Source organism: Streptomyces sp. NPDC043867, assembly GCF_056435845.1.
Genome location: NZ_JBWKDS010000049.1, coordinates 1 through 56,775, shown reverse-complemented (window position 1 = coordinate 56,775; position 56,775 = coordinate 1). Strand labels below are relative to the sequence as shown.

Below are 56,775 nucleotides of genomic sequence, written 5' to 3'. Positions count from 1 at the left end.
CACCAGCCAGTCGGCCTCGAACCCCGAATCCCCTACCTCGACGCCGAGATGGGAGCGTACGGAGCTGTTGGCGCCGTCCGCGCCGACGAGCCACCGGGACCGGACCTGAACAACCTCCTTCGGCCGGTCGGCGGCAGCCAGCTGTGCAAATACTCCCGCCTCGTCCTGGGTCAGGGACCGGAAGGTCCATCCGCGGTGCACGCTCACGCCGGGTGTGGCGACCGCCATGTCCTCCAGGACCGACTCCAGGTCGGGCTGGTAGAAGCCATTGGTGTTGGCCCACCCCGATTCGGCGGTCCTGTTCCAGTCGATGGCTTGGAGGAGTTCACCCTCGCCGTTGCGGAACTCGTACCCGCCCCGTTCGCCCTGGGAGGGCTCGAAGAGGTCTGCGTGGTCGGCCATGAGTCCCGCCGCCTGGAGGATACGCAGGGCTTCGTGGTCGATGGTGCATGCCCGCGGCAGGGGATACCGCTTCGGCCAGCGCTCCACGACGGCCACCCGCAGGCCGGCCCGTCCGAGGAAGACAGCAGTCAGCAGGCCGACAGGCCCGCCGCCGATGACAGTGCAGTCGACTACCGGCGCGGGAGGCTCGGTGAGGTCCGCCTGTGGTGGAGTGGTCATGCGTCCGGCTCCTGCGCGCCATGGGTGTGTGTCACGGACGTGTGCTCCGGTCGTGCCGGGGTGCGATGCGAGCGGTGCCCGTCGGCGGGCAGGACGACGCATTTGCCATGCGGCGAGGCGGCCTGCGCCCGCCAGGCGGACGGGAGGTCCTCGAACGGGAAGGTCCGCACGTCCACTCGCAGTTCGTCGCGGGTGAGGGCGCTCCACAGCCAGGTCAGGGCCGCCCGCTTTTTCTGCAGCGGGGTGTGCAGACCGGCGAACCCGGAGAGAGTGAGCTGCTTGCCGCGCAGAAGGCGGGCCGGGATGTGCGCGGTCGGGCCCGCGGGGTTGCCCACGTTGACGATCCGTGCCCGGGGTGCGCACACGCGCAGGGCCGCCTCGAGCGGTGCGCCGTACACGCCGTCGAGGACGACGTCCACGAGGCCCGCGGCCGCATGCAGCCTAGCCGCCAGTGATTCGACGTCCTCGTCGGTGCGCAGCTCGACGACGGCGTCCGCGCCGAGGCCGAGCAGCCGCTGAAGTGCCGCACGATCGCGGGCGACTCCGACCACCCGGCCCGCTCCCCTGCGGTGCGCGATCTGAACGGCGAGCTGTCCGACGGCTCCGGTCGCCCCGAGCACCAGCACCGTCTCTCCGGGACGCAGGCCGGCGTCCTCGATAAGAGGCATGAACGCCGCCGTGCCGGAGTTGCCGACGGCGGCGGCCGAAACCGGGTCGACTCCCTCGGGCAGCGGCAGCAGGTCGTCGTCGGCGACCAGGACGTGCGTGGCGAGGCTGCCCGGGGTGGCGGGCGAGGCGTGGCATTCGGCGTAGACCCAGGTGCCGGGCGTGTGGGAGTCGGAGTCGAGTACCAGGCCCACGCACTCGCTGCCTGGGACGTAGGAGGCGTCGTGGCGAGCCGAGTGGAAGGTCCCGGACGCGATGACCAGGTCGAGCGGGTTCAGCGGCGCCGCGACCACGGCAACCAGGGTGGTACCGGGTGTCCGCGGCGGCAGCACGACCGGTCCGAGCCGCGGTGCGGCGCCGGGAGCGTCGACGATCGCCGCCATGACTTCCCAGCCCACGCCGGTCGACGCTTCATTTTCCGGGCTGGACCCGGTCGTGCCGTACTCGGACACGTCATCTTGCGGTTGCATGGTCACCTCCACTCAGCCTCGCTTGTCTACGACCGTCGTTCGAGCACGCTGGTCGATGCCGGTCCGCTCTTGACTCCGCAGAGTGCTCGGCCGATGTTCTCCATCCAGGTGTCGAGGTTGTTGGCGGCGTGCAGGCTGCCGGCCCGGGTATTGCGGGCGATCAGTTGCAGCGGCTGCCGCTTGGCGATCGCCGACGCCCCGGAGGCGCGGAACAGCGTCTCGACCGCGTCGGCGCACGCGTCCCACACGTACGCGACGTCGGTGTGGAACTGCAGGGCCTGGTCTTCGGTGGGTTCCACTCCCTCGGCGTCGCAGCGGTCGAGTTCGGCCACGGCCGCGTCGGCGACCCGGCTTGCCGCCCGGATCCGGGTGTGGGCGCGTCCGACAGTGAGGTGGGTGATCGGAGCGTCGATCTGATTCGCGTACGGCGAGTACGAGATGCTGCGCTTGCTGATCCCGCCGAGGAAGACTTCCAGGGCGTGGTCGGCCATGCCCAGCGCGACACCGGTGCCTGTAACCAGGGAGCGGGGCAGGCCACCACGGCGGGGTCCGGTGCCCTGCTCAGTGAGTTCGCCGATCCGCTCCCTGAGCCGCTGGGGCGTGCTGAAGCGCTCTTCGGGCACGAAAAGCTCGCCGTCCGTTGCGACGGTCTGGCTGCCTGTGGCGGCCATCCCCATCGCGTCCCAGTCGTCCCGGCAGACGAGCTGGTCCTTGGGGACCAGGACCATACCGACCTTCGAGTCGTCGGTGTCGTCGTAGAAGACGGCGAGGAAACCGTGGGACGCGTGGACGCTGCCGGTGGCAAAGGGCCACGCGCCCTTGATCATCCATCCGCCGTCGGTCCGGCGCGCCGTCCCGGTCATGCGCCGGCTCGTTCCTCCGACGGCGAAGGTGCGGTTGCCCGTCCAGGGGGACTCGTACACCGGCCCGATGACGTCGTCGTCGAAGGACACGCCCCACAGGTTGCCGCCCGCGGCCGCCCACACCATCCAGGCCGTCGCCCCGCATCCCGCAGCCAGCGCGCGGTAGATGTCGTGGAGCTCTCTTGTGCTGAAGTCCGCGCCTCCGAACCGCTTCGGCGTGGTCAGACTGAAGACGCCGGCCTCGTCGAGCCGCTCAATGGTTTCCTGGGGGATGCGGCGCTGCTGTTCCGCCAGGGCCTGGTGCTCGCGCAGCCAGGGGCGCAGCTTCTCCACGTCGGCGACGACGTCCTGAGCCTGTGGCGCTTTTGTGTTGCTCATCGTCATGTTCCTCATGACTTTCTGCTAGTTCGCACACTCGGTGTCGCTGGTCCGCCTCACGGCGGTCACACGGGCCAGGTGTCGTCGGGCGAGGTCAGCGGCGTGCCGTGGAAGCCGGCGACCGGGCGCAGGCTGGGGTCGCTGCCGTCGCGCAGGCCTACGGAGGCGTCGGGGTGGTCGTCGAACCAGCCGGTCGCCGGGTACTTGTACATCCAGTCGACGAGCAGTCGGCGGCGGGCGATCAGCCAGACGCCGTCGCGCTTCTCGAAGCGGTCGAGGTAGCGGGCCCACAGCTTGACGTAGTCGCCCTTCCAGTGGTGCTTGTCCGACCCCTGGTGGTCGGCCTGGAGGTAGGTCTCGACGTGGGCGACGTCGGGGCCGTCGAACTCGATCAGGCTGTTGCCGAGGAAATGCATGGTCCGCACGAAGCGCGGCATCTCGTTGGTGAGGAACTCAAGGAAGCCTTCGACCGGGCCCTCGTGCAGGCTCTTCGGGAACTGGACGTGTGCGTCCGTGTGGAAAGCGCCGCGCACCAGGTCCATGTCGACGCGGTCCAGACCGCGGCAGTAGCGGAGCAGTACGTCGTGGATCTGCGCTCGAGCGGTCAGTTCCTCAAGGTTCATCGGGTCTCTCCCTCAGGGTTGCTTCGGACCGGCTGCACACCCGTGGGCGGCAGAACGGGCAGCTGTACGTAGCTGGGGTGTTCCGGGCCGGTGTAGACCGAGTTCAGGGCCCCGTCGTGATAGGCGGGGTCGTAGGCGTGTCGCATGCCGTGACCGACGCCGGTGTACGGCTCGATGTCGACGCGGATGCGGTGGCCTTTTCGCACCAGGCCCGTGTTCGGAATGATCTCGATCTCCACCGGCACGATCTCGCCGTCCCGCAGCGGGGCGTGGTCGGCGCGCAGATGGGTGTGCTTGGGCCGGTACTCGGTCGAGCGCTGCGTGTCCCAGCTTGCGGTGGGAGGCCTTGAGCCATCCCTTGGCCAGCGGGTAGAACCGCGTGGAGATGCCGGGGATCAGCGCCGGACCGCAGTAGTCGATCTCGCGGTTCTCCTCGTCCAGCACGCGGAAGGACACGTAGATGTCCATGTCCTCGCTGGTGCTGGCCACCCACAGGACCGCCTTGCTGTACCCGGCGAGAACCGTGTCCTCGGTCATTGGCTCACTGATGAACGTGGCACCGGGAGCACAGGGCGCGGTGGCCGGCACTCCCTCGCCTGGAGCGCACGCCCGGCGGGGCACGGTCGGGTCCACCTCGGCCGAGTAGGTCACGGACCGCTCAGCCTCGGGGACGGCGCGTGCCAGGCGCCCGACGTTGCTGCAGGGCAGGTGTCCATCCTGGGGGGACGGCGAGGCGTCGAGGTACCACCGGACATACTCGGTACGCGCGACGGGCCATTCGTTCTCTTCCTGGAGGTACGAGCCGCCGCGTCCGGTGCGGATCTCCAGGCGTACCGCAGGCCTGTCCATGATCCCGTTGTCGATCCCCTTGAGCCAGTGATCGAAGAACGCCATGTGATCGTCGACTGCCGCCGAGGAGTACGACTTCAGGAACCAGTCCTCCCAGAAGTCGATCTTCTTGTTCGGCGTGGGGGTGTTCAGGTACGTCTCGCTGCTGCCGAGTTGATGGAAGTTGCCCGGGTGCGAGGTCGCAGCGACCGTCCACAGCGGCACCGTCACCCCGCTGAGGTCCGGGCTCATCAACACCTCAGACCGTGGCCCGAAGATCGCCTCTGGGTCGGAGTCCTTGAAGGGGCTCGCCTTCGCCGTCGCAAGGAAGTCCTTCGCCTTGATCTTGCCGCAGGCCGCGGGCTCGATCGCATTGGCGAACCAGCCGGGGAAGAACTCCTCATTGAGGATGCCCCCGGTGTACATGAGTTCCTCGTACAGATCGGCGTCCGTGCCGATGGCGATCATCGCCTTGAGGTGCGGGGGATTCAGGCTCGCCACCGCGTGCTGGCTCACCGCGTAGTACGACATGCCCCACAAGCCGACGTTGCCGTTGGACCACGGCTGTACGCCGGCCCACTCGATGGCGTCGTAGAAGGCCTCCGCCTCGTCGATCCCCCAGATCCCGAGGGTGCCGGGGCTCTTGCCTGCGCCGGGGCTGTCCACACGGACGACCGCGTAGCCGCGCGGGACCCACGTCCGCGTGTTGACACTCTCGTGGTTTTCGTATTCGTAGCCGTCCGGGTTGCCGAGGAAGTAGCGCTCCTCCATCGCCTCGTGATGCTCGGCGTCCTCGTCAATGCAGATGGAGTGGTGGACGAACGCCCGGCCGTAGACACCGCAGTTCATGACCACCGGGACCGGTTCGTCGTTGTCCGGGCGATACACGTCTGCGTAGACGAAGCCGCCGTTGCGCAGCGGGATCCTGACGTCGCGGTAGCGGCGGATGCCCAGGACGTTACGGCGCACCTCGTTGCGTGCCGCAGCCGGCGACCGCAGCGTGCGCGGCTTGCCGTCGGCAAAGACTTTCGCCCGGTTCAGGTCATCGAGCAGTTCCGCGACGACCGGGTCGTGCGTGAATGCCTGGACGGGATCGGCCGGGGCGCCCGGGAGCGATGCGAGCCCGTAGCGGAAGTCGATGGGCCGCTCCCCCACCAGTTCATGGATCTCGGAGGTAAGGGTGATCCCGTTGTCGGGGTTCCCGTCCAGATCGAGGGTCTGAAGGAAGCGGGCGATGTTCGTCAGCCCCGGATCGGCAACCTTGTCGATGTTGCCGTCGACCCTTGCGACGATGTCCGCGAGGGTGAGCCGCTCGGCGCCGCGCGCCGCGCCGAGCACGACGCTGCCGACCGAGAACACGACCACTTCGCCGTCCCGGTACTCGAAGTGGCCGTCCTGGTCGGTGACGCCCGAACAGGTCGGGGTTTCGAACCGCAGGCCGACGACGGGGCCTGCGAACTTCCCTTGGCGTGGCATGGAACTCTTCTTTCTCAGTCGGAAAACCATGGCCGTCTAACCGGCGTTTCGCGGCGCTGTCGGCACAAAGCGGTCCAGGGTGGTGATCCCGTCGAACTTGTGCGGCTGGGCCCCGGCCATCAGCCGTCCGTAGTTCTCGGAGAGCGCCTCAAGGTTGAGAGCACCGTGCAGGGTGATAACGCGCGCGTCACGCCATGCCCGCTGAATAGGCTCGCTCTCCATGATCGCGGTCGAGCCGGAATTCCTTTGGAGCAGCTCAATCGCCTCCGCGCACCATTTGGCGGCGTAGGCGGTCTCGACGAGTACCCGGGAGCTGAACATCTGCATGTACTCCGGATCGGCTGGCGTGCCGACGGCGGCGAGTTCACCAAGGCGGTCGGTCTCTTCGGCGTTGGCGCGGGTCATCAGCTTGGCCGACTGGATCTTGGAGTGGACCTCGGCAAGCATCAGGTGCGTGAGAGGCGCTTCCAGCTGGTTCCTGTAGGTGGTGCCGCGGATGGGCCGACCCGAGGAGCGCTCCAGGAAACGGCCCAGCGCGCCCTCGGCGATGCCGATGGACATCCCGGCCATGAGGCTGAACGCCCAGCCCAGCGAAGGGGCCTTCCAGAGGGATCCCTTGAGACCGTCGTCGATGGTCCCGCCGATGATGTGCCGGAAGTCGACGCCGCGGTGGTCCGGCACGAAGAGTTCGTCGGTTGCGAGCTTGATGGAGACGCTGCCGGTGGCGCGCATCCCGGCGACCTTCCAGTCGTCGAGGAACCGCAGTTCCTCGCGCGGCACCTGGAGGCCCACCAGGTAGGGGCCCTCACCGTCGTCGGCGATGCATCCGAGATTGGTGTAGGGCGCCCAGAGCGAGTCGCTGCCGAAGGTCCAGGGGCCGCCAGAGACGATCCAGCCGCCCTTGCAGCGCTTCACGCGCCCCCGCGAGGCCGGGAAGTGGCTGGAGCCGGCGACTCGCGGCCCGACCCACGGGGAGCCGTACACCTCTTCGATGACGCGGGGCCCCGACCCGGCGGGAATCCAGTTTGTCGAGGCTCCGACCCACACGGTCCAGCCGCAGGAGCCGTCCCATCGGGAGACCTCGGAGACGACGTCCAACTGCTGCCGCACGGTCAGTTCGTAGCCGCCGAACTCGCGGGGATTGGCGATGTTGAAAGCACCGGTGGCATCCAGGTCTGCGATGGTCTCGTCCGAATGACGGCCCGCACGTTCCGCCTCGAGGGCGCGCTCCCTCAAGGTGGGGCCGAGCGCGCGGACATTCTCGAGGATTTTCGCGAGCATCTCGGAGGTGTCCTGGGTCTCAGCCATCGTCGTCATCTCCTGGTGTCGTTCCTGTGTGTCGAGACCCCTTGGGGGCTTGCTGCTGGTCATTACTGCGGCACAAAACGCGAGGGACGAGCTGTCCGGCATCGACTCGCGGCGCTTCCTCAACCGGCTTGCGGACGAGTCCCTCGGCCAGGAAGGTGACCGCCTCCCCTCGCCGGGACCTGGACTCACCGCGTTCGTTCGTGACACCGTTCGTCCTCGGTGTCCGGTATCTGAGGCCGGCGATCGGGCCGGTGAAGACTGCGGCGGCTACTACGGCGGTCGCCTTTCCGGCTGTACTGGTGGTGCCCGTCACGTTCCGCTCCCGTACGTCGTCTCCGAGTCTTCATTGCCGGCTGACAGTTCCAGCGGTCCACACGGAAACGACTTCTTGCATGTCAGACACCGGCCAGACGTCTGAACCGGCTGCCATGGAAGACGAGCGGGGAGGCCTCCGGAGCAGCGCTGAGACCGAGGACGTTCAGAAGCACGATGTCGTGGTCGCCGAACGTGACCTCCTCGCGGACCGTGCAGTCGAGCCATAGCGTGGCGCCGTGCACGAAGACACCACCGTCGTCGGAGGCGAACCAGTCCACCCCGGCGAAACGGTCCCCTTCTTTACTCGCCAGCCGTGCGCAGACCTCGTCCTGCTCCTCGGCCAGGACGCTCAGCCCAAGGCGGGACTGCTCCCGCAGTTTCGGCCACGTCCTGGAGGTGTGTTGTATGCACACCGACACCAGGGGCGGCTCCATCGATACGGACGTGAACGAGCTCGCTGCCAGCCCTACGGGCTCGCCCTCGCTGATCGCGCACAGCGCCGTGACTCCGGACGGAAAGCATCCGAAGGCCCGCCGAAGCTGGTCCGCTGCCGTCACTGGCTCGATATCTCTCACCGCAACCTCCATTTCGGTCTGCGCTGGCTCATCCGGCCGGCGTAGACGTATGCGTCCGGTGATCACCGGACGTCGTGACGCGTGGCCTTGAGCCACCGAATCAATGGCTCGTTGGCGTTCTCGATTTCAGGGATGCTTCGGTCCGGCTTGCGGCGGCGTAGTCGCCAGCCACGCCCGAACGGTGTCGGCGGCGGAGTCGAGAACTGGGGGCGGCTGATGGTCGACTCGGGTCGTCTCCGTCTCGCTGCCTGCGGCATCAACGGAGAAGGTCCGCAGGGCCGATCCCGGCAGGCTGATCGGCCCCAGACTCGGGTGCTCGACGTCGATCAAGAGGCGCTGCGAGCGGGTCTGCTCCCACTCGTAGACCTCGTTAAGGGCACGGACCCGGCCGGCAGGAATACCGGCTCCGGTGAGCCGCTGAAGCAGCTCGTCCGGCTCGTGTTGGGCGAATACGGACTCGAGCAGTTTGGTGAGGCTGTCGCGGTGAGCCAGTCGGTCTGAGTTCGTCGCAAAGCGCGGGTCGTCTGCAACCAGGCGGAACTCTGCGCAAAGGCGCTGCCACATGGCGTCGTTTCCACAGGCGATCTGCACGCCTCCACCCGCACACCGGAACAGCCCGTAGGGGGCGATCGTCGGGTGCTGGTTGCCCTGCGCGACACCGACTTCACCGGCGACGGTCCAGCGGGTTCCCTGGAAGGCGTGCGCAGCGACGACCGAGGCGAGCAGCGACGTGCGCACGATCTGGCCCTGGCCGGTGCGGTCGCGTTCCCGCAATGCGGCAAGGACGCCGAACGCACCGTTCATGCCGGCGAGCAGGTCGGCGATGGGCACCCCGACACGCTGGGGGTGAGCTGGGTCCGGTCCCGTCAGGGACATCAGCCCGGCCTCGCCCTGCGCGATCTGGTCGTAGCCCGCGCGGTGGGCCTCGGGTCCGTCGTGCCCGAATCCGCTGATGGACAGCACCACCAGGCGTGGGTTGAGCCGCATCAGTTCCTCGGTACCGAATCCGAGTCGCTTCAGCCCTCCGGGCTTGTAGTTCTCCATCAGGACGTCCGCGCGCTGAATGAGCCCGGCCAGCACCTGGGCGTCGTCGTCTCGCTTCAGATCGAGCGTGATCGACTCTTTGTTCCGGTTGCAGGACAGGAAGTACGTCGACTCGGGGGTGCCGTTGTTGGTGTGGACGAACGGCGGTCCCCACGATCGGGTGTCATCTCCGGCGGGACTCTCGACCTTGATGACGCGGGCGCCGAGGTCGCCCAGCATCATCGCCGCCTGCGGTCCCGCGAGCGCGCGGGTGAGATCAACGACGAGCAGGCCCGCGAGCGAGCCGGTCATGAGCGGTCCTCCGGCACGCTCGCGGGCGAGGCTGCCGAATTCGGTCGGATCACCAGCATGGTGGCGGGCAGGTTCGTGCGGTTCTCGACGCCGCGGACCGTGCCGGCCGTCAGCCGCGCCGAGTCGAGGGGGCCCAGGTCATGGGAGGCATTGTCGGCGTCGATGAGGGTGAGAGAGCCGGTCAGCACCACATAGACGGTCTCTGCCGGAACGGGTGACAGGTCCGCGCGGCCGCCGGGCAGATAGTGCGACAGGGCTACGGTCACGGCACCGTTGTAGTGCTCGCCCCCGAAGAGATGGACAGGTCCGACGCCGTGATGGCCAACGGGCAAGAAGGGCTGAGCCTGTGTGAGCTGGGCTATTTCTATCGCCACGGTCGTGGTACTCGATTCTGGCTGGGCTGCGGGTCTGACGGGTCTGAGCCTTCGACGGCAGATGTCAGCGGTGCAGCACGGACGCTGGACGGAGGTAGGCGCCGGCAGCACCGGTGATGACGGGACAAGGACGGTCTCGGCAGACGCTGACGAGGTCAGCCGGAAGCGCAGCGCCCCGTGCGGCTTTCGGGTGCGGTTGTGGCATGGGCCTGTCCCCGGCCGCCGTCGATGAGCCGTCCCGGGCCCGGCGGAGAGGGGAGGTTCGCGAATCTCACGATACGAGCCACAGCCTAGATGTCAACATTTTGCGATGCCTGGATGTTCTGGCTTCGACCCCGCCCCGACACCTGAGAGTCGCCGCACATCTGGCGATATCCATCTTTACTAGCATACGAATCGGGCGTTAGGCGTGGCGACAGTCAGATCGAGTGAGGGATGTACAGGTCACCCCGGGTCGTCGAAGACAAAGTGTTGACATATTGGCGGTGAATCGTAGGGTGAGCGTCACGACCGTGCCGTCATTGCGAGGCCCGTCGGCTGAGTCGCCGAGCCGCCCGAGCACTCCCTTTTTTGGCCCGCATCATCCCTACGGCGATCGCTGCCGTGGCCCAGAGGCGACCAGCGCCGCTTCATCCCTACCTTGGACGAGGAGCACACACATGGCTGTCGCAGACGACAAGGCGGAGATCCTCGAGATCTTGAATCTCTATGGTCTCGCCCTCGACGCTCGTCAGTGGGACCTGTTCGATCGCGTCTTCTCTGAAGATGTGATCGCGGAGTTCGGCCCGGCGGGGGCCGCCTGGACGGGGCTGGAGACCTTCAAGCGTTCCTTCGCCGACTTCCACGACCGCCTGGACGGCCATCAGCACACGATGATGGGCCAGTTGGTGCATGTGGAGGGCGACAGGGCACATGCATTCAGCTACGGGAACTGGCTTTTGATCCGCGAGGCCGCCGAGGGCGGGCCCACGTGGCTGGGAACAGGCTGGTATGACGATGAGCTCGTACGCGGTGCTCACGGATGGCGCATCCAGCGTCGCGTGTGCCGGCTTATGTCCTGGTCCGGCAACCCATCGGTTCCGGAGCCGCACCGCGAGCACAACCCGGACATGGCACTCAACGTGCTGCACCAGCACGCCGAGGCCGGGAAGATCGCGTTCCTGAAGGCCATCCAGGCGAAGTAGGGCTACTGCGCTTCAGCCGTCCGATGCTCCCCCGCCACCCCGTTCAGCGCATCTGTTAGGACCTTCATGCCAGTCCTGCCCAACGACGGGCTCTCCCTTGCCGTCGAATTCCCCGACGCCACATATGAGCACTGGCAGCACCTAGTCGCCGGTGTCCTGCGAAGGTCGGGCAAGGAGGTCCAGGCCGCCGCCACAGAGGATGCATTGTCCACCTCGCTGGACGACGGGCTCCGCACCAGACCCCTGTACACGGCGAGCGACCCCGCGGCCGAGTCCGGACTCCCTGGTTTCTCCCCGTTCGTGCGCGGGGCCCGAGCGCAGGGGAACACCATCGGCGGCTGGGACGTACGCCAGCGGCACACCGCCCTTGACCCCGGGGCCGCCCTGACCGACCTGGAGAACGGCGTCACCTCCCTGTGGCTCGTCGTGGGTGACGCCGGTGTTCCGGTGTCCTCCCTCGCCCAGGTCCTGGACAATGTCTACCTCGACTTGGCGCCCATAGTTCTGGACGCCGGCGGCGAGGTCGAAGAGGCGGCGGGCGAGTTGCTGCGCCTCTACGAAGAGCGGGGCGTCTCCCGAACGGCGGCACGCGGGAATCTTGGCGCTGATCCGCTCGGCCACGAGGCCCGTACGGGGCGGGAGGCGCAGTTCGCACCGGTGACAGGCCTCGCGCGGCAGTGCGCCGAGCATTACCCGGGACTGCGGGCGTTGACCGTGGACGCGCTGCCGTACCACGAGGCCGGTGGTTCGGCCGCCCAGGAGCTGGGTGCCTCGCTGGCCACGGCGGTGGCCTATCTGCGGGAGCTGACCGGGGCGGGGCTGAGCGTCGCCCAGGCCTGTGGGCAGCTGGAGTTCCGCTATGCAGCTACCGCCGATCAGTTCCTCACCGTGGCCAAGCTGCGCGCTGCGCGCCGACTGTGGTCGCGAGTGGCCGAGGTGTCCGGGGCTCCGAGCACGGGTGGGCAGCGCCAGCATGCGGTGACCTCGCCGGTGATGATGACGCGGCGCGATCCGTGGGTGAACATGCTGCGCACCACCATCGCCACGCTGGCTGCGGGCGTGGGCGGTGCGGACGCGGTGACTGTGCTGCCCTTCGACCACGCGCTCGGCATGCCGGACGCCTTCGCCCGCCGCATCGCCCGCAACACCTCCGCCATCCTCATCGAGGAGTCGCATCTAGCCCGGGTGATCGACCCCGCGGGCGGCTCCTGGTACGTGGAGCAACTGACGGACCAACTTGCCCATGAGGCATGGCGGTTCTTCCAGGAAATCGAGCGCGCGGGCGGGCAGCAGGCGGCCCTGCGCTCTGGCTTGATTCCCGACCGGATGGCCGAGACCTGGTCCGCTCGAAGCGCCCGGCTCGCTGACCGCCGTGAACCAATCACCGGGGTCAGCGAGTTCCCGAACCTGGCGGAAAAGCCGGTGGTGCGCGAGAGCGCCCCCGAGCGGCCGCCCGGCGGACTGCCGCGGGTGCGCCGCGACGAGGCCTTTGAGGAGCTGCGGTCCCGCTCGGACGCTTACCTTGCCGCGGCTGGCTCCCGGCCCCGGATCTACCTCGCCGCGCTTGGTCCGGCCGCCGCCCACACCGCGCGCCTCACCTTCGCCTCGAACCTCTTCCAGGCGGGCGGCATCGAACCGGTCACCGAGGGCACGTTCGCGGACAGCGGCGCCACGCAGGCGGTGCTGTGCTCCAACGACGCCCTGTACGAGGAGCAGGCGGCGGCCCGTGCCGCAGAGCTTAAAGAAGCGGGCGCCTCTCACGTGTTCCTTGCCGGGCGGCCCGGAAAGTACCCCGGTGTCGACACGTACCTCTTCGCGGGCTGCGACACCGTGTCCGTACTGTCCGCCACCCTCGACCGCATGGGAGTGTCCCGATGACCACCCCCTCCAGCCCTTCTGTCCCCGACTTCTCCGGGATCGAGCTGGGCACCCCGGCCGTCGACGGCACGCCCGAAGAGTGGCGCGCGGCGCTCAAGAACGCCTGCGGTGGGAACGACCTGCTCTGGGAGACCCCTGAGGGCATCGCCGTCAAACCGCTGTACACCAGCCGTGACCTGGCGGGCCTGGACTTCCTGGACACGTACCCCGGCATAGCGCCGTACCTGCGCGGTCCCTACCCCACGATGTACGTCAACCAGCCCTGGACCATCCGCCAGTACGCCGGCTTCTCCACCGCCGAGGAGTCCAACGCCTTCTACCGGCGCAACCTCGCGGCCGGGCAGAAGGGCCTCTCGGTCGCCTTCGACCTGCCCACGCATCGAGGTTACGACAGCGACCACCCGCGCGTGACCGGTGACGTCGGCATGGCGGGCGTGGCTATCGACTCGATCTACGACATGCGGCAGCTGTTCGACGGCATCCCGCTGGACGAGATGACGGTGTCAATGACGATGAACGGCGCCGTGCTGCCGGTGCTTGCGCTGTACATCGTGGCGGCCGAGGAGCAGGGTGTGCCGCCGGAGAAGTTGGCGGGGACCATCCAGAACGACATCCTCAAGGAGTTCATGGTCCGCAACACCTACATCTACCCGCCGAAACCGTCAATGCGGATCATCTCCGACATCTTCGCCTTCACCTCGCAGCGGATGCCGCGCTACAACTCCATCTCCATCTCCGGCTACCACATCCAGGAGGCCGGTGCGACGGCCGACCTGGAGCTGGCGTACACCCTCGCGGACGGCGTGGAGTACATCCGGGCAGGCCGTGAAGCGGGCCTGGACGTCGACGCGTTCGCGCCCCGGCTGTCGTTCTTCTGGGCGATCGGCATGAACTTCTTCATGGAGATCGCCAAACTGCGCGCGGCGCGCCTGCTGTGGGCGAAGCTGGTGAAGCAATTCGATCCGCAGAACACCAAGTCGCTGTCCCTGCGCACCCATTCGCAGACCTCCGGCTGGTCGCTCACCGCACAAGACGTGTTCAACAACGTCACGCGCACCTGCGTCGAGGCGATGGCGGCCACCCAAGGCCATACACAGTCGCTGCACACCAACGCCCTGGACGAAGCGCTCGCCCTGCCGACCGACTTCTCGGCGCGCATCGCCCGCAACACTCAACTGCTCCTGCAGCAGGAATCCGGCACCACCCGGGTCATCGACCCGTGGGGCGGCAGCGCCTACGTGGAGAAGCTGACCTACGACCTGGCCCGGCGTGCCTGGCAGCACATCCAGGAAGTCGAGGCCGCAGGCGGCATGGCCAAGGCCATCGACGCGGGCATCCCCAAGCTGCGCATCGAGGAGGCCGCGGCCCGCACCCAGGCCCGCATCGACTCCGGCCGCCAACCGGTCATCGGCGTCAACAAGTACCGCGTGGAGACCGACGAACAGATCGACGTGCTCAAGGTCGACAACTCCTCCGTACGCGCCCAGCAGATCACCAAACTGCGGCGGCTACGCGCGGAGCGAGACGAGCGGGCATGCCGGGACACCCTGGACGCGCTGACCCGAGCCGCCGCCGGCGAGGGCAACCTGCTGGAGCTGGCCGTGCACGCGGCCCGCGCCAAGGCCACGGTCGGGGAGATCTCCGATGCCCTGGAGAAGGTGTACGGCCGGCACGCCGGCCAAATCCGCACCATCACCGGCGTGTACCGCAACGAGACGGGAGAGTCCCCGAGCGTGGACCGCACCCGCACCCTGGTGTCCGCCTTCGAGGAGGCCGAGGGCCGCCGCCCGCGCATCCTGGTCGCCAAGATGGGCCAGGACGGCCACGACCGCGGCCAGAAGGTGATCGCCACCGCCTTCGCCGACCTGGGCTTCGACGTCGATGTCGGCCCGCTGTTCCAGACACCCGCCGAGGTGGCCCGGCAGGCCGTCGAGGCAGACGTGCACATCGTCGGCGTCTCCTCGCTAGCGGCCGGTCACCTCACCCTCGTCCCGGCGCTGCGCGAGGCGCTGGCCGAGGAGGGACGCGAGGACATCATGGTCGCGGTCGGCGGCGTGATCCCGCCGCAGGACGTTCCGACGCTGCTTCAGATGGGCGCGGCGGCCGTCTTCCCGCCCGGGACGGTGATCCCGGACGCAGCGCACGACCTGGTGAAGCGGCTGTCGGACGGTCTCGGGCACACACTGTGATCGATGTCGACGCGTATGTGAAGGGCGTACTCGACGGGAAGCGGGCACTCATCGCCCGTGCGATCACACTCCTCGAGTCGACCCGGCCGCAACACCGCTCCTTGGCTCAGGAGTTGCTGACCGCGCTGCTGCCGCACAGCGGCCAAGCCCGGCGGATCGGGATCAGCGGGGTGCCCGGGGTGGGCAAGTCAACGTTCATCGACGCCTTCGGCACGCTGCTGACCTCGCTCGGGCACCGGGTGGCGGTGCTGGCCGTCGACCCGTCCTCCAGCCGTACGGGCGGCTCCATCCTCGGCGACAAGACCCGGATGGAGCGCCTGGCGGTGGACCCGGCGGCGTTCGTGCGCCCCTCCCCCACTGCGGGCACGCTGGGCGGGGTCGCTAGGGCCACCCGAGAGTCGATCGTAGTGATGGAGGCGGCCGGCTACGACGTGGTCCTGGTGGAGACGGTCGGCGTCGGGCAGTCCGAGACGGCCGTGGCGAACATGGTTGACACCTTTCTGCTGCTCACCCTCGCCCGTACGGGTGACCAGCTCCAAGGCATCAAGAAGGGCGTGCTCGAGCTGGCCGACGTGATCGCCGTTAACAAGGCGGACGGCCCACACGAGCGGGACGCCCGGGCGGCCGCACGGGAACTCACGGGCGCATTGCGCCTCATGCATGGCAAGGACGCCTTCTGGGCCCCGCCGGTGCTGCATTGTAGCGCCCGCGAGTCGACCGGTCTGGACGCCGTGTGGGAGCGCTTGGAACAGCACCGAGCACTGCTGGACTCCGCAGGTCGGCTTACCGCCAAGCGCCGCGACCAGCAGGTCAACTGGACCTGGGCCATGGTCCGTGGCGAACTGCTGGGCCGTCTTCATGGGCATCCGGCGGTCCGGTCTTTGGCGCCTGGGCTGGAGAGGCAGGTCAGAGAGGGTGAGCTGACAGCTACACGAGCTGCGGAACGCATTCTGGACGTCTTCCGTGAAGACAGCGAACCATGCCTCCAGAGGAGGTATCCGGATTCTGACATGGACCTGTGACGGCAACATGCAGGGCCTTAAACGGCGCTGGCCGGCCCCTGCCACGCCCCGCGTCATCCGTACGCGCCGTGCAGCGACCCGCGGCAACGAACCCGCCCGGCTTTTCAGGGAGGTCATCCAGCTTCCGACCAGGGCCAAGCCGACTCATTGGCGTCCGCCGGCAGGCACTGGCAGTGAAAGGCAGTCACGCTGCGAACCCGTTCGACCGTCCCAGAGACGATAGAGCCCCGTGCCGCTGCTGTGACCGGGATCGCTACATTGCGGATCTTGACCTGGTGACTGTCGTCTGCGCCGCGTCGCACCCGGCGCGAGGAGGTGATTGCGTTCGGCGCAGCGCTCGTCCTCAAGCGGACTCCTGAAGCCGCCGGCGACGACGTGCTGAGATTGGCCTCTACGAGTTCGGCGTCAGCAGGATGTCCGGGCGGGGAACGTGACGGCTCCCCGCCGGGAGCCTGCGAACGTCACCTTAACCGGCCGCCTTCTCCGCCGCCAGGGTCCGCTCGCGATGAGGGATCCTCACCGTCGCGGTCCTTGGTGGGTTCTCAGCCGAAAGCGGAGAAGGCGCGCTCTTCCCTCTCCTTCTGCGCACGCCGCAACCCGCTCCAGTCCAGCGCCTGCTGCGCTGGGGCTTGCGTTTGTCCGGCCACCTTCCTCGTCTCGGCCGGCACATCGCCACGTTCCCGGACCAGCCGGTCGTAGATCGGCGGATGCTCGAATGTCTCTGCGGTGCTCATGGCCCCTGATCCTTCCCGCTCCCACGCGATCTGTCAGGCCCCGACGGAGAGCCCTTCGCACGGCCTCAGTCCTCGAACCGCGGCCGAGGCCACGGTCCTGCAAGGCAGCGCACAGCCGACGTCAGCCGAACACCCTTCACACAACGTGTTCGCCACTCAACAGGTCCGCAGTGAGCGCGCTGGCCAGCCAGCTCTCGTAGGTTTCCGCGTTCCAGCCCCGGCCGGCGGTCAGCTGGGTGAACACATGCGGACCGGTCAGGGCCCAGCAGGAGTCCGCGAGGCGGCCGGTGTCGGCGCCATCGGGCAAGACACCTTCGTCGGCGAGGTGGGCGACGAAGGCGGTGACGCCAGTCATTCGTTCCTCCTCACTGAGGGCGAGGACCTGCCCCACGTCGGGGCCGGCCTGGGCGAGGAGGGCGAACAGCGGGGCAAGTCGTTCGTGTACGCCCCGGACGAACGCGGCGTACAGGCGAAGCTTGGTCTGCACGTCGCGGGTCGCCCAGACCTCTAGCAGCTGGGGCCGCTCGGCCATGGCCAAGGGTTCGTCATCTCCTGCCAGGGTGACGTCCCACAGCGCCTTGACCAGCCCCGGCTTGCCACCGAACGCCTTGTAGACGGTCTCGGGAGAGACTCCAGCGCGCTCCGCCACCGCGCGGATGGTGGTGGCCTGGTAGCCATCGCGGAACAAACGCTCCCGGCACGCCTCCAGCACCGCAGCGCGATTGCGGCGAGCAGCCTGCTGCCGGCGCGCCGAGTCATACGGCCGGCGGGAAGCGCCGCTGGGCATCCCGGTCACCCCCCTATCCATTACAGTCGACTGTATCGAAAATGTTGTCTGTGCCGATGCCGGAGGAACGCATGTCCCGCTCCGCTCGCCCCCACCTCAACCGGCATATCGCTCCCGGCGTGGACCGCCTTGGGAACGATCTCGTCAATTTCTACCTGGTCGAGGAGCCCGACGGCCTAGTCCTTATCGACGCCGGGCTGCCAGGCCACCTCGGTCACCTGCGTGAGCACCTGGCCGGCTCCGGTCACCGCCTGGCCGACATCCGCGCTGTGCTCCTTACCCACGGCCACCCCGACCACACGGGCCTGGCCCATGTCCTCCAGAGGGCCGGGGCCGACATCTGGGTTCACCGCAAGGACGCGCCGATCCTGCGCGACGGTCCGCGCAGCGCCCTGCGCCACGCCAAACCGGAGCGCTCCATGCTGCCCTACCTGCTGCGTCGGCCTGCCGCAATCGCCACCCCGCTGCACCTCGCCCGCAAGGGGGCGTTCACTGCCCCCGCCACCGCCGACGTGCGCGTGTTCGACACCGACCGGCCGCTAGAAGAGGTCCCCGGCACACCGCGGACTGTCCTTCTGCCCGGCCACACGCCGGGCAGCACCGGTTATCTCTTCCCCGAGCGCGGGCTGCTGTTCACGGGCGACGCCCTGGTCACCCACGACGGCCTGACGGGACACAACGGCCCTGCCCTGGTCTGCCGCGGCTTCACCCACGACAGCCGCACGGCCCTGGCCTCCCTGGACCGGCTCGATGAGCTGACCGCCGCGACCATGCTTCTGCCCGGTCACGGCCGGCCCGTCACCGGCGACTCCCGCAGCGCCACGCGCCAGGCACGGCAGACCGGCCTGAGGTAAACCGCGGAGAGGGCCCGCGACAGGACCGAGCTTCCACGCCGCTCCTGTCGCCGCGACCGGCCCCCCGAAGTGAAGTGATTCGCCTGCCCTAATGCGCCTGGCCGGGGCCAGCGGACCAAGGGGGTCTGCGGGTGTGCAGCTCCGCCTCTGCGCCCCAGCAACCATCCGCCTCATCGGCGCCCTCAGCGGCAGCTGGCTGGACGCCTGCTCCTACCTAGTGAGCGTCGCGCTCGGACCCGTCCGCTGAGAGCACAGGTCGGACAGCTGCTTCACTGGGGCCGCAGCGATCCACTCGTCGAGTCGGTGCCCTTCACGTTTTGTCGGGGTGACGGAATCTCAGAACCGTTCTCTTGTCCGGGCATCACCAAGGCTTGGACACCGGCTTCCGGTCACAACCTCTTCAAGATGAGTGCAGCACCGAAGAGGCTTGCTGCCAACGGGATACCGATCTGCGCGATGATCAATATCAGGTAGTTGGCGGTCGAGTACACAGCGTACGGAATCGTGTACCCGGAGCTGGCGTCGATCGCTCTCAGGGTGCTTTCCCCGAAGACGGAGGCGAAGACCCCGACGAGAGCGAGAACATACGACATGACGCGTATGCGTTTTGCGAAGGATTCGTTGGAGGTCAGCTCCGTGTTCAAGGTTTTCTTGGTCCTTCTGTGGTGGATTTCGAGGGTCGTCCCGTTCCTCGGTCCCACGCACGTCGTCGCGGGCGCATCATTTGATGATCTCGGAGTCTTTCAAGATCAGTACGTTGTTGCGCTCGGCGAAGACGTCGCAGGTCGCGGTTGCGACGATCCGCTGGCCGTCCTTGATGCTCTCCAATTGGCGGAACGATTCCGCGCGGCGATCGTCGTAGGGGAGAACGATGCTGGCGAGATGGGTGCCGTCGGCCACGTCGGATGCTTCGATCGTGGGCGTTCCGTACTCGCTCGCACCCGTCTTCAACACGACCGCCCGGACCGTCACGGATTTGCCGTAGCACGCTTCCTCAGTGCGGGATCGATCCGTCATGAACCGGTCATGGAGATCCCGGACCTCAACGGTCCCTGTGAGGTCCGCCGGCCGACGGGAAGCGGAAGTGCCGCCAGCGGATCCAGATGTCGCCGCGCAGCCCGTCACGCCGAGGAGAAGCGCCAAGGTGCCCGTGAGAATCGCGCCGTGTCTCATCGTGTCATCTTTCGATCGTTCCTGTTTCTCAAGGCCGCTGGGGGACGAAAAGCAGGAAGCCGGCTGGATTTTCACCCGGCGCCCGGGCGCCTGCGTTCGGCATGTCGAATCCGATCCGCACGGTGCGGCCCGTGGCGATGCGCCCCCACACAGTCTTGACATCGAGTCCGTCGTTCGGCGGTCACGACATCGTGGTCGTGCCGCCAGGCTGCTTCAGTCCCGGATGATCAGCCAGGGACCCCGTTTCCTGGTACTGCCGTTACCAGAATGATCCGGATGAGCTGGTGCACAGTGATGTCACGGCGGTGATGGGACGGTTACGCAGGCGCACTCGGATGGCTGGCCCTTCAGGTGCTTCCGAGGCGGAGCGTGCAGAACCCGGCATCGCCGTAGCGGCCGCCACAGCCACGTTGTCCGTGAACGCGGCCCTCGGCCCGGCGAACGAGGGCGGGCAATGCCTCCCGGATGCTGCCCACCGTTCATCCCGTGCTGTCGGTGGACCACGCCCATGTGCCCGGGGCCAGCGTGGTACCGCAATTACCAGGAAGAGACGTCCCTGGCTCCCGTCGGCGGTGTGTCCCAGACTCACATCGCCCCACCACGGTGTGCGTCCGTCCTCTTGGGCTGATCGCGCGTGTCACGTGCTGTACGGTCGCGCGCCAAAAGGCTGCGGACGAGGTCGACAAAGGATGAAGGATCATGCTGGTCGTGCTGCTGATCGCAGTCGTGGCGCTCGCTCTGTCGGCCGCAGTGCACTGGTTCGTATGGCGGCGGCTGGTACGGGATGTGACCGCTGACGGAAGTCGGGCGCGGCGCGTGGGCGCGATCGCCGCCGTCATCCTGCCCCTGGTCTCGCTCGGCGCGTTGGGCGCTGGCCTGGCGGGCGCCCCGTTCTGGCTTCAGCGCGTGCTTGCCTGGCCCGGTTACCTCTGGCTGGCGTTGCTCATGTACTTGGTGCTCGCGCTCGTCGTCGGCGAGGCGGTCAGGCCGTGGCTGCTGCGTGTCCGCAATCCGCGCAGGACGGCCGGTGCGGGCAGCGGGCCTGCGACCGCCGCTCCCGCATCGTCCCGGGCCGTGGCCGACAGCCCGGTCGGTCCTCCTGCGCGGGAGGAAGCCGTAAGGAACGCCCGGCGGCCGGAGGCACCACAAACCGCCGGGGTGACCCGCCGGCTCTTCGTCTCCCGGATCGTCGGTGGGGCCGCGACTGCAGCTGCCCTCGGAACCGTCGGCTACGGCATGGCCGACGTGTTCTGCGGACCGGGCGTCAAACGGATCACCGTGCCGCTCGCCAAGCTCCCCCGCTCCGCGCACGGCTACCGGATCGCCGTCGTCAGCGACATCCACCTCGGACCCATTCTGGGACGTGGGCACACCCAGCGGATCGTCGACACCATCAACGCCACCCAGCCCGACCTGGTCGCCATTGTCGGTGACCTCGTCGACGGGACGGTTGCCGACCTCGGCAGTGCGGCGGACCCGCTCGCCCGGCTGCGGGCCCGGCACGGCTCGTACTTCGTGACCGGCAACCACGAGTACTACTCCGGCGTCGAGGAGTGGGTGGACCGGGTGCACGAACTGGGTGTGCGGCCCCTGCGCAACGCACGCGTGGAGATGCCCGGCTTCGACCTCGCCGGCGTCAACGACATCTCCGGCGAGGACCACAGCGACGCCCCCGACTACACCAAGGCTCTAGGCGACCGTGACACGGCCCGGGCGGCGGTACTGATGGCACACCAGCCGGTGATGATCCACCAGGCGGTCGAACACGGTGTGGACCTCCAGCTGTCCGGTCACACCCACGGTGGCCAGCTCTGGCCCGGCAACCTCATCGCCGCACTCGACAACCCCACTGTGGCCGGACTCGAGCGGTATGGCGACACCCAGTTGTACGTCACCCGCGGAGCCGGAGCCTGGGGACCACCCGTCCGGGTCGGAGCCCCCTCGGACATCACCGTCGTCGAACTAGCCTCACGACAGACATAGACATCTCCGCACCAGCTCGACATGCCGCAACAGGGCCGACGCGCAGCCCGCTCAGCGACACAATTCCGGCAGCGAACAGCGGACTCGCCCCGGCATGAGGTGCTTTCGCTCCTTTGACGTAGCAGCACCGTCAGCGATGAACGCCGACGGCCGTGCGCGCCCGGACGGTTGCAGCCGTCGCAGTCTTCCCTCCCCTTTTCATCCCCCTGAGAAAGACCTGAGATGCTCACACCTACCCGCGAGATCCTCGGCTTCCGTACTCTCGCCATCCTCCCTCCCGTCCTCTTCACACCTTCGTTGATATCGTTCGCCGTCGCCCCCGGGGCCGTCGCAGTCGAATACACGGGGGTCCTGTTCCACTTGGCCATCATGTTCGTCGTGGCCCGCATGCCCGCTCCGCAGTGGGCGAGGGCGGCCGGTTTCGGATGGCTCACGCTCGATGTCCTGTCGGCGATCATGACCATCAACGAGGTACCACACGAGATCGCGTGGTCGGTCAGGCTCGGCGGGCACGTCATGGCGGGCATGTGGTTCATCACCACGTCCCTGCTCGCTCCGCCGAAGAGCGTCCGCGTCGTCGGCGTGGTCCTGGGCTCCTGGCTCGCCCTCTACAGCTTTCTCGGCAACGTCCTGCCCCAAGAGTTCCTCTTCCCCGGCGGCATCCTGGTTCCCGTCTGGTTCCTTCTCCTCGCCTGGAAGTACCAGCCTGCTCAGGACCGCGTTCCGACTCCCGTCCCCCGTATTGCGTGACACCCGGCCCGCCCCGAAAGTGCTGCCTTCCAGCAGTTCGTGCGGCAGAAACGGACTACCGCCGTCTGCCGGGCGTCTGCGGCACGAAGCTACTTGAGGGGCGCATCCAGCATGTACTGGATGCCGATGGTGGCGAGCAGCGCGAGTTTGCCGTCGGAGTCGCTGCCGGGCTCGCTCGTGTACATGACGATGCGCAGGTCGCCCCGCTGGGTAGTCAGGATGTCGCAGTCCAGGTCAAGGCGTCCGACGTCGGGGTGGTCAATCGTCTTGAGGGCCGGACCGTGTTCCGCGATCTCGTGGCGCTGCCACAGTTCGCGGAACCTTTCGCTCTTCGCGTTCAGCCGGGCAATCAGCTGGTGCAGCGGTCCGTCGTCGGGGTAGCGGCCGACGCTGCGCCGCAGATCGGCGACCATGGAGGCGTCGAACGCCTCGGTGCCGGAAGACCTGCTGACGTGGCAGTCGCTGAGGCCGGCGAAGTGCATCCACAGGACGTTGCGTTCCGCCTCCCTCAGTGAGGAGGGGTCTCCCATCAAGGCCGCCCACATCGGGTTCAACAGCAAGAGGGTCCATGTGGCGTCGAAGACAGCGACGGGCCGGTCGGTGGTGCGTTCCACCAGGCGGCGGATGCTCATTGGTACCAGTCGGCTGACGCGCCCGTCGCCGCTGGCATGTCCTGCGAGGCGGAACAGGTGTTCCTGCTCGGTATCGGTCAGCTGGAGCGCGCGGGCGAGCGCGGCGCACACCTGCGCCGAGGGCGCCAAGGCCCGCCCCTGCTCCAGGCGCACGATGTAGTCCACCAACATCCCCGCCAGAACGGCCAGCTCCTCGCGCCGCAGGCCGCTGGTGCGCCGCGCGGTGTTCGTCGGCAGACCGGCCGCCTGCGGGGTCAGGCGCTCACGCCACACCCGCAGGACCGTCGCCAGCTCACTGGATGCGTTCATGCGACCCATGGTCGCAGCCCCGGGCGCGCACAGCCTGGGACTGCCGGTACCAGGAACAAGCTTCTCTGGCTCCTTGCAGCGAGGCGAAGCAGCCTCGGTGCCATGACCGTCACACTGATCACCGGGGCGACCAAGGGCCTGGGCTTCGAGACCGCCCGCCGACTCGTTGCCGCCGGGCACACCGTCTACGCCGCCGCGCGACGGGGACGCCTTTCGTGGCGCTTTGCCCTGAGCCCCACCCTGGACAGCTCGCCCTGCCCCTGAATCTGGCTGGCTATCCAGCGGCCCCTCCGCTGTGGCGCCCGACCGCATGCCGGCGCCCAGAGGGTGGGGAACTTGGATGAGCAAGTGCCCAGCAGCCCGAGCGTCCATTTACTGACCTCAACCGTCAGGGTGGCCCAGCGGGGAGGGACCGACGGCGCCCAGGATGAAGGGGTCGTGACCTCGATGTACAGGATGACGAGCCCGAGAAACACTGTCCTCGGCGGGCGGGGACGCTCACGTGGGAGGTGGTACTGCGTGTCGGTTCGTACCGGAAAGTGCCAGAGCGCACGGCATATAGCGGCGTTCCCCGTCCCGGCCCTTCGGAGACGCCGCACGTAACTGACAGTGATCGCCTCACGCAACTCACCGCGCCAACCGGCACCTCAGGCCGACAACAATTCCTGCTCGACCCAGATGGTCTTTCCGCTCTGCCCGTACCTGCTCCCCCACCGGCGGCTGAGCTGAGCCACCAGGAACAGACCGCGGCCGCCCTCATCGGTTGTGCGGGCACGGCGCATCCGAGGCTGGGTGTTGCTCGGGTCGGTGACCTCACAGAAGAGGACGTCACCGCGGATCAGCCGCAACCCCACGGGCCCGCCCGCGTACCGGACGGCGTTGGTGACGAGTTCGCTTACCACCAGCTCCGTCACGAAGGAGTTGGCGTCCAGACCCCAATCGGCGAGCTTGCCCGTCACCGCCTCACGCGCCGAGGCGACCGCCGCCGGATCCGCAGGAAACTCCCAGGAGGCGAACGCGTCCTCTGCCAGCGGCGAAGGACACGCGAGAAGAAGCGCCGCGTCGTCCCGGAACGACCGCCCGCCGGTCACCGCCATGAGGGAATGGGCCAGCGACCTGAGGTCGTGTCCGGACGGCCGACACCGCCCCAGCCGCTCCGTCAGCCGGGCGGCGAAACCGTCCATGTCCCCGCCGTAGCGCTGCAACAGACCGTCGGTGTACAGGGCGAGGACGCTGCCCCCGGGCAGATCGACCGTCGTCGTCTCGAACGGCAGGCCCCCCACTCCGAGGGGCGGACCGGGCCGCACCTCAACCGGTCGGGCAGCGCCGTCGGACAGAGCCATGAGCGGCGGTGGATGGCCGGCGGCGGCCATCGTGCAACACGCGGTGACCGGATCGTGCACGGCCACCAGGCAGGTGGCGCCGATCCCGTCCCGCTGCGCCGGATCGGCCTCGTCGGCCAGACGAGCCACCAGGCCGTCAAGGTGTGTGAGGAGCTCGTCGGGCGACAGTTCCAGATCTGCCAGCGTCTGGACGGCCGTACGCAATCGCCCCATGGTGGCGGCGGCATGGAGACCGTGTCCGACCACGTCACCGATGACAAGGGCGGTTCGCAGCGAGGGAAGTTCGATTGCGTCGAACCAATCACCCCCGATTTCGGCACCCCCCGCCGCCGGCTCGTACAACCCTGCGGTCTCCATCACCCGCGTGGAGGTGGACGCCTGCGGCAGCAGACGCCGCTGGAGGGTCACGGCGGCACGGTGCTCTCGGGTGTAGCGGCGAGCGTTGTCCACGCCCAGCGCGGAGTGCGCGGCGACCTGCGCGAGCACGGCCGCGTCCTCGGCATCGAACGGTTCGGGCAGGTCCGTGCGCCAGACAGCTACCACACCGAGGACCAGGCCGCGGGCGAAGAGCGGCGCCACAGCCAGGGAATGTCCGGCATCAGGGGCCGCCCGGTGGATGTGGACCGAATCGCCGGCGCCCCGCAGAAGGGTCTCCCGGTCCACCACGACCGTGCGTCCCTCCTGGAGTGCGCGCACCAGAGGGAGGTCAGGGAGGCGCGGGATGACCTCGCCCGGCTGCACCAGCTCAGCCGGCCAGGGGCCCTTGCCGCTGCGGACAGCGGTCCGGCGCAAATGCAGGTCACCTCCTCCAAAAGTCTTCGGCGGTTCGTCACCCCGCAGCACGGCGTCGGCAAGATCCACCCAAGCCAGGTCGGCGAAGTCCGGCACGAGTGCGCCGACGATCTCCTCCGCCGTCCGGCCGATGTCGAGGGTGCCCCCGATACTCGCGGCCGCGCGGTGGCGCAGTTCGGCCCGGCGGCGGGCGTGCCAATGGTCCGTGGCGTCGGTGAGCAGGACGGCGACGCCCGTGGGCCGCCCGCGCGGGTCCTCCGTCCGCACGGCGGACACGGACAACGCCCACCCCCGATAAGGGGGTTTTAGTGCTCTGGCCCGGTGCTCGTGGGCGGCGAAAGGTTCGCCGGTCCTCAGCACCCGCTTCAGGTCGGCCTCCGCGGAGGCCGCGTCGGGCGGGCTCATCACGCCGGAAAGTCTGGTGCCGACGGGCAGGGACGGCCCGGGGAATGCACCCTGACCTACATTGGTCTGCACGACTTCAAGATCCGTGTCCCGGAAGACGAGGCCGATGCGGTCCTGAGCGAGCAGGGCCCGTGACAGGGCCTCCGCCCGTTCCTTCTCCAACGCGCGCTCGGCCGCCACCGCAAGGACCAGGGTTTGCCCGGTGCCCTCCAGCCGGACGGCCTGATAGCGCACGGGGACCCGCCGCCCGGATCCGCCGAGCAGATCGACCCGGCCCCCGTGCAGCAGCGCACCGCCGTCGAGGGGACGCGGCTCGGCCATCAGCCGTAGGACGGAACGGCCTAGCACCTGATTGGTTGGCCGCTCCAGCAGGGCCTGCGCCTCCGTGGACCAGCCGATCACGACACCCCGGCGGTCGAGCAGCGCGGCAGCCGCCTCTACCAGCGGTCCATCGTTGGGCGCACCACGTTCGCTCATGGCGCCTCACCGCCTCTCACCGGCCGGACGATCCCATCGTGTCCCCTGCGCCTTCCGGGTTCCCCAGACGGGACCGATGCAGCGGCTCTTGTGGGACGTGACCGCACCGACAGTTTCGTGTCATCGCATATACGGAGTACGTACCGGCGCCTCCACGGCCCCCCTCTACGGGACTGCCGAGGCCGTGCCCTGACCGGCCCGCAGGCCCAACCTCATCCCTGTCGAGGCCGCACCCCTCCTCTGCACGGGACCGCCTCTCGAGACCGTGCCACAGGTCTGACCACTCCGACCGTGCACCTCCGCGTTCCGGTCCGGCCGGAAAGGCGGCGCGACGTGCACCAACGGCAGCAATCGGCAGCGGGCGCTGACCGGCGACGTCGACACGGGCCACCACGTGCCGCTCGATAGCCCGCTCCCCGCGTTCCCGCGACGCGCTTCGCCTCGGGGGGGCCGGGCCGCCGTACCCAACCTGAACATGATGGAGGGATTTTCCGCCCTCGGTATCCCGGGGATGGATGACGCGGCCGCCGAGGGCAGCGTCGCCATCCCGCCCCGGCAGGCCCGCGCGTCCTTGCGGGGACGGACGCCAACCACACTTCCGGCATACCGGTGCAGCCCGGGTACCGCAGCAGTCTTCGCCATGAGCTGGACCTCCTTGTCCAGGCAGGGCTCGCCCCGATGCAAGCTCCTCAGAGCTGGTACGTCACTGCCCGCCCAGTCGTTCTTGCCCTTCGACGGTGACCTGCTCGCCGGCATCGGCGCAACCTGCGGCGCCGAATACGTCACCGCAGGCTGGCCTTCGTCGGATTCACCATGGGCTGACACCCGCACCGTCGAGGAAGGCGCCCGTAGGGCCGTCCGGGCCGAGTAGTGCGGCACGAACGATGGGAGCGGCGCCCTGCTCGACGGTCTGGAAGCCCTGGCGGCGGTTGAGGTCGGTGGCGGTCGGCCCCGGGTCCACGACGTTGATGCGCAGGCCCGGATAGGCGCGCGCGTACTGCACGGTCAGCATGGACACAGCCGCCTTGGAGACCGGGTACGGCAGCAGATTGGGTACCCGGGACTCGGGCCGCTCCTGATCGTGGACGCGTCCGAAGGAGCCGAGACCGCTGCCGACGTTGACGACGGTGCCGCTGCCGCTGCGCTCGAGCAGCGGGAGGAAGGCGTGCAGGACGCGGACGATGCCGAGGACGTTGGTGTCCAGGACGGCGGCCATGTCGGCCGCCGTGCACTCGCCGAGCGGCTTGGGCCCTCCGCCGTTGATGCCCGCGTTATTGACGAGGACGTCGAGGACTCCGTGTTCCTCCGCGATGTGCCCGGCAGCGACACGGACGGAGTCGTCGTCGGTGACGTCCAGGACGAGCGGCAGGCCGCCCAGCTCCTTCGCGGCGCGTCGCGCGTTGTCGGAGTTGCGGGCGGCGGTGTAGACGGTGTGGCCCGCGGCGACGAGCTGGCGAGCGGTTTCGAAGCCCAGGCCCTTGTTGGCGCCGGTGATCAGGGAAATGGTCATGGAACGACTGTGCCCCTGACCAGGGGACGGGGCCAGAGACGCCTCATCCTGGTAAGGGGAGTACCAGTCACCCGTCCCGCCGGGCACCGATGAGGGGGTGGTCCGGGCGTGCGGTTGCCCGGACCACCCCCCTGCGGTTTATGCGAGGCGGGCGTCGGCGGTCGTCCTGCCCGCCTTCCGCGGGTCGTGCTTCCAGGCGACCAGAAGGAACCAGACAGGCACCAGGATGCCGCCCGGGTACAGGAACTCCTCCGACAGGACATGGCCGAGGACGCTGTAGAGGGCCAGCCAGGAGCCGAGGACGACCCCGGTTTGCCCTGATGCTGCGCGGCTCTGCTAGCAAGGATGCGGTGATGAACCACATGCCCGCCATGAGATGTCCGCCCAGCCGTACAGCCCAGGCGATGTCGTGGGGCTGTTCGTTGATCGTCATCTGCCGACAGGAAGTCGAGGGTGAGCCATCCGTAGCCCGCGGCCTTCGCCCATTCGGGTGCGGGCAGGCGTGCGACGACGAACATGATGGCCAGATGGAAGAGGATGCCCGTGTACTCAACCCCGACGGTCCCGGGAGCGACCGCGAAGGAGACCAGTGACGGGATGAACAGAACGGGCGGGAGTATGGCGAGCGTCCGGAAGCCGAGGATCTCGCGGGTCGGTGTGAGCATGGTTCCTCTGGCCGGATGTGAAGGGGCCGCGCCGAATGTTTCCTCTCGCGGGACAAGCACACCAGCTACGGCCCTTCCTGGGAACGGCGTTATCAGGAAGGGCCGTTAGGCGTTCACACGCCGGTCACGGCTGTCCGGCGTTCAGCCACTCCCACACCGACGCGTAGAAGGCGGCCAGTTCCTTGGGGCGGTCGTCGCCGAGCTCGTCGGAACTGGGGGTGCGGCCCTCTCGCGCGATGTTCCACGCGAGCACTGCATAGCTCGCCCGATACCCGGTCAGCTCCTCCTGAGGCACCACGATGCTCTGGCCAGGCACTGACGGCGTGAGGGTGCAGTACTCGTACACGGCGCTCAGGGAAAGGATCTTCCAGACATCGTCCCGCTGCTCGAGGCGGTAGTTGAGACGGGTGTACGAGACCAGGTCACCCGGCACTCCGTCCACCTCGACCTGGAACCGCATGGCCGTGGGGGCCTCGACGTAGGCCCTGGGACCGCGGACGTGGACGACCGGCGCGAACATGTGATGCAGGGCCACCGCTCCACGCTCCGCCATCGCCCTGGAGCCAGCGACAAACCCTGCGCCGTCACCGTCGTACCAGCTCAGGCGGACTGTCGAGTCCCGCCAGTACCGGTCCGACATCAAGTCCCACCAGCCGCGGTCGCGCCCCTGGCGTTCGGCCAGGACGACCTGCGTCACCAGTGCGACATCACCGCCGCTGCCGGCGCTGTTCGTCCCGCCCGGGGCGGCGGCCTGTGCAGTTCCCATGGGTGCTCCTTGTTCCGGGTTCACTCGGCGGCCGGACGCAGTTTCCGCGTCAGCCGGGCCAGTTCGTCGAGCATCAGCACCGCGGCCTGGTCCAGTCCCGCGTCCGTCTCCGCCTTGCCCTCGGCAGTGACCTTGTGCATGGCGAAGGGGATGTTGACCGACTCCAGTACAGGCACCATCCGCAGCGTGGTAACGACCTGCTTGAGCTGCTGGACCGCCCGCGTGCCCGCGCCGACGCCGCCGTAGCTGACGAAGCCGACGGCCTTGTCCGCCCACTCGTGGCAGAGGTAGTCCAGCGCGTTCTTCGTGACCGCGCTGTACCCGTAGTTGTACTCGGGGGTCACCAGCACGAAGGCGTCGGCGCGGTCCACGGCCTCGCTCCAGTCGCGGGTGTGCTGCTGGGTGTACTGCCGGAGTCTGGGGTGGTTGGGCTCGTCCAGCAGGGGCAGACCCACCTCAGCGAGGTCGACCACCTCCACGTCGAATGCGGCGTGCTGCTTGGCGACTTCGGCGAACCAGTCGGCGAAGGCGGGTGCTATCCGGTTGGGCCGGGTGCTGCCGATGTGAATCTGCAGAACGGGCCGGGGGGTGGTCGACATGGGGTTCCTTAAGGTTCGGCAGGTGGCGCGAGCTCCTTGGGTGAACCGGGCTGTGGGAGCGACCGCCGACTCGACTACGGGCCGGCCGGGTGAGGTGCGCCGGAAATCACCCGTACAGAGAGAGGGAAGGGGCACAGAACTCGTCACCGCGGAAAGTGATGCTGTTATATCATATTTCAAGGGGGGCATGGTCGATGCCCTCCCTGAGGACCTACTGCAAAGGCGGCAGCAGAGATGAAGCGTCCCCTCCAGCCGATCCAGTCCAGGTCGATCCCGGAGATGGTGACCACCGAGTTGCGCCGCTCGATCATGTCGGGGGACCTCGCGCCGGGCGAGACCTTCTCGCTGCGTAAGATCGCCGCGATGCTCGACGTCAGCTTCATCCCGGTCCGCGAGGCACTGCGCAGCCTGGAGAGCGAAGGGCTCGTGATCACGCGGCCGGGCCGGAGCGCCTATGTGACCCCACTCCATCTGGACGACCTCCAGGGCATCTACCGGCTCCGCCGCAACCTCGAACCCGAGCTCGCAGCACGCTCCTGCCTGCTCATTTCCGACGCCGCACTCGACCGCCTCCAGGCCCAGGCGGAGGACTTCGGCCACGAGCGGCACACCATCCAGACGGTCTACGACTCGCACCACGCGTTTCACGCGACGCTGCTCGCGCCGGCCGCCACCGCCTGGGACATGCGCGTTCTCAACTCTCTGTGGCGGGCCGCCGAGCGCTACATCCGGATCGGATTCAGCAAGCTCGACCCCGATCCGCGGGACAAGTCCCGACGTCGGCACGCCCACCAGGGCCTCATCGACACCTTCCGGCTGCGCGACCCCTACGCCGTCGCCGATGCCGTACTGGCGCATCTGAAGCGCAACGAGGCGACGGCACTGCGCGCACTCTCCGACGACCCGCGCGTCGCGGTGGATGACGGCTCTGGCAGCTGATCCGGGTCCCCGGTGCGGCCGCCCCGGGGACCCGGCGGAGCCCTGCGGCGCAGGGCCCGGACGCGCCGGGGGCACCTCCTAGATCATCGGAGTGATCCGGTCCTTGGAGCCGACCAGCGACTTGCCGTAGATCTCGTAGCAGACCATCGGCAGGATGCCGGCGTGCCGGGAGGCGACCTCGGAGTCGCGCCAGATGCGCTGCAGCGGATTGACCTCGGCGAAGCTGCCCGACCCGTGCGCGTACAGCAGGATGTCGATCGCCTTCACCACGTGCTCGATCGCCCAGCCGATATCCGCGCGGATGCGCGCCCTGTCGGCGAACTCCAGTTTGCGCCCCTCGGCGGCGGCCGAGTCGATGTCCTCGGTCACCCGGTGCGCGTGGAAGTGGGCCGTGTCGAGCAGCATCGTCGCCTGCGCGAGCTGGATCTGGAAGGCCACCGAGTCGGCCTGCCGGGTGTAGACGGTGTTGGCAATGCCCTTGGTGCCCGCCTTCTCCTTCACGATCGCCAGGGCCGCCCGCCCGAGGCCAAGCTGCGGTCCGACCATGCCGACCGCGAAGAACGGCCCGAGGGGAGAGCTGTAGAGCAGCTCTTCGGTGAATTCGGTAGGGAATTCGCCCTCGATCGCCGGGCCCACGGACATGATCCTGTGCTCGGGTACGAACACGTTGTCGGCGATGAGGCAGTTGGAGCCAGAGGCACGCATGCCGGCGACGAACCAGGTGTCCTCCAGGTCGAGGTCCGTACGCGGCAGCAGGGCCATGGCCATGTCGACGACGGCGCCGTCCTCGTCGGTGACGGGCATGCTAAGCACAGCCCAGTCGGCGTGCCAAGAACCGGAGTTGTAGTACCACTTGCCGGTGACCCGGTACCCCCCGGCCACCTTCCTCGACTCGACGAGCGGCGAGAACACACCCGACACCAGCGCCCCGCGGTTCGCTGCCCAGACGTCGTCCTGCGCCTGCTTGGGAAAACAACTGGCCAGCCATGCGCCCGAGTTGAGCAGCGACACCACCCAGGCCGTGCCACCGTCGGCCTCGCCCACGGCCGCCGAGACGTCGACCAGGGCGCGCATCGAGGCCTGGTGCCCGCCGTAGCGCCGGGGCTGGAGGAGCTTGAAGAGTCCCTCCTGGTGGAGGGCGTGGATACTCTCGTCCGTCACGCGCCGGTCCCGCTCGCCCTGCGCCGCGTTGGCACGCAGCAGCGGTTGCAGCTTGGTGGCACGGGCGACGAGCTCGTCCACATCGGGCGTGACGGTGGAGGAAGGGGTTGTAATCGACGTGGTCATGCGTTGTCCTCGGATCTCAGCGCGCCGTCATGGGCGCGGTGTCTGCAAAATCCGGCGCGCGGCCCATTCCGGGGCCGGCCGGGTCACCGCGAGCGCTCGGTCGGCTCAGGCCGCGGCGTCGAGTTCGCGCACCACGTACTCGCGCAGCGTCGTGGGCGGCCGGCCCAGCAGCCAGCCGAGCACGTTCGGGTTGCCCGTGATGCCATAGCGGCTGTAGTGGCCCCACAGCCGGTACATGGCGTCGTACGGAAACTCGTCCTCCGCGCGCGCCTGACGCTCACTGCTGGCGATTTCGCTGATCGGCTGGAGCTCGGTGGTGATGGGCACCCCTGAGACCTCACCGATCAGGGCCGCGATCTCGTGGCCATTCACGTAGTCGGACCCGCACAGCTCGTAGGTCGCGTAGTGGTGGCCGGGGTCACCGACGACCTGCGCGGCCACGGTCGTCACGTCCTCCATGTCCACCTGCGCGAGCCGTGTGTCATGGGAGAAGGGCTTGCGGTGCACCCCCGTCCGCACGGTCTTTGGGACGTCGATGTTCTGGAGGTAGTGCATCGGCTGAAGGATGGTGAAGGGGATGGGTGACTCGATGACGGCGCGCTCCACGGCCAGCTTGGCCTGGTGGTTCAAGAGCGCCTCGATCTGCGGGTGCACCACCGAGAACTGCACGAAGTGTCCGACGCCGACGCGTCGCGCCTCTGCTACCACGGCGCGCCCGATATCCGCCTCACGGTGGTGGAACAGCGGGCCGATGTGGATGACGGAGTCGACGCCTGCCATGGCCTTGCGCAGGTCGGCGGGGTCGAGCAGGTCGGCGACAACGGCTTCGTCCGCGCCGTGGTCGCGCAGTTCGGTCACGGACGGGGCGATGTCCGCGGCCCGGACGGATTTGCCTTCGCGCGCTAGCGCTCTCACCAGACTGCGGCCGGTTCGGCCGCTTGCTGCGGTTACGAGAATCAAAAGAAACCTCCGGCGTGCATCGCCCCCCGCACGGCCGGGCGGGCCGACCGTGGCGGTGAGCATATGTTATAGCGGCTGATTGCGAAATGAATGAGGTGGCTCGGCCGGCTCTGTCAGTAGGCGACTGTGAAACGGGCGCGACGGTGCGCCGGGCTCTCGATCTCGTCGACGAAGGCCGTGGCGAAGTCCGCCCCGGAGATGTACGAGCGCCCCGCCTCGTCGGCCAGCATGACCTCCTGGCCCAGCCGGAATGTCCCGACTGGCTCACCGGGTGCGTAGTGTCCAAAGCCCCGGGGCGGGCTCAGTACGAACCAGTCAAGGCCCGGGTCGCTGTCACGCAGCGCCTGAAGGACCTGGTCGCTGATGCGCGCGTAGCCGCGGAACTGCTCGGGGAACTCGGGCGTCTCGTACACCTTCGGTCCCTCGGATGCGACCAGCAGGGACCCGGCGCCACCGACCACGCCCAGGCGGGCGCCCATGACACGGGCGAGGTCGGCGATCTCCTCGTTGAGCTTGACGAAGCCGTCCGCCAGGTCTCCGCTGGGCGCCAGCGCGACGACGATCACCTCGGCGTTGGCCGTGGCGCGTTCCAGGTCGGCTCGGTCCTGTGCGGAGCCGGTGACGCGCGTGACGCCGGCAATCGTGTGACCCGAGGCGCTGCGGCTGAAGGCGACGACGTCGTGCCCGCGCGCGGCGGCCTCGCGGACAATGGCACCACCGGCATATCCGGTGCCGCCGAGAACAGTGATACGGGACATGAGAACTCCCCATCGATGTGCGTCGAGGACTCTCCCCCACGCGAACTGGCCGGCCGCGACATCGGGTTCACGGCGGGCTTCCGGGACATCTACAGGCGGCGGGCGACCCGGAAATCGCTCTCCGACCACCCTGCGCCAACGGTCAGCTGCCCTCGGCCGGGGCGGCCCGGGGCGCCACCAGCGGCTCCGCGGTGAGCTTGGCATAGGCTTCCCGGACGGCCGGGACCAGCGCCCTGGCACGCTCCGGGTCGGCCCCCTCATCCCTGAGCTTGAGGATGTCCCCGCCGCGGCGGCCGACGGGCACGTCGGCGGTGCGGGCCGCGATCAGGGCGTGGAAGTGCGGGAACGCCTCCCCGAACATGAGGATGTAGGTAGCCTCGGCGCCGGTGGCGTGGGTGACGGCGGCGACCATGTCCCGCGCCCTGCGGCCGAACGTCTCGAGTTCCTGGTCGTTCAGGCCGGTGATGCGCTCCGCGTGACGCCGAGCGCGCAGGAAGTACCATCCGGGTACGTCGTAGGACGGGACGACCTCCCCGGCCCAGAGCTCGTCGCGGAAGACGACGTTGGCCTCCTCGGAATCTTCCAGACCGCAGATCAGGCAGTTCTGTTCCATGTGCTGTTCCCCTCCGGGAGTGTCAGTGGTGATTGCGGGGCGGGACGTCACGGCGCGGCGCGGAAGCCGGTGCGGATCGTCCCGATGCCCTCGATGGTGGTGACAAGTTCGTCGCCCGGGCCGATCAGGACTTTGGGCTCGCGCGCGAAGCCGATGCCCGACGGAGTGCCGGTGAAGATGACGTCTCCGGGAGACAGGGTCACGGTCTGCGAGAGCCGGGCGATGATCTCGGCAACCGGGAAGATCATGAGCTTGGTGCGCGACTGCTGCATCGTCACGCCGTTGAGGGCGCAGCCGATGGCGAGGTCGTCGGGGTTGTCGAACTCCTCGACGGAGACGACCGCGGGACCCATGGGGGCGAAGCCGGGGAAGGACTTGCCCATGTTGAACTGGGGAGTCGGCGGCCGCAGCTGCATCTCCCGCTCGGACAGGTCCTGGCCGACCGTCAGTCCGGCCACCCGGCCCCAGGCCTCGGAGGCGTCGATCCGGTGGGCGTACTCGCCCATCACGACCACCAGCTCCGCCTCGAAGTCGACCGAGCCCGGAGGCAGTTCGACCTCGGCGTCGGGGCCGGTAATCGAGGACGGGAACTTGGTGAACACGACCATGGAGTCGGTGGACACCTCCAGGCCGGCCTCCTCGGCGTGGTCGAGGTAGTTGAGCCCGATGGCGAAGACCTGGGGCGGACGCGGCACCGGGGAGTCCAGCCGTACGTCACCCTGCGGCCTGGCCGGGGCCCCGTCTGCGCCGGTCGCGGCCCAGGCCTTGAACTCCGCCCACCGCTCGTAGACGGCCTGGACGTCCGGGGAGAACAGGCCCCCGCTCGCCTGGGCGACATCGACCACTCCCCGGGCGGTCAGCAGGCCCAGTCTGCCTGCGGCGTTGACGATCTGCATTCCTGACTTCTCCACTCGCCAATATATGTGATAACAGCCGTAGGCTGTTCCTGTCTTCGTCAGCCCTGCTAAGCGGCTCAGCCGACCTGGTCAGACCTTCGTGGCAGCGAGCTCGCGCTGGACATACTCGCGCAGGGTGGTCGGCCGGCGATCGAGCAGCCAAGTCAGCACGTTGGGATTGCCCGTGATGCCGTAACGGCTGTAGTGCCCGAAGAGGCGATACATGATGTCGTAGGGAAATTCGGCCTCCGCCAGCCGCTGGCGCCCGGGACTCACCAGGTCACTGAGTGCCTGTACCTCTGCGACGACCGGCCGACCCAACAACTCGGCAATGACCTCGGCGATCTCGTGTCCCGTGACGTAGTCGCTGCCCGACAGCTCATAAGTGGCGTAGTGGTGGTGCGGGTCGCCGACCACCCGCGCCGCCACTGCGGCGACGTCTTCCAGGTCGACGTGCGCGAGGCGTGAGTCGGCCGAGTGCGGCTTGCCGTAGATGCCGGACGCGACGGTGCCGGGTACGTCGATGTTTTGCAGATAGTGCATCGGCTGCAGAATCGTGAACGGAATCGGTGACTCGATCACGGCTCGTTCCACCGCGAGCTTGGCCTGGTGGTTCAGCAGCTGCTCGATCTGAGGGTGGACCACGGAGAACTGCACGAAGTGCTGTACGTCGTGACGCCGCGCTTCCGCGACGACGGCGCGGCCGATGTCGGCCTCGCGGTGGTGGAACAGCGGGCCGATGTGGACGACTGACTCCACCCCCTCCATCGCCTTGCGCAGCTCGGCGGGCTCCAGGAGGTCAGTTACGACAGTCTCGGCCGCGCCGAGGTCACGGGTCTCATGAACCGACGGAGCGATGTCCGCGGCCCGCACTTCCTTGCCCTCACGGGTCAATGCGCGAATGAGGCTGCGGCCGGTGCGGCCGCTTGCAGCGGTTACGAGTATCACGAGCTCTCCAGGTGATGGATCGAGGCCAGCCCAGGGCTGTTGGACATACATGTGACACAGACGGATGTGAGGCGCAGCCGTCTCCTGCCTCCAGGGCGCCGGGGCCTCTCAGTCGGCCATCGGGTGCGGCAGCTCGGGGCTGGTCCTGAGCGCCCATGCCCGCGTCTGCAGTTCGCCGGCCGGTGTCCCGGCCCGCCGCGCCTCGACCATCAGCTCGGGCCGGTAGCGCACACCGATCGGGTCGGCGTCGTACTCCGCGCCCCGCATGTACGTGGTGGCCTCGTCGGCCGTGGCGAAGTTGTCGACCTGGAGCTCCACGTGATTGCCGTCGGGGTCCTCGTAGTACAGGGACGTCGTGACACCATGCTGGACCGGCTTCCAGGGCTCGATCCCCTTGGCCAGCAGCTCCAGGTACCGCTCCAGCAACTGGTCGAGTGAGTCGAAGGTGTAGGCGACATGGTTCACCAGGGCCGTTTTGGCCGACTTGCGTTCGAGGTCGGGGATGTGGGCGAGGGCGATCCGGTGGTGCTCCTCGTCGAAGGTGATGAAGGTCAGGCCGTGGCCCTCGTAGACGACGTGGGCGCCCAGCAGCGCGCAGTACCACTCCCGCATGGCGTCGGGTTGGGACGTCTGGAACACGACGTGGGCGAACTTGGGTGTCGAGGTCATGCTCGTCTCTCCTGAGTTGGTGGGGCGAGGCGCCGGGTGGCGGGCGCCCGGGTGGGGTGAGCGCCCGCCTCCAGTCAACCCGCGATGGCGTCGAGTTCGGCGACTGCGTCGTCCGGGAGCTGCACGGCGGCGCCGACGACGTTCTGCCGCAGGTGCGCGACGGAGGAAGTGCCCGGAATTAGCAGGATGTTGGGCGACCGGCGCAGGAGCCACGCCAGTGCCACCGCCCTCGGGGTGGATCCGAGGCGGGCGGCGACGTCATCGAGGACGCCGGACTGCACCGGGCTGAATCCGCCGAGCGGGAAGTAGGGAACGTAGGCGATCCCCTGTTCGGCGAGGCTGTCGATCAGGTCGTCGTCGTTCCGGTTCACGATGTTGTACAGGTTCTGCACACACACCACGGGCGCGATCGACTGGGCCTTGGCCACTTGGTCCGCAGTGACCGTGCTGAGCCCCAGGTGCCGGATGAGTCCCTGCTCCCGCAGCTCCGCGAGGACGGTAAAGGGCGTGCTCACCGATTCGGTCGGCCCGCCCATGCGGAGGTTCACCACGTCGAGGGTTTCCAGGCCGAGGCGGGCAAGGTTGTCCTTGACCGCCTGGCGCAGCTGGTCGGGCTCGGCCGCCTGCGGCCATCCGCCCTTCTCGTCCCGCGCGAAGCCGACCTTGGTGACGATGTGCAGATCCTGCGGGTAGGGGTGCAGGGCCTCGCGCAGAATCTCGTTGGTGACGCAGGGGCCGTAGTAGTCGCTGGTGTCGATGTGGGTGATGCCCAGCTCGACCGCTTCACGGACGACCGCGACCGCGGCGGCCCGGTCGGCGGGCGGCCCGAACGCCATGGGTCCGGTGAGCTGCATGGCTCCGTAGCCCATCCGGGTCACGGTGAGGTCGCCGCCGAGGGTATAGGTGCCCCCGGGGAGGGAGTGCGGCATGTCTGTTTCTCCAGGTGCGTCGGGGATGGCTGCTGACGTGCCCGCGCTGCTCAGTTCGCGCCCCACAGCTCGGCGTAGGTCCGGCGGAACGATCCGTCGGTGAACCAGCCGCCGCTCTTGAACTCCTTGACGCTGCTGCCGTTCACGGAATCGATGTTGGACTCGTTGAAGATGCGCCGCGGGATGGTGTAGTCCGACTCGTCGGGGACGTCCGTGTCCGTCATCATCCGCAGTAGGCGGTCCGTGTTGTTCCAGGCCACGAGCGCGGGGTCGACCGCGACGTCAGCGAGCTGCTTGCCGTTCGCGAGCCGCTGCATCGCCGTGACGTCCGATCCGTATCCCACGAGCTTCAGCCGGTCGGCCCGGCCGGACAGCTGCATGCCCTGGATGGCGAGCGGACTTGCGGGCTGGTCGTAGCTGACGTACACGTAGTCGATGTTCGGGTCGGCGTTGAGTGCGACGCTCACTGTAGTCGGGATCTTCTGGACGGCCGAGGCCTCCCAGGGGGCTGTGGTGACCTTGCAGCCGGGACACTGGGTCTTGAACTCGTCAAGGACGGCGTCCGACGACCGCTTGGTCGTACTGGTGGAGGTCGTGTTTACAAACAGCACGTTCGCGTCGCCGCCGGAGTCGGCGATGATCGCGTCCGCCATCAGCCTGCCTCCCACGTCCTGGCCATTATTGGTGGTGACCACGTGGTCCTTCCAGTCCGCGGGCACCGGATCGGAGACGTCGGAGGCGACGACGGGGATGTTCGCCCGGACGGCCGCGGCGTAAGCGTTCCTGGCCAGGGCGAAGGGGATCGAGTCGGTGATGATGCCGGCCGAACGGGCCGAGACGGCCTGGTTGATGCACTGCGTCGCCACCGTGGGTTGCGCCTGCGCGTCGCACACCTGCACCTTCATGCCCAGCAGCTTGGCGGCCTCGGTGACCTGCTCCAGCTCCGCCTGGAAGTACGTCGCCTTCAGGGTGATGGGGACATAGGCGATGGTGCGGCCCCTGAACTCCTCCAGGCCGGAGATCTTCCCGCCCGGTGCCGTGAAGTCGTCCAGGGCGGAGAGGTGCTTCTCGACGGCGGCCTTGGCGTGCGTTACGCCCCCGGGGCTCGACTCGCCGCTGCCGGCTCCGTCCTCAGAGTCGGATCCACCACAGGCGCTCAGGCTCGCGGTCGCGAGTGCAGTGGCGGCGAGCAGGGCCCACTTCGTCCGGCTCGTGTTCGGCTTGGCGGCTCTTGACGCGTGGTTCATGTCGGTTTTCCTCGCAGTCGCGGTACGGATCGACCGCCACCACCCGCACGGTGGCAGCCAGACGGGATGGTCAGGAGTGGCGCCGGTCCCGGCGGAACAGCGTGGACAGGACGATGGCGATGATGAGTGCAGATCCGTAGAAGACGTCGCTGATCCAGCCCGCGAAGCCGAGGAGCTGGAGTCCGACGATGCCGGTCGCCAGGAAGTAAATGGCGATCATGCTGCCGGCCGGGTTGAACCTGCCGGGCTGGATGACGGCCGTACCGAGGAACGTCGCCGACAGTGCGGGCAGCAGGTAGCTCGACGCGCTCGCCGGGTCGAATCCGCCGACGGTTCCGACGAGCAGGACGCCGCCGATGCCGCACAGCAACGACGAGGCGATGTACGCGCCGACGCGGATCCTGTTGACCCGCACCATGGCGAGCCGGGCGACAGAACGGTTCGAGCCGACGAAGAGCATGTGCCGGCCGAGGGGGGTGGACGTCATCACGTAGGTGAAGACCGCGGCCACCGCCAGCCCGTAGTAGAAGCTGATCGGCAACCCGAGCACGCCGGTCGCGGCCACCTTGTACAGCTCCTGGTTGTCGAGGAAGACGCTTCCTCCTTTGGAGATCCGGGACGACACACCCGTCAGGAGGGTAGCCACGCCCAGTGTTGTCACGATGGGGTTGATGCCGATCTTGATGATGAGAAGGGCGTTGAAGGCTCCGACGCCCACCGCCACCGCCACCGCTACCACTGCCGCCAGCCAGACATTGAGGCCCTGCTCACTGACGAGGACAGCGACCAGGGTCGCCGACAGTCCGGCGACCGCCGCCACCGAGAAGTCGAACTCCCCCACCGCGAACGCGCACAGAGCGCCGAGGGCGATGAACACCAGAGCCTGTTGCGAGCCGAAGATCGTCTGGAAGGTGCCGACCGTGAGGAACTGGTCTGGGCTGAGGCTGCCGAAGAGGACGAAGAGGGCGATCCAGACCACGATCAAGCTGCCCCGCCGCGCCACGTCCGCTGCGACCTTCCGTCCATGGTCCGGACCGGCGGGCGCGGGCGTCTTCCCTGATTCGGGTTTGGCGGCCGACGGCCGCGGGTCCATGGTCGTGGTCGCGCTGTCGTTGGATGTCAAGGCGATGTCTCCTTCGTCGTGCGCCGCCGGCCGGCGTCGTCCATCAGGCATAAGTGGCCTTAGTGATCGCTTCCGCGTTCACGTCACCGGAAATCTCGAGGTGGGTACGGCCGGAGCGGAGGACGATCACCCGGTCGCACACGGCGGCGAGGTCCTGCACTTCGATCGAGACGATCACCACGGCCTTCCCCTCGTTGGCGGCGGCTCGCAGGGCCCGCAGGATGTCCAGGCGGGCGCCGACGTCGACGGCCTGGGTCGGCTCGCACGCCACCAGGACCTGAGGCGAGCTCAACAGCCATTTGGAGAGCAGGAGTTTTTGCTGGTTGCCGCCGCTGAAGGAGGCGACCGGGGCGTTCGACAGTGCCGGTGTGATACCGAAGGTGTTGACCGCCGTCCTGAACTCGTCCTGCTGCCAGTTCCGGCCGAGGAAGAGTCGGCCGCGTCGCGTCACGCGAGGAAGCGTCACGTTCGCAAGCGCGCTCACGTCGGCCGCGAGACCGTCCTGCATACGGTGCTGGGGGATGACGGCCAGGCCCGCCTCGTGCAGGGCGTCCCGGTTGCGCACCGGGAGGGTGAATTCGCTGCCGCCGACCTTGATCCGGCCGCTGCAGGCCCGGCTGGTGCCGCCGAGAATGTGCTCGACCTCCTCCAAGCCACAGTCGCCGGTGCCGGTGATGCCGATGACCTCGCCGCCATGGATCTGCAGGTCGATCTCGCCGAGCGTCGCGCCTGAGAGTCCGGAGACTTCCAGGGCGATTTCCGGCTTGACGGCGTCCGGGTCGACGACAGCGCCGATGCGGCCGCTTGCGAGCTCACGGCCGAGAATCAGCCGGCTCAGTTTGGCTTCGGTGAGGTCCGCCACCGGGATGCCCTCGGCCGCCGCCTTCCCGTCGCGCAGCACGGTCACCCGGCCCGCCAGGCTCATCACCTCGTCGAGGCGGTGGCTGACGATGAGGATCCCGGTGCCGGAGCGGGCGATGGCCCTCAGGATGTCGTAGAACTCGGGCAGCGTCTCGCGCGGCAGGGACTGGGTCGACTCGTCGAACACGATGCAGCCGGTGCCGGGATGCCGCCCCTGGACGGCCCGTGCGATCGCGACCACGGCTCGCTGCCCTGCCGGCAGCGAACCCAGGCGGGCGTCCATCGGCAGGGAGACGTTCAGCCGGGCGAAGGTCTCCTCCGCCAGGCGGCGCTCCTGCGCCCAGTTGATCCGGCGCGAGGCCCGGCCGGGCCGGTACTGGCCGACGCGCACGTTCTCCACCACGGACAGGTCGTCGACCAGCCCAAGGTCCTGGTGGACGAAGGCGAGGTCGTGCTCGCGCAGGTCGCCCGGCTGCACGGGACTGGAGAGGGCCCGGCCCCCCACCCGGATCTGGCCCGCGTCGGCGGTGTAGACGCCCGAGAGAATTTTGATCAGGGTCGATTTCCCCGACCCGTTCTGACCCACGAGCGCGTGGATCTCGCCCGGCTCGACCGTCAGATCGACGCCGTCCAGCACCTTGGCCCGCCCAAAGCGCTTGGTGAGGCCCGTCATCTCGACGGATTCCCCGCCGCGCGATCCGGTCGCAGGCGTTTCCGGGCCGGTCGTCCCCCGCCCCGGTGCGTATGTGCTCCGCATCAGTTCTCCTGCCTGACGTGGCGGACGCCATCATCAGAATCGCTAGTCGATATATGTGATATCAGTGAAGTCGAGAAGACTCCGTGGCGAAAGAGTGGTGAGGCGGCGAGCCTCAGAGCATGGGGGTGATGTTTCCGTCCTTGGCCAGCAGGGCTGTCCCGTACATCTCCAGGCTCACCCCGGGGACGATGTAGGCGTGGCGGGCGGCCACCTCGGAGTCGCGCCAGTGCCGCTGGATCACGCTGTTCTCCGCGAAGCCGGCCGCGCCATGTGCGAACAGCAGCAGATCGATGGCCTTGGTGATGTTCGCGACCACCCAGCCGGCGTCGGCCCGGGCCCGGGCGCGCATCAGCTCGTCCGGGTAAGTGCCTTCCCGGGCGGCCCGGTCGATCTCGTCCACGGCGCGGTAGGCGTGCAGGTAGGCCGTGTCGATTAGCATCGCGGCCTCCGCTATCTGGTGCCGGAAGACCGGCGACTCCGCCTGGGTCGCGTAGAAGGTGAAGGTGAGCGGCTTCGCCGCCGCCTTCGCGCTCACCAGCTCCAGCACCTTCTTCCCCATGCCGAGCTGCGGTGCGGCGATGCCGAGCGCCAGGACCGGTGTGAAGGCGCTGCGGTACAGCACCTCCTCCGTGCGCTCCGTGGCCACCTCGCCCTGCCATGCCTTCGGCGCGGAGATGATGCGGTGGTCCGGGACGAACACATCCCTGGCGATGAGGCAGTTCGAGCCCGACGACTTCATCCCGGCCACGAACCAGGTTTCCTCGAAGTCGAGGTCCGACCTGGGGATGAGGGCGATGCCGTGGTCGATCGTCTCGCCGGCCTCGTCGACGACAGGCATGCCCAGCACGGCCCAGTCGGAGTGCCAGGAACCGGAATTGTAATACCAGCGCCCGCTGACGACGTATCCGCCGTCCACCTTCACCGACTCCGAGCTCGGGGTCACTACACCGGAGACCTTCGCGTCCGGGTTCGCTTTCCACACGTCGTCCTGCGCCTGCTCCGGAAACAGGCCCGTCATCCAGGCGCACTGGTTGCACAGTGTGACGACCCAGGCGGTCCCTCCGTCCGCCTCGGCGACGGCCGCGGAGACCTCTATCTGGTTGCGTACCGACATCTCGTAGCCGCCGTACCGCTTGGGCTGGGCGACCTTGAAGACACCGGCTTGCGTGAGCGCCTGGACGGTCTCCTCCACCACACGGCGATCCTGTTCCCCCTTGGCCGCGTTCCTCTCCAGCAGGGGATGGAGCTCCCTGATCCGGGCCACCAGCTCCTCGGTGCTCGGCTCGCCGCCCTTGACGGGCACTTCTGTCGTTGCGGATGCCATGGTGCGTTCCTTCTCGTATCGGGGATCGTCAGCGGGCCAGCGCGGCAATGGAGTCGCTGATCGCGGGCCGACGGCGTTCGCCGTAGTGGGAATGGGTGCCGAAGGTGCGGTATGCGTACACGAGGGGCGGCAGCTCCGCCCGGCTCGCACCGACGACGTGTCCGAGCAAAAGCAGGTGGTCGCCGCCCTCCACTGCCTCGTGCAGGTCGCATTCGAGCCAGCCGGCGGCACCGTCGAGACGGGGCAGGCCGTCGTCGAGGTGCCAGTCGACCTGTGCGAAGCGGTCCACGTTCCGGCTGGCGAAGAGGATCGCCAGATCGGCCTGAGCGGAGCCGAGCAGGTTCACACCGAACCGCCGCTCCCTCAGGATCTGGGCCAGCACCCGCGAGCCGCGGTCGAAGGCCACGGTCACCAGAGGCGGATCGAGCGACAGCGAGGCGAAGCTGCTCACCGTCGCGCCTGACGGGCTGCCGTCGTTCATCGTGGTGACCACGGTGACGGGGGCACAGACCCCGGCCATCATGTCGCGGAAGATCTGCGGCGCTACACTCCGCCTTTCGGTGCTCATCGTGTGTTCCTTTCTCGGGGCGTGCCGTGTCCGCGTCCGGCCGGGGTGCGGCCCGGTGTCACTACAGGCCCTCAATCTCACTCAAACCGACGGCGTCGATCATGTGGGTGAGTGCCCTCAAGGCTTCATCGCCCGGTTCGAGGTACGGCTTGCGTGCGTAGCCACCGGGAAGCCCAAGCAGGCGCAGCACCGCCTTGTAAAGGACGACCCGCGGCACCGAGAACTCGGCGGAGAACCGGGAGATCCCGCTCCACACTCGCGTCACGGTGCGGTAGGTCTCCCCAGCTGCGGAAAGGTCCCCGCGGTGGAGCTCGTCGTGCAGGGCACGGCACAGCCGGGGGGCCAGGTTCTGCAGGTTGTCCAGCTCGGCCGTGGCCCCGACCGCGTAGGAGAACATCAACCGCTGCGTCATGGTGAGCACGGTCGTGTGCGGTGCGAGTCGTGCGACGCAGTCGGCCACGTTGTGCTGGTCGGGGTGATGCTTGAAAACCCCGATGACCTGGGGGTACTCGCTTGCCAAACGGGCGAGGACGGGCGTCGGAACCTCGAATCCGGTCATGAAGTTGCTGGACAGCACAACGGGCGCGTGGACCGCTGTGAGCACCTCGTCGTAGAACGCCTGGAACATGGCGATGTTCGGGACGAAGGAGTGGCCCAGGGTCGGCGGGTAGAGCTGCACCGCATCGGCTCCCCGCTGCACCGCCTCGGTGGCGAAGCAAATGTTTTGCGCGGCGGTGGGGAACTCGCGGCTGCCGGCGACCACCGGGCTGCGGCCCGCGGCCTCCTCGGCCGCGATCTCCACTGCCCGCAGGACCTCGGCGTCTGTCATCTGCGCCCCCTCCCCCGTGGCGGGGCTGGCAGGCCAGAAGCCGACGTTCTCGCGGAGCATCCACTGGACGTGCTCGCGCAGGGCGCCCTCGTCGAGGTCGCCGTCGCGGTCGAACGGGGTCAGTCCCATGACGTAGGAACCGGCCGGAAGGGCCGTATGCCGTTCGGCCCGTAGGTCTCGCATCATGCGCTCGTTGCCTTCAGTTTCCGTCGCCCATGAGCACGGTCATCGGGTCGGGCAGGTCGGACTTCAGCGCCCAGGCGCGGTCCGAGAGCTCTTCGGTGGCGGCGCCGTTGCGCCGGGCCTCCAGCAGCGCCTCGGGGTCGAAGGCGGGGCCGACGGAGTCGGCCGCGTACTCGACACCCTTCATGTAGGCGGTGGCCTCGTCCGGTTCCGCGAAGCGGTCGATCTGCATCTCCACGAAGTTCCCGTCGGGGTCGCGGTAGTACAGCGAGGTGGTGACCCCGTGTGCGATGCAGACCGCGGGCCGCACACCCTTGTCGCGCAGCAGGACGTACCGGTCGAGCAGGTCGTCGATGGAGTCGAAGGTATACGCGACATGGTGCATCGCGGCTGTGTCGGGGGTCTTGCGCTTGAGCGGTACGGGCGGGTGGATCAGGGCCACCCGGTGGTGCTCCTCGTCGAACGTGATGAACGAAAGGGCGTCGTCGGTGTACACGACATGGCCGTCGAGGACGGTGCAGTACCAGTCACGCATCTGCTGCGGCTGTGCGGTCTGGAAAACGACGTGGGCGAACTTCGGGCTCGCGGACATGCGATTCTCCCTGGGACTCTGACGTCGGACACGCCGAGACGGCGGCGACGGAGCTCTGTGCTTGGAGAGCCTCTGATGCGCACCACCGTAGCGGTGATATGTGATAACAGAAACCCTCTGAAGCGAGTTCTTTTACAAGACGGGGTTTCCGGCTCATTGACGACGCTGGTCAGTCGCATGTCGGCGGTGTGACACGCCGGCCCCTCGGCGGGTGCTGCGCCTCCGAGAGCGGTGCTCTCACGCTACGCCAAGTACGCCATGGGCGCACCGGTCGGGAGGGGGACTGCAGTTACGGCGAAGGCGGCACGCTCTCGGAGCGTGCCGCCTTCGCCTGCGAGAACAGGGAACGGGTTCAGTCCGCGACGGCCGCGATGCCCTGCTGGGCGATCTGCTCGTTCACGTCCAGGTGGTGCATGACCGCCTGAGCGGCACGGCCGGGGTCCCGTTCGGCGACCGCGGCGAGCAGCTCGGCATGCGCGGCCTCACGCCTGCGGGGTTCGTCGGGATCACTGTCCCGGCCTCCGAACGCAAGCCGGACGTAGCGCTCGGCGGCGTGCCAGAGCATGCCGAGGATACGCAATTCCCACTCAGTGGCGGCGGGGCGCAGCAGGTCGAGGTGGAACTCGTGATGAGCCTCGTAGATCTCGTCCAGGCCCAGGCTCTCGTCGCCGAAGGTGGCCACGTAGGCCGCCAGCCGATCATGATCGCGGCTGGTCAGCAGCAGACAAGCCCGCCCGGCGAGTTCCGGTTCGATCCTGCGGCGGAGGCGGTAGATGGCGTTCAGGTCATCATGGCTGAGCGGGGCCACGACGGCGCTCTTGCCGCGGGCCGTGATGACGAGCCCTTGCCCCTCCAGATGGCGCAGGGCCTCCCGCACGGGAATGATGCTTACCCCGAGCCGGCCGGCGATCTCACGGAGCGAGAATTCCTGTCCGGGACGCAGGTCCGCGGCGAGAATGGAACGGCGGATCTCCTTGGTCACCTGCTCGACCACCGACTGCGGTTCCACACGCCGTACTCCGGTCGTGCTCACTCCAGCCACGATGGTCCTCCCTAGGACAGCGTCCACACATAGCGCCGACTGCTTACGTTATCAGCGATATCAAAGCCCTGTCCCCTCCTCAGCGTCGCTCTATTGCGCCGCGGCTGCTCGCCGCAGCAGCGGCGTGATGCGGTAGCCGACAAGCTGACGCATCACCAGGGCGGTATTGGTCCGCTCCACCCCGGGATGGTCGAGGATGTCGCCCGCGATGCGGTACAGGTCCTCCGCGTCAGTGGCCACGACATGCACCAGCAGATCACTTTCCCCGGTCAGACCGTGCACCTGGAGGACCTCGGGGATAGCGGTCAGCGCCGCCGCGACCTCATCGAGCCGTCGCTGGACCACCTTCGTGGTCACGAAGGCGGTGAGCGGGTATCCGAGCGCGGCGGGTGAGATCCGGCGTTCGAAGGAGCCGACCCCGCCGGTGCGTTCCAGCGCGGTCAGCCGCGTCTGGACGGTGTTGCGGCTCATCCCGGTCCGGTCGGCGAGCGCGACGGCGGTGGCCCGGGGGTGCGCGGCCAGGGCGAGCAGCAGCCGGGCGTCGGTGGAGTCGATCCGCGCTGTGTTGGTCACGATGCGCACCTTCTCAGGGAGTGGGGATCGGATTTTGAGCATCCTGCACTGTTATCACACAACCTCTTGCGCACATTCTTGTCAGGTGGTGTGCTCCATCGCAACGACTGCTGGCCAGGGCGACCCGCCGTGCCGCTCCCAGCCCCCTGCACTCCGGCGCACCTGCGCCGAAGCAGCCTTCCGTTCGTGCCGTGCCCGGCGCGCTCCCCCGTTCACTTCCCGACCATGCGGCTCGCTCACCCGAGCAGCAGGTCTTGAGGAGGTCCGTATGACCACTGCTCCCGCTCAAGCCGCCGCGCACCGCACTGCCGCCGAGGGCTCCTTCGACACCCTGCGCCAGGTCGAGGACCGGGTGTTGTGGCTGTCCAGCGCCATCGTCCACCACGCCAACCGGGTGCGGGCCAACCCCAGCGGTCTCAAGGTCGGCGGCCACCAGGCCTCCTGCGCCTCCATGGTGTCGATCATGACCACCCTGTGGTTCCGTCATCTGCGACCCGAGGACCGGGTGTCGGTCAAGCCGCACGCGTCGCCGGTCCTGCACGCGATCAACTACCTGCAAGGGAAGCTCGATCCCGTGTACCTGCCGACCCTGCGTGCGTTCGGCGGGCTCCAGAGCTACCCCAGCCGCTCCAAGGACCCCGACCCGGTCGACTACTCGACGGGTTCGGTCGGTATTGGCGCCACCGCAACCATCTGGGGGGCCATCGCCCGCCGTTACACGTCGCAGGACGCCGGTACCGCGGCGGGCCGGCAGTACGCACTGGTCGGCGACGCCGAACTCGACGAGGGCGCGATCTGGGAGGCGGTCCTGGACCCGCAGGTCGCCGAACTCGGCGAACTGGTCTGGATCGTGGACCTCAACCGCCAGTCACTCGACCGCGTCGTGCCCGACATCGCCGCGGACCGGCTCCAGGGCATGTTCGCCTCCGCCGGCTGGCAGGTGCTAACCCTCAAGTACGGCAAGCTGCTGGAGGAGCTGTTCGCCCGCCCCGGCGGCACGGAACTGCGCCGACGCCTGGACGTGATGCCCAACCCGGAGTACCAGCGGCTGCTGCGCTGTCCCGCCGACGAACTGCGCCGCCGGCTGCCCGGCGAGGGCACCGACGCCGCGCCCGTCGCCGCGCTCCTGGAGCAGCTGGACGACGCGACGCTGGTGCACGCCCTGAGCAACCTCGGCGGTCACGACCTCTCGGCCCTCGACACGGCGCTCGCCGCCGTGGACGACCACCGACCCACCGTGATCTTCGCCTACACCGTCAAGGGTTACGGACTGCCCACCCAGGGACATCCACAGAACCACTCCTCGCTGCTGACCGCCGCCCAGATCGACGAGCTGGCCGCTCGTATCGGCGCCGACCAGGAGAGCCCGTGGGAGGCGTTCCCCGCGGCTTCGGCGGCCGGACGTCTGTGCGCCGAGGCCGGGGCGCGGCTGAACCGGGAACCGGCAGGCAGTACACCGCCGCCGCCAGTGCCCACCGACATCGGCCGCACCCCCACGGGTACCGCGACCACCCAGGCCGCCCTCGGCCGGGTGCTGCTGGACCTGACCCGCGCCGCTCCGGAGACGGCCGGCCGAATCGTCACCGTCAGCCCTGACGTCAGTTCCAGCACCAACCTGGGCGGCTGGGTCAACAAGGTCGGCGTCTGGGCCCCCACCGAGCGAGTCAACTGGTTCCACGACGACGCAGAGACCCTGCTGCACTGGCGGGAAAAGCCCACCGGCCAGCACATCGAACTGGGCATCGCCGAGACCAACCTCGTGGGGCTGCTCGGCGAACTCGGCGCGACTTGGAGCCGCTGGGGCGAGCCACTACTGCCTATTGGGGTGCTCTACGACCCCTTCGTGCAACGGGCCCTGGAGCCCTGGTCGTTCGGCATCTACGCCGGTGGCCAGTCTATCCTCGTCGGCACCCCCTCCGGGGTCACGCTGGCGCCCGAGGGCGGCGCCCACCAGTCCATCACCACTCCCTCGCTCGGCATCGAGCAGCCCGGCTGCACCACCTGGGAGCCGGCCTTCGCCCTGGACACGGAGTGGACGCTGCTGGCCGCGCTGTCCCGGCTAGGCAGGCCGGACGGCGGCTCCGCCTACCTGCGGCTGTCCACCCGTCCGGTCGACCAGAGCCTGGCCCAGGTGCCCGAGGATCCGGCCGCCCGCGAACGCCGCCGCCGTCAGGTCGTCGCCGGCGCCTACCCGCTGCGCCGCACCGATCAGCCCCAGGTCACCATCGCCGCGATGGGCGCCCTGGTGACCGAGGCCCTGGAGGCCGCAGAGCGTCTCGGGCAGCAGGGCATCGCGGCGGACGTGGTCTGTGTCACCAGCCCCGGCCTACTCTTCCAGGCCCTCGACGCCCGGTCCGGCCACGGCACGGCTGAGAGCTGGATCCTCGACCAGGTCTTCCCGGCCTCGCGAGCCACCCCACTGGTCACCGTCCTGGACGGCCACCCGCACACCCTCGCCTTCCTCGCGAACATCAACCAGGTCCCGCTGAGCACGCTCGGCGTGACGCGCTTCGGCCAGTCCGGCTCGCTGGAGGACGTCTACCGCTACCACGGCATCGACACCGACAACATCATCCGCGCCGCCCTCGACGTCACCGAGTGACACCGCACCCCACACCACGGCACCCAAGGAAGGAATACCTCGTGAAAGCTCTGAGCGGAGTAGAACGCGTCTGGTCCGGTGCGCCTGCGCAGAGGCGCAAGGAGCCGCCGGCCCAGCCGTCCGGACATCTGGCACCGGGCGGCAGGATCGGCATGATGACGCCGATCGCATCCGGCGGCGGAAGCAACGCAGGGCAGCTGTCCGACGACACTGCGAGCGCACGACGGGCGCCGGTTCCCGGGTCGCCTCCGGCGGCCGATGCGGCCAGGGCGCGGCGGGCTGGCGGCGCGGACCGTCCGGAGGACGGCACACCGTAATGCCCCCACGCGCAGATTGCCTCGAGGAGAAGGGTCGCAAGGATCGTATGGGCAAGCTAATGGCGTCCGCCGCCGAGGCGGTGGCCGACATCGCGGACGGCGCCTCCCTGGCGGTTGGCGGATTCGGCCTCTGCGGCGTCCCCAGTACGCTGATCGCCGCTCTGCACGACCAGGGAGCGAATGGACTGCGGGTCGTCTCCAACAACTGCGGCACCGACGGCAATGGCCTGGGCGTCCTGCTCGACGCCGACCGCATCGCCCGCGTCACCGGCTCCTACGTCGGTGAGAACAAGGAGTTCGCTCGCCGGTACCTTGCCGGAGAACTGGAGGTCGAACTGGTGCCCCAGGGCACCCTGGCCGAGCGCCTGCGGGCCGGCGGCAGCGGAATTCCCGCCTTCTACACGCCAGCCGGGGTCGGCACCCCCGTCGCCGACGGAGGCATACCGTGGCGCCACCGCACCGATGGCAGCGTCGCCGTCGCCTCCCCGGTCAAGGAGATACGCACCTTCGACAGCCGCCAGTACGTGCTGGAGGAGGGCATCAACTGCGACTTCGCCCTGGTGCGCGCCGCCCGCGGCGACCGGTACGGCAACCTCGTCTTCCACAAGTCGGCCCGAAACTTCAATCCGCTGGTCGCGATGGCCGGCCGTATCACCGTTGCCGAGGTCGAGGAACTGGTTGAGCCCGGCCTGCTCGACCCCGACGAGGTCCATCTGCCCGGCGTCTTCGTGCAGCGGGTCGTCCTGCTCACCGCGGAACAGGCGGCTGCCAAACCCATCGAGCGGCGCACGGTCGCCGAATCCCGAACCGGCAAGGCGGTCGCCTCCTGATGTCCTGGACCCGCACACAGATGGCCGCCCGCGCGGCGGAGGAACTCGAGGACGGCTCGTACGTCAACCTCGGCATCGGACTGCCCACCCTGATCCCCGATCACCTGCCGCCGGACGTGCACGTGGTCCTGCACTCCGAGAACGGCATCCTGGCCACCGGTCCCTATCCGGCGGAGGACGAGGTCGACCCCGATCTGATCAACGCGGGCAAGGAGACCGTCACCGTCCTGCCCGGCGCCTCGTTCTTCGACTCCGCGCTGTCCTTCGGCATGATCCGCGGCGGCCACCTCGACACCGCGGTGCTGGGCGCCATGCAGGTCTCCTCCATGGGCGACCTGGCCAACTGGATGATCCCCGGCAAGATGGTCAAGGGCATGGGCGGCGCCATGGACCTCGTCCACGGCGCTCGCCGGGTGATCGTGCTCATGGAGCACACCGCCAAGGACGGTTCGCCAAAGATCGTCGACGAGTGCACCCTGCCGCTCACCGGCCGCTCCTGCGTGCACCGCGTCATCACCGACCTCGGTGTCCTCGACGTCACCGTGCACGGCCTAATCCTGATGGAGACGGCCCCGGGTGTCTCCCCCGCCGACATCGCCGCCAAGACCGGTGCCCCGCTCTACACACCCGCGCTCAGCCGCATCGGCTGAGCCGCCCCACGCCCCGCACACCAACACCCTCCGACCGCGCGGGGCACTGCATCCCCCCAGTGCCCCGCGTCGGACGCGCCTGCCCGGGACCCACCCGTCAATGCTCTCCGGGCAGGCGCAGCCACGTACAGCAAGGAGTCCCACGACCATGCCGGCCTCAGTCATCCTGCCCTCGCTCGGCGAGAGCGTCACCGAAGGCACCATCACCCGCTGGCTGAAGACCGAGGGAGATCACGTCGATGCCGACGAGCCCCTGCTGGAGGTGTCTACCGACAAGGTCGACACCGAGATACCAGCCCCCGTCTCGGGAGTCCTCGTATCGATCACGGTCGCTGCGGACGAGACCGCGGAAGTCGGCGCCCAGCTGGGCCTCATCGCCGAGCCAGGCGAGCCCGACGCCGCGTCGGCGCCCGCCCCTTCTGCCGCCCCCGCACCCGATTCCCTCCCCCCTGCCCCTACCGCACCCGGCCCCGTTCCCGCCGCTGCGCCCCCGGCTGGCGCACCTGACCAGGCGACCGGCACTCCCGTGATCCTGCCGACACTCGGCGAGAGCGTGACCGAGGGAACCGTCACCCGCTGGCTCAAGAGCGTCGGGGACGCGGTGGCGCGGGACGAGCCGCTGCTGGAGATCTCCACGGACAAGGTGGATACTGAGATCCCTTCCCCGGTTGCGGGCGTGCTCCTGAAGATCTTGGTCGGCGAGGACGAGACCGCCGACGTCGGTTCCCGGCTGGCTGTCATCGGCGCGACCGTTCCCGTCCCGGCGCCCCGTCTGCTCCCGGTGGAACCCTCGGCTCCCGCGACCACGCCACCGGTTCCGGCCACCTCACCGACCACGGCTTCCGCCCCTGCCTCAGCCCTCGCGCCCCGTCCGGCCCCAAGTACCGCCAACTCCGCTGTGCCGCGCGGCGGGACCGAGCCCCTCAGCCGTATACGCAAGGCCATCGCCCACAACATGGTTCGGGCGTTGCACACCTCGGCTCAGCTCACCTCGGTCGTGGAGGCGGACGTCACCGCCCTCATGCGGCTGCGCGACCGGGTCAAGGACGTGTTCGCCGCGCGCGAGGGCGTCAAGCTTTCCCCAATGCCGTTCGTCGTCAGGGCCGTGATTGACACGCTCGTGGAGCATCCCGTCCTCAATGCCAGCATCAACACGGAAGCAGGCACGATCACCTATCACGAGGCCGAGCACATCGGCATCGCGGTGGACACCGACCGCGGACTCATGGTGCCGGTCATGCACCACGCGGGCGGTCTCAATGTCTCCGAGCTCGCCAAAAGGATCGCCGACCTCGCCGCCCGGACGCGGCAACAGAAGGTCAAGCCGGACGAGTTGTCCGGAGCCACCTTCACCGTCACCAATACCGGGTCCCGCGGCGCCCTGTTCGACACGCCCGTCTTCACCCCTCCGCAGGTGGCCATTCTGGCCATCGGGGCGACCGTCAAGCGTCCAGTGGTACGGGAGTTGCCCGACGTGGGCAGCACCATCGCCGTGCGCGACATGGTGTACCTGTCCCTGTCGTACGACCACCGACTGGTCGACGGGGCGGACGCCGCACGGTTCCTGTCTGCGCTCAAGGGCCGCCTGGAAGCGGCCGACTTCGAGGGCTGCTTCGACCTGTAGCCCTTCAGGAAAGGAACCGCCCGTGTCCGCAGTCGCACCCGACGGACGCAAGATGCTGCGCCTTGAGGCCCGGAACGCCCAGACCCCCATCGAGCGCAAGCCCGAGTGGATCAAGACCCGGGCGAAAATGGGTCCCGAGTACACCAAGATGCAGAACCTCGTGAAGAGCGAGGGCCTGCACACGGTCTGCCAGGAAGCCAGCTGCCCGAACATCTACGAGTGCTGGGAAGACCGCGAAGCGACCTTCCTCATCGGCGGCGACCAGTGCACCCGGCGCTGCGACTTCTGCCAGATCGAGACCGGCAAGCCCGAGGCTCTCGACCGCGACGAGCCGCGCCGCGTGGGTGAGTCCGTGGTCACCATGGACCTGAACTACGCCACCATCACCGGCGTCGCCCGCGACGACCTGGAGGACAGTGGCGCCTGGCTGTACGCCGAGACGGTTCGCCAGATCCACCAGCAGACCGCCGCCCGCGAGGCCGGCCGCACCAAGGTCGAACTGCTGACCCCCGACTTCAACGCCGTCCCGGAGCTGCTGCGGCAGGTCTTCGACTCCCGCCCCGAGGTCTTCGCGCACAACGTCGAGACCGTCCCGCGGATCTTCAAGCGCATCCGCCCCGGCTTCCGCTACGAGCGCTCCCTGAAGGTGATCACCGAGGCCCGCGACTACGGACTGGTCACCAAGTCCAACCTGATCCTCGGCATGGGCGAGACCTGCGAGGAGGTCAGCGAGGCGCTCCGGCAGCTGCACGAGGCCGGCTGCGAGCTGATCACCATCACGCAGTACCTGCGCCCCTCCGTGCGGCACCACCCCGTGGAGCGCTGGGTCAAGCCCCACGAGTTCGTGGAACTGAAGGAGGAGGCCGAGCAGATCGGCTTCTCCGGCGTCATGTCGGGCCCGCTGGTCCGCTCCTCGTACCGCGCGGGACAGCTCTACCAGATCGCAGCGGCAGGGCGGCGGCAAGCGCTGCTGTGACCACCGTCCCTACGAAGAGGACCCCTGGCCTGGCTAGGGGTCCTCTTGGTGTAGCACCCGGCGGACCGAAGCGATCGCCGGGGGACGAAGTGGACCCGAAGCGCATAGAGCATGCCGGCAGGACAAGGCCATCACTCCGGATCCACCTCAGCGCCGCCCCTTCGTCGTTGAGGGAGCGGCGAGTCATGGGGCGGCCTCAGTCCTTGATCTCGCAGATCGCGGCGCCGGAGGTGAGGGACGCACCGACCTCGGCCGACAAGCCCTTGATGGTGCCGGACTTGTGTGCGTTGAGCGGCTGTTCCATCTTCATGGCTTCCAGGACGACGACCAGGTCGCCCTCCTTAACCTCCTGGCCCTCCTCGACCGCGATCTTCACGATCGTGCCCTGCATCGGCGAGGCGAGGGTGTCGCCGGAGGCGACGGGACCGGACTTCTTCGCCGCGCGCCGCTTGGGCTTGGCGCCCGCCGCGAGGCCGGTGCGGGCCAGCGACATGCCGAGCGAGGACGGCAGGGAGACCTCCAGGCGCTTGCCGCCCACCTCGACGACGACCGTCTCCCGGCCCGTCTCCTCGTCCGCGTCCACGTCGGCGGGCGCGGCGAAGGGCTTGATCTCGTTGACGAACTCGGTCTCGATCCAGCGGGTGTGGACCGTGAAGGGGTCGCTGGAGCCGGTCAGCTCGGGGGCGAAGGCAGGGTCCTTGACGACGGCGCGGTGGAACGGGATGGCCGTGGCCATGCCCTCGACCTGGAACTCCTCCAGGGCGCGCGCGGCCCGCTCAAGGGCCTCCTTGCGGGTGCGGCCGGTGACGATCAGCTTGGCCAGCAGGGAGTCCCAGGCGGGGCCGATGACCGAGCCGGACTCGACGCCGGCGTCCACGCGCACGCCGGGGCCGGTGGGCGAGTCGAAGGTGGTGACGGTGCCGGGCGCGGGCAGGAAGTTGCGGCCCGGGTCCTCGCCGTTGATACGGAACTCGAAGGAGTGCCCGCGCAGCACCGGGTCGCCGTAGCCGAGCTCCTCGCCGTCGGCGATCCGGAACATCTCGCGGACCAGGTCGATGCCGGCGACCTCCTCGGTGACCGGGTGCTCCACCTGCAGACGGGTGTTGACCTCCAGGAAGGAGATCGTGCCGTCCAGGCCGACCAGGAACTCCACCGTGCCGGCGCCGACGTAGCCAGCCTCCTTCAGGATGGCCTTGGAGGAGGAGTACAGCTCCGCCATCTGCGCCTCGGACAGGAACGGCGCCGGGGCCTCCTCGACCAGCTTCTGGTGCCGGCGCTGCAGCGAGCAGTCACGGGTCGACACCACGACGACATTGCCGTGGGTGTCGGCCAGGCACTGGGTCTCCACGTGCCGCGGCTTGTCCAGGTAGCGCTCGACGAAGCACTCGCCCCTCCCGAACGCGGCGACCGCCTCACGGACCGCAGAGTCGTACAGCTCCGGCACCTCTTCGAGGGTCCGGGCGACCTTCAGGCCACGGCCACCGCCACCGAAGGCGGCCTTGATCGCGATCGGCAGACCGTGCTGCTCGGCGAAGGCGACGACCTCCTCGGCGCCGGAGACCGGGGCGGGCGTACCGGCGACCAGCGGCGCACCGGCGCGCTGGGCGATGTGCCGGGCGGCGACCTTATCCCCGAGATCCCGGATCGCCTGCGGCGGCGGCCCGATCCAGATCAGGTCCGCGTCGAGAACCGCCTGCGCGAACTCGGCGTTCTCGGAGAGAAAGCCGTAGCCGGGATGGATGGCGTCCGCCCCCGACTCGCGCGCCGCCTCCAAAACCTTGTCGATGTCCAGGTAACTGGTGGCCGGAGTGCCACCGCCCAGGGCGAACGCCTCATCCGCGGCGCGGACATGCAGAGCGTCCCGGTCCGGGTCGGCGTATACGGCCACGCTCGCGATGCCGGCGTCCCGGCATGCCCGGGCCACGCGGACAGCGATTTCGCCACGGTTGGCGATGAGCACCTTACGCATCACTTCGCCCCCACCGCGTCGGCACCGGCCAGGGTTGCGAGCCGGTCGACGGTGTCGACGATGCCTCGCAAGTCGGACCCCGGGGTGAACACAGCGTCGACGCCCATGGCCTTAAGGGCCGCTACATCGGCGTCCGGGATGATGCCGCCGACGAGGACGCGTACCTCGTCGGCGTCCTGTTGGGCCAGGAGGAGCAACACTCTCTTGACGATCGTCAGATGGGCACCGGAGAGCACGGAGAGTCCCAGTAGCGGGGCATCCTCCGCGATGACTGTGGCGACAATCTGCTCGGGCGTCTGGTGAAGGCCCGTGTAGATCACCTCGTAGCCGGCGTCGCGCAGGGCGCGGGCTATGACCTTGGCACCTCGGTCGTGCCCGTCTAGTCCGGGCTTGGCGATCACCACGCGGGCGCGTGGCGCCAGGGTGGCGGTGCCGTGGTGTGCCCCTCGGGGCGGTGCGGACATGGTGGGTCTCTCCGATCGTATGGGCGGGCTCAGGCGGGCCAGCGGGCGCGGGCCCAGGACTGGGGACCGGGCTGGGGCAGGGCTAGGCGTACGAGGCGGGCTGGTGCGGACCAGGAACCCGGAGCCGGGCATGCCATCTCGGCGGAGGCGGCAGAGGCCGCGGCCGCGGCGCGGGCGTGGACCACCACCAGGGCGGCGGCCAGCTCCTCGGGTATGGGGTTGCCCCGTACGACCTTGATCGTCACAGCGGCTCCTTAGCGGTCCTCAGAGGGGGATGTTGCCGTGCTTCTTCGGGGGCAGGGACGCCCGCTTGGTCCGCAGCTGGCGCAGGCCCCGTACGACGTGGGCGCGGGTGTCGGAC

The 56,775-nt window shown here is 68.6% G+C and carries 51 protein-coding genes and 2 pseudogenes (1 of these 53 only partly in view); 14 read left to right on the top strand and 39 right to left on the bottom strand.

Features of this window, described 5'->3' with window-relative positions:
• The 10 genes and pseudogenes from mhpA to AC069T_RS33625 all read right to left on the bottom strand — a co-directional run.
• A protein-coding gene (gene mhpA / locus AC069T_RS33670) for a bifunctional 3-(3-hydroxy-phenyl)propionate/3-hydroxycinnamic acid hydroxylase MhpA (RefSeq protein WP_478786352.1) crosses the window boundary here: on the bottom strand, positions 1 to 621 show its 5' portion. It extends 1,005 nt beyond the left edge of the window; 621 of the gene's 1,626 nt are visible here — the first part of the coding sequence; the start codon lies at positions 619 to 621; its stop codon lies off the left edge, out of view.
• Positions 618 to 1,757, bottom strand: a complete 1,140-nt coding sequence (locus AC069T_RS33665) for a quinone oxidoreductase family protein (protein WP_478786351.1) — start codon at positions 1,755 to 1,757, stop codon at positions 618 to 620. The genes mhpA and AC069T_RS33665 overlap by 4 nt, the downstream gene beginning before the upstream one ends.
• Positions 1,758 to 1,783: 26 nt before the next feature.
• Positions 1,784 to 2,998 carry an acyl-CoA dehydrogenase family protein gene (locus AC069T_RS33660; RefSeq protein WP_478786350.1) on the bottom strand — a complete coding sequence of 405 codons (1,215 nt, stop codon included), beginning with the start codon at positions 2,996 to 2,998 and terminating at the stop codon, positions 1,784 to 1,786.
• Positions 2,999 to 3,063: 65 nt separating this feature from the next.
• Complete coding sequence (locus AC069T_RS33655; RefSeq protein WP_478786349.1) at positions 3,064 to 3,621, bottom strand: nuclear transport factor 2 family protein; 558 nt, start codon at positions 3,619 to 3,621, stop codon at positions 3,064 to 3,066.
• Positions 3,618 to 3,866 carry a hypothetical protein gene (locus AC069T_RS33650; RefSeq protein ID WP_478786348.1) on the bottom strand — a complete coding sequence of 83 codons (249 nt, stop codon included), beginning with the start codon at positions 3,864 to 3,866 and terminating at the stop codon, positions 3,618 to 3,620. The genes AC069T_RS33655 and AC069T_RS33650 overlap by 4 nt, the downstream gene beginning before the upstream one ends.
• Before the next feature lie 115 nt (positions 3,867 to 3,981).
• Positions 3,982 to 5,925: pseudogene (locus AC069T_RS33645) on the bottom strand (CocE/NonD family hydrolase); the annotation flags it as partial.
• Positions 5,926 to 5,961: 36 nt separating this feature from the next.
• The gene (locus AC069T_RS33640) at positions 5,962 to 7,233 is read right to left on the bottom strand and encodes an acyl-CoA dehydrogenase family protein (RefSeq protein WP_478786347.1); all 1,272 of its coding nucleotides are present in this window, start codon (positions 7,231 to 7,233) and stop codon (positions 5,962 to 5,964) included.
• Positions 7,234 to 7,628: 395 nt separating this feature from the next.
• On the bottom strand, positions 7,629 to 8,123 hold the full coding sequence (locus tag AC069T_RS33635; protein ID WP_478786346.1) for a flavin reductase family protein: 495 nt from the start codon (positions 8,121 to 8,123) through the stop codon (positions 7,629 to 7,631).
• Between the two features lie 126 nt (positions 8,124 to 8,249).
• Positions 8,250 to 9,458 (bottom strand): CaiB/BaiF CoA transferase family protein, encoded by a 1,209-nt coding sequence (locus AC069T_RS33630; protein ID WP_478786345.1) that lies wholly within the window; start codon positions 9,456 to 9,458, stop codon positions 8,250 to 8,252.
• Positions 9,455 to 9,724, bottom strand: coding sequence for a cupin domain-containing protein (locus AC069T_RS33625; protein ID WP_478786344.1), 270 nt, complete (start codon positions 9,722 to 9,724; stop codon positions 9,455 to 9,457). Before AC069T_RS33625 ends, AC069T_RS33630 begins: the two co-directional genes overlap by 4 nt.
• Before the next feature lie 767 nt (positions 9,725 to 10,491).
• Between AC069T_RS33625 and AC069T_RS33620 the strand changes: the two genes are divergently transcribed.
• The 4 genes from AC069T_RS33620 to meaB all read left to right on the top strand — a co-directional run bounded on the left by AC069T_RS33620 (position 10,492) and on the right by meaB (position 16,105).
• A complete protein-coding gene (locus AC069T_RS33620; protein ID WP_478786343.1) occupies positions 10,492 to 11,016 on the top strand; it encodes a nuclear transport factor 2 family protein in 525 nt (174 codons plus the stop codon).
• A 66-nt stretch (positions 11,017 to 11,082) separates the two neighbouring features.
• Positions 11,083 to 12,894, top strand: a complete 1,812-nt coding sequence (locus AC069T_RS33615) for a methylmalonyl-CoA mutase family protein (RefSeq protein ID WP_478786342.1) — start codon at positions 11,083 to 11,085, stop codon at positions 12,892 to 12,894.
• The gene (scpA, locus tag AC069T_RS33610) at positions 12,891 to 15,083 is read left to right on the top strand and encodes a methylmalonyl-CoA mutase (protein ID WP_478786341.1); all 2,193 of its coding nucleotides are present in this window, start codon (positions 12,891 to 12,893) and stop codon (positions 15,081 to 15,083) included. The genes AC069T_RS33615 and scpA overlap by 4 nt, the downstream gene beginning before the upstream one ends.
• Positions 15,080 to 16,105, top strand: coding sequence for a methylmalonyl Co-A mutase-associated GTPase MeaB (gene meaB / locus AC069T_RS33605; RefSeq protein WP_478786340.1), 1,026 nt, complete (start codon positions 15,080 to 15,082; stop codon positions 16,103 to 16,105). Before scpA ends, meaB begins: the two co-directional genes overlap by 4 nt.
• Positions 16,106 to 16,647: 542 nt before the next feature.
• Here meaB and AC069T_RS33600 read toward each other — a convergent pair.
• Both AC069T_RS33600 and AC069T_RS33595 read right to left on the bottom strand, forming a co-directional pair.
• Positions 16,648 to 16,839 (bottom strand): hypothetical protein, encoded by a 192-nt coding sequence (locus AC069T_RS33600; RefSeq protein ID WP_478786339.1) that lies wholly within the window; start codon positions 16,837 to 16,839, stop codon positions 16,648 to 16,650.
• Between the two features lie 136 nt (positions 16,840 to 16,975).
• Entirely contained in the window at positions 16,976 to 17,626 is a 651-nt protein-coding gene (locus AC069T_RS33595; RefSeq protein WP_478786360.1) for a TetR/AcrR family transcriptional regulator, read from the bottom strand.
• Positions 17,627 to 17,745: 119 nt separating this feature from the next.
• Here AC069T_RS33595 and AC069T_RS33590 point away from each other — a divergent pair, with 119 nt between their 5' ends.
• Positions 17,746 to 18,480, top strand: a complete 735-nt coding sequence (locus AC069T_RS33590; protein ID WP_478786338.1) for an MBL fold metallo-hydrolase — start codon at positions 17,746 to 17,748, stop codon at positions 18,478 to 18,480.
• Positions 18,481 to 18,869: 389 nt separating this feature from the next.
• On the opposite strand, the gene AC069T_RS33585 is transcribed toward AC069T_RS33590, so the two are convergent.
• Both AC069T_RS33585 and AC069T_RS33580 read right to left on the bottom strand, forming a co-directional pair.
• Complete coding sequence (locus AC069T_RS33585) at positions 18,870 to 19,124, bottom strand: hypothetical protein (RefSeq protein WP_478786337.1); 255 nt, start codon at positions 19,122 to 19,124, stop codon at positions 18,870 to 18,872.
• Between the two features lie 76 nt (positions 19,125 to 19,200).
• The gene (locus AC069T_RS33580) at positions 19,201 to 19,653 is read right to left on the bottom strand and encodes an OB-fold protein (RefSeq protein ID WP_478786336.1); all 453 of its coding nucleotides are present in this window, start codon (positions 19,651 to 19,653) and stop codon (positions 19,201 to 19,203) included.
• 702 nt (positions 19,654 to 20,355) lie between these two features.
• Here AC069T_RS33580 and AC069T_RS33575 point away from each other — a divergent pair.
• Complete coding sequence (locus AC069T_RS33575; protein ID WP_478786359.1) at positions 20,356 to 21,636, top strand: metallophosphoesterase; 1,281 nt, start codon at positions 20,356 to 20,358, stop codon at positions 21,634 to 21,636.
• Between the two features lie 222 nt (positions 21,637 to 21,858).
• On the top strand, positions 21,859 to 22,386 hold the full coding sequence (locus AC069T_RS33570) for a hypothetical protein (protein ID WP_478786335.1): 528 nt from the start codon (positions 21,859 to 21,861) through the stop codon (positions 22,384 to 22,386).
• A gap of 89 nt (positions 22,387 to 22,475) precedes the next feature.
• Here the strand turns inward: AC069T_RS33570 and AC069T_RS33565 are convergent, their stop codons facing one another.
• Positions 22,476 to 23,327, bottom strand: coding sequence for a helix-turn-helix transcriptional regulator (locus AC069T_RS33565; protein WP_478786334.1), 852 nt, complete (start codon positions 23,325 to 23,327; stop codon positions 22,476 to 22,478).
• A gap of 102 nt (positions 23,328 to 23,429) precedes the next feature.
• Between AC069T_RS33565 and AC069T_RS33560 the strand changes: the two are divergent.
• A pseudogene (locus AC069T_RS33560) lies at positions 23,430 to 23,537 on the top strand (SDR family NAD(P)-dependent oxidoreductase); the annotation flags it as partial.
• A gap of 437 nt (positions 23,538 to 23,974) precedes the next feature.
• Here AC069T_RS33560 and AC069T_RS33555 read toward each other — a convergent pair.
• From AC069T_RS33555 to AC069T_RS33540, 4 genes are all read right to left on the bottom strand, one after another.
• On the bottom strand, positions 23,975 to 26,344 hold the full coding sequence (locus AC069T_RS33555; protein WP_478786333.1) for an ATP-binding SpoIIE family protein phosphatase: 2,370 nt from the start codon (positions 26,342 to 26,344) through the stop codon (positions 23,975 to 23,977).
• 808 nt (positions 26,345 to 27,152) lie between these two features.
• Positions 27,153 to 27,854, bottom strand: coding sequence for an SDR family NAD(P)-dependent oxidoreductase (locus tag AC069T_RS33550; RefSeq protein WP_478786332.1), 702 nt, complete (start codon positions 27,852 to 27,854; stop codon positions 27,153 to 27,155).
• Between the two features lie 789 nt (positions 27,855 to 28,643).
• Positions 28,644 to 29,285 (bottom strand): nuclear transport factor 2 family protein, encoded by a 642-nt coding sequence (locus tag AC069T_RS33545; protein ID WP_478786331.1) that lies wholly within the window; start codon positions 29,283 to 29,285, stop codon positions 28,644 to 28,646.
• Between the two features lie 20 nt (positions 29,286 to 29,305).
• Complete coding sequence (locus tag AC069T_RS33540; RefSeq protein WP_478786330.1) at positions 29,306 to 29,884, bottom strand: NADPH-dependent FMN reductase; 579 nt, start codon at positions 29,882 to 29,884, stop codon at positions 29,306 to 29,308.
• A gap of 234 nt (positions 29,885 to 30,118) precedes the next feature.
• Here AC069T_RS33540 and AC069T_RS33535 point away from each other — a divergent pair, with 234 nt between their 5' ends.
• The gene (locus AC069T_RS33535; protein ID WP_478786329.1) at positions 30,119 to 30,823 is read left to right on the top strand and encodes a GntR family transcriptional regulator; all 705 of its coding nucleotides are present in this window, start codon (positions 30,119 to 30,121) and stop codon (positions 30,821 to 30,823) included.
• 78 nt (positions 30,824 to 30,901) lie between these two features.
• Here AC069T_RS33535 and AC069T_RS33530 read toward each other — a convergent pair whose 3' ends face one another.
• The 17 genes from AC069T_RS33530 to AC069T_RS33450 form a co-directional block, all read right to left on the bottom strand.
• Positions 30,902 to 32,110 (bottom strand): acyl-CoA dehydrogenase family protein, encoded by a 1,209-nt coding sequence (locus tag AC069T_RS33530; RefSeq protein WP_478786328.1) that lies wholly within the window; start codon positions 32,108 to 32,110, stop codon positions 30,902 to 30,904.
• 105 nt (positions 32,111 to 32,215) lie between these two features.
• The gene (locus tag AC069T_RS33525; RefSeq protein WP_478786327.1) at positions 32,216 to 33,133 is read right to left on the bottom strand and encodes an SDR family oxidoreductase; all 918 of its coding nucleotides are present in this window, start codon (positions 33,131 to 33,133) and stop codon (positions 32,216 to 32,218) included.
• A gap of 50 nt (positions 33,134 to 33,183) precedes the next feature.
• The gene (locus AC069T_RS33520) at positions 33,184 to 33,828 is read right to left on the bottom strand and encodes an NAD(P)-dependent oxidoreductase (protein ID WP_478786326.1); all 645 of its coding nucleotides are present in this window, start codon (positions 33,826 to 33,828) and stop codon (positions 33,184 to 33,186) included.
• Between the two features lie 142 nt (positions 33,829 to 33,970).
• A complete protein-coding gene (locus AC069T_RS33515) occupies positions 33,971 to 34,441 on the bottom strand; it encodes a hypothetical protein (RefSeq protein WP_478786325.1) in 471 nt (156 codons plus the stop codon).
• A gap of 47 nt (positions 34,442 to 34,488) precedes the next feature.
• Positions 34,489 to 35,337 (bottom strand): fumarylacetoacetate hydrolase family protein, encoded by an 849-nt coding sequence (locus AC069T_RS33510; RefSeq protein WP_478786324.1) that lies wholly within the window; start codon positions 35,335 to 35,337, stop codon positions 34,489 to 34,491.
• A gap of 90 nt (positions 35,338 to 35,427) precedes the next feature.
• Positions 35,428 to 36,285, bottom strand: a complete 858-nt coding sequence (locus AC069T_RS33505; RefSeq protein ID WP_478786323.1) for an SDR family oxidoreductase — start codon at positions 36,283 to 36,285, stop codon at positions 35,428 to 35,430.
• 108 nt (positions 36,286 to 36,393) lie between these two features.
• Complete coding sequence (locus AC069T_RS33500) at positions 36,394 to 36,954, bottom strand: VOC family protein (protein ID WP_478786322.1); 561 nt, start codon at positions 36,952 to 36,954, stop codon at positions 36,394 to 36,396.
• Positions 36,955 to 37,028: 74 nt separating this feature from the next.
• Positions 37,029 to 37,883, bottom strand: a complete 855-nt coding sequence (locus tag AC069T_RS33495; RefSeq protein ID WP_478786321.1) for an oxidoreductase — start codon at positions 37,881 to 37,883, stop codon at positions 37,029 to 37,031.
• A 50-nt stretch (positions 37,884 to 37,933) separates the two neighbouring features.
• The gene (locus tag AC069T_RS33490; protein WP_478786320.1) at positions 37,934 to 39,130 is read right to left on the bottom strand and encodes a sugar ABC transporter substrate-binding protein; all 1,197 of its coding nucleotides are present in this window, start codon (positions 39,128 to 39,130) and stop codon (positions 37,934 to 37,936) included.
• A gap of 70 nt (positions 39,131 to 39,200) precedes the next feature.
• A complete protein-coding gene (locus AC069T_RS33485; protein WP_478786319.1) occupies positions 39,201 to 40,253 on the bottom strand; it encodes an ABC transporter permease in 1,053 nt (350 codons plus the stop codon).
• Between the two features lie 43 nt (positions 40,254 to 40,296).
• The gene (locus tag AC069T_RS33480; protein ID WP_478786318.1) at positions 40,297 to 41,871 is read right to left on the bottom strand and encodes an ATP-binding cassette domain-containing protein; all 1,575 of its coding nucleotides are present in this window, start codon (positions 41,869 to 41,871) and stop codon (positions 40,297 to 40,299) included.
• Between the two features lie 112 nt (positions 41,872 to 41,983).
• Positions 41,984 to 43,195, bottom strand: a complete 1,212-nt coding sequence (locus AC069T_RS33475) for an acyl-CoA dehydrogenase family protein (protein ID WP_478786317.1) — start codon at positions 43,193 to 43,195, stop codon at positions 41,984 to 41,986.
• Between the two features lie 28 nt (positions 43,196 to 43,223).
• Entirely contained in the window at positions 43,224 to 43,763 is a 540-nt protein-coding gene (locus tag AC069T_RS33470; protein WP_478786316.1) for a flavin reductase family protein, read from the bottom strand.
• A gap of 61 nt (positions 43,764 to 43,824) precedes the next feature.
• Positions 43,825 to 44,721 (bottom strand): dihydrodipicolinate synthase family protein, encoded by an 897-nt coding sequence (locus AC069T_RS33465; RefSeq protein ID WP_478786315.1) that lies wholly within the window; start codon positions 44,719 to 44,721, stop codon positions 43,825 to 43,827.
• Positions 44,722 to 44,791: 70 nt separating this feature from the next.
• Positions 44,792 to 45,367, bottom strand: coding sequence for a VOC family protein (locus tag AC069T_RS33460; protein ID WP_478786314.1), 576 nt, complete (start codon positions 45,365 to 45,367; stop codon positions 44,792 to 44,794).
• 352 nt (positions 45,368 to 45,719) lie between these two features.
• Complete coding sequence (locus tag AC069T_RS33455; protein ID WP_478786313.1) at positions 45,720 to 46,400, bottom strand: GntR family transcriptional regulator; 681 nt, start codon at positions 46,398 to 46,400, stop codon at positions 45,720 to 45,722.
• 99 nt (positions 46,401 to 46,499) lie between these two features.
• A complete protein-coding gene (locus tag AC069T_RS33450) occupies positions 46,500 to 46,982 on the bottom strand; it encodes an Lrp/AsnC family transcriptional regulator (protein WP_478786312.1) in 483 nt (160 codons plus the stop codon).
• A gap of 268 nt (positions 46,983 to 47,250) precedes the next feature.
• On the opposite strand from AC069T_RS33450, the gene AC069T_RS33445 reads away from it, so the two are divergent.
• The 5 genes from AC069T_RS33445 (at position 47,251) to lipA (ending at position 53,981) form a co-directional block, all read left to right on the top strand.
• Positions 47,251 to 49,584, top strand: a complete 2,334-nt coding sequence (locus tag AC069T_RS33445) for a transketolase-like TK C-terminal-containing protein (protein WP_478786311.1) — start codon at positions 47,251 to 47,253, stop codon at positions 49,582 to 49,584.
• 364 nt (positions 49,585 to 49,948) lie between these two features.
• On the top strand, positions 49,949 to 50,731 hold the full coding sequence (locus tag AC069T_RS33440; RefSeq protein ID WP_478786310.1) for a CoA transferase subunit A: 783 nt from the start codon (positions 49,949 to 49,951) through the stop codon (positions 50,729 to 50,731).
• A complete protein-coding gene (locus AC069T_RS33435; protein ID WP_478786309.1) occupies positions 50,731 to 51,381 on the top strand; it encodes a CoA transferase subunit B in 651 nt (216 codons plus the stop codon). Before AC069T_RS33440 ends, AC069T_RS33435 begins: the two co-directional genes overlap by 1 nt.
• Positions 51,382 to 51,529: 148 nt before the next feature.
• Entirely contained in the window at positions 51,530 to 53,005 is a 1,476-nt protein-coding gene (locus tag AC069T_RS33430) for a 2-oxo acid dehydrogenase subunit E2 (protein WP_478786308.1), read from the top strand.
• 22 nt (positions 53,006 to 53,027) lie between these two features.
• On the top strand, positions 53,028 to 53,981 hold the full coding sequence (gene lipA / locus AC069T_RS33425; RefSeq protein ID WP_478786307.1) for a lipoyl synthase: 954 nt from the start codon (positions 53,028 to 53,030) through the stop codon (positions 53,979 to 53,981).
• Positions 53,982 to 54,177: 196 nt separating this feature from the next.
• On the opposite strand, the gene AC069T_RS33420 is transcribed toward lipA, so the two are convergent.
• The 3 genes from AC069T_RS33420 to AC069T_RS33410 are packed head-to-tail and all read right to left on the bottom strand — an operon-like array spanning position 54,178 to position 56,659.
• A complete protein-coding gene (locus AC069T_RS33420) occupies positions 54,178 to 55,950 on the bottom strand; it encodes an acetyl/propionyl/methylcrotonyl-CoA carboxylase subunit alpha (RefSeq protein WP_478786306.1) in 1,773 nt (590 codons plus the stop codon).
• Positions 55,950 to 56,414 (bottom strand): cobalamin B12-binding domain-containing protein, encoded by a 465-nt coding sequence (locus AC069T_RS33415; protein WP_478786305.1) that lies wholly within the window; start codon positions 56,412 to 56,414, stop codon positions 55,950 to 55,952. The genes AC069T_RS33420 and AC069T_RS33415 overlap by 1 nt, the downstream gene beginning before the upstream one ends.
• A 29-nt stretch (positions 56,415 to 56,443) precedes the next feature.
• Complete coding sequence (locus AC069T_RS33410; protein WP_478786304.1) at positions 56,444 to 56,659, bottom strand: acyl-CoA carboxylase epsilon subunit; 216 nt, start codon at positions 56,657 to 56,659, stop codon at positions 56,444 to 56,446.
• Positions 56,660 to 56,775: the final 116 nt, after the last annotated feature.

Excerpts from the sequence above, each read along its gene's own strand:
- AC069T_RS33665 (WP_478786351.1), bottom strand. The coding sequence starts at position 1,757 with ATGCAACCGCAAGATGACGTGTCCGAGTACGGCACGACCGGGTCCAGC.
- AC069T_RS33660 (WP_478786350.1), bottom strand. The coding sequence starts at position 2,998 with ATGAGCAACACAAAAGCGCCACAGGCTCAGGACGTCGTCGCCGACGTG.
- AC069T_RS33655 (WP_478786349.1), bottom strand. The coding sequence starts at position 3,621 with ATGAACCTTGAGGAACTGACCGCTCGAGCGCAGATCCACGACGTACTG.
- AC069T_RS33640 (WP_478786347.1), bottom strand. The coding sequence starts at position 7,233 with ATGGCTGAGACCCAGGACACCTCCGAGATGCTCGCGAAAATCCTCGAG.
- AC069T_RS33630 (WP_478786345.1), bottom strand. The coding sequence starts at position 9,458 with ATGACCGGCTCGCTCGCGGGCCTGCTCGTCGTTGATCTCACCCGCGCG.
- AC069T_RS33620 (WP_478786343.1), top strand. The coding sequence starts at position 10,492 with ATGGCTGTCGCAGACGACAAGGCGGAGATCCTCGAGATCTTGAATCTC.
- AC069T_RS33615 (WP_478786342.1), top strand. The coding sequence starts at position 11,083 with ATGCCAGTCCTGCCCAACGACGGGCTCTCCCTTGCCGTCGAATTCCCC.
- scpA (WP_478786341.1), top strand. The coding sequence starts at position 12,891 with ATGACCACCCCCTCCAGCCCTTCTGTCCCCGACTTCTCCGGGATCGAG.
- AC069T_RS33600 (WP_478786339.1), bottom strand. The coding sequence starts at position 16,839 with ATGAGCACCGCAGAGACATTCGAGCATCCGCCGATCTACGACCGGCTG.
- AC069T_RS33595 (WP_478786360.1), bottom strand. The coding sequence starts at position 17,626 with ATGCCCAGCGGCGCTTCCCGCCGGCCGTATGACTCGGCGCGCCGGCAG.
- AC069T_RS33580 (WP_478786336.1), bottom strand. The coding sequence starts at position 19,653 with ATGAGACACGGCGCGATTCTCACGGGCACCTTGGCGCTTCTCCTCGGC.
- AC069T_RS33570 (WP_478786335.1), top strand. The coding sequence starts at position 21,859 with ATGCTCACACCTACCCGCGAGATCCTCGGCTTCCGTACTCTCGCCATC.
- AC069T_RS33565 (WP_478786334.1), bottom strand. The coding sequence starts at position 23,327 with ATGAACGCATCCAGTGAGCTGGCGACGGTCCTGCGGGTGTGGCGTGAG.
- AC069T_RS33555 (WP_478786333.1), bottom strand. The coding sequence starts at position 26,344 with ATGAGCGAACGTGGTGCGCCCAACGATGGACCGCTGGTAGAGGCGGCT.
- AC069T_RS33550 (WP_478786332.1), bottom strand. The coding sequence starts at position 27,854 with ATGACCATTTCCCTGATCACCGGCGCCAACAAGGGCCTGGGCTTCGAA.
- AC069T_RS33545 (WP_478786331.1), bottom strand. The coding sequence starts at position 29,285 with ATGGGAACTGCACAGGCCGCCGCCCCGGGCGGGACGAACAGCGCCGGC.
- AC069T_RS33540 (WP_478786330.1), bottom strand. The coding sequence starts at position 29,884 with ATGTCGACCACCCCCCGGCCCGTTCTGCAGATTCACATCGGCAGCACC.
- AC069T_RS33535 (WP_478786329.1), top strand. The coding sequence starts at position 30,119 with ATGAAGCGTCCCCTCCAGCCGATCCAGTCCAGGTCGATCCCGGAGATG.
- AC069T_RS33530 (WP_478786328.1), bottom strand. The coding sequence starts at position 32,110 with ATGACCACGTCGATTACAACCCCTTCCTCCACCGTCACGCCCGATGTG.
- AC069T_RS33525 (WP_478786327.1), bottom strand. The coding sequence starts at position 33,133 with ATGCTCACCGCCACGGTCGGCCCGCCCGGCCGTGCGGGGGGCGATGCA.
- AC069T_RS33520 (WP_478786326.1), bottom strand. The coding sequence starts at position 33,828 with ATGTCCCGTATCACTGTTCTCGGCGGCACCGGATATGCCGGTGGTGCC.
- AC069T_RS33515 (WP_478786325.1), bottom strand. The coding sequence starts at position 34,441 with ATGGAACAGAACTGCCTGATCTGCGGTCTGGAAGATTCCGAGGAGGCC.
- AC069T_RS33510 (WP_478786324.1), bottom strand. The coding sequence starts at position 35,337 with ATGCAGATCGTCAACGCCGCAGGCAGACTGGGCCTGCTGACCGCCCGG.
- AC069T_RS33500 (WP_478786322.1), bottom strand. The coding sequence starts at position 36,954 with ATGACCTCGACACCCAAGTTCGCCCACGTCGTGTTCCAGACGTCCCAA.
- AC069T_RS33495 (WP_478786321.1), bottom strand. The coding sequence starts at position 37,883 with ATGCCGCACTCCCTCCCCGGGGGCACCTATACCCTCGGCGGCGACCTC.
- AC069T_RS33490 (WP_478786320.1), bottom strand. The coding sequence starts at position 39,130 with ATGAACCACGCGTCAAGAGCCGCCAAGCCGAACACGAGCCGGACGAAG.
- AC069T_RS33480 (WP_478786318.1), bottom strand. The coding sequence starts at position 41,871 with ATGCGGAGCACATACGCACCGGGGCGGGGGACGACCGGCCCGGAAACG.
- AC069T_RS33475 (WP_478786317.1), bottom strand. The coding sequence starts at position 43,195 with ATGGCATCCGCAACGACAGAAGTGCCCGTCAAGGGCGGCGAGCCGAGC.
- AC069T_RS33470 (WP_478786316.1), bottom strand. The coding sequence starts at position 43,763 with ATGAGCACCGAAAGGCGGAGTGTAGCGCCGCAGATCTTCCGCGACATG.
- AC069T_RS33465 (WP_478786315.1), bottom strand. The coding sequence starts at position 44,721 with ATGGGACTGACCCCGTTCGACCGCGACGGCGACCTCGACGAGGGCGCC.
- AC069T_RS33460 (WP_478786314.1), bottom strand. The coding sequence starts at position 45,367 with ATGTCCGCGAGCCCGAAGTTCGCCCACGTCGTTTTCCAGACCGCACAG.
- AC069T_RS33445 (WP_478786311.1), top strand. The coding sequence starts at position 47,251 with ATGACCACTGCTCCCGCTCAAGCCGCCGCGCACCGCACTGCCGCCGAG.
- AC069T_RS33440 (WP_478786310.1), top strand. The coding sequence starts at position 49,949 with ATGGGCAAGCTAATGGCGTCCGCCGCCGAGGCGGTGGCCGACATCGCG.
- AC069T_RS33435 (WP_478786309.1), top strand. The coding sequence starts at position 50,731 with ATGTCCTGGACCCGCACACAGATGGCCGCCCGCGCGGCGGAGGAACTC.
- AC069T_RS33430 (WP_478786308.1), top strand. The coding sequence starts at position 51,530 with ATGCCGGCCTCAGTCATCCTGCCCTCGCTCGGCGAGAGCGTCACCGAA.
- AC069T_RS33420 (WP_478786306.1), bottom strand. The coding sequence starts at position 55,950 with ATGCGTAAGGTGCTCATCGCCAACCGTGGCGAAATCGCTGTCCGCGTG.
- AC069T_RS33415 (WP_478786305.1), bottom strand. The coding sequence starts at position 56,414 with ATGTCCGCACCGCCCCGAGGGGCACACCACGGCACCGCCACCCTGGCG.